The sequence below is a fragment of the Cupriavidus sp. SK-3 genome, assembly GCF_000611145.1.
GTDB lineage: Bacteria > Pseudomonadota > Gammaproteobacteria > Burkholderiales > Burkholderiaceae > Cupriavidus.
In genome coordinates this window covers 27,755-84,252 of record NZ_JFJV02000185.1, presented here as the reverse complement: position 1 = coordinate 84,252, position 56,498 = coordinate 27,755, and the positions used below count along the sequence as shown (strand labels likewise).

The 56,498-nt window shown below is 64.8% G+C and carries 52 protein-coding genes (1 of these 52 cut by a window edge); 33 read left to right on the top strand and 19 right to left on the bottom strand.

The window, feature by feature from the left end:
• Nucleotides 1-234, top strand: the 3' portion of a protein-coding gene (gene rpsT / locus CF70_RS17945; protein ID WP_006157537.1) for a 30S ribosomal protein S20. 33 nt of this gene lie to the left of the window's left edge; 234 of the gene's 267 nt are visible here — the last part of the coding sequence; its start codon lies beyond the left edge, outside the window; it ends in the stop codon at nt 232-234.
• Between the two features lie 258 nt (nt 235-492).
• On the opposite strand, the gene CF70_RS17940 is transcribed toward rpsT, so the two are convergent.
• Nucleotides 493-792, bottom strand: coding sequence for a DUF3579 domain-containing protein (locus tag CF70_RS17940; protein WP_035867403.1), 300 nt, complete (start codon nt 790-792; stop codon nt 493-495).
• Nucleotides 793-1,189: 397 nt separating this feature from the next.
• Here CF70_RS17940 and argF point away from each other — a divergent pair, with 397 nt between their 5' ends.
• The 3 genes from argF to CF70_RS17925 all read left to right on the top strand — a co-directional run bounded on the left by argF (nt 1,190) and on the right by CF70_RS17925 (nt 4,009).
• Complete coding sequence (gene argF, locus CF70_RS17935) at nt 1,190-2,113, top strand: ornithine carbamoyltransferase (protein ID WP_035867400.1); 924 nt, start codon at nt 1,190-1,192, stop codon at nt 2,111-2,113.
• Between the two features lie 196 nt (nt 2,114-2,309).
• A complete protein-coding gene (locus CF70_RS17930) occupies nt 2,310-3,539 on the top strand; it encodes an argininosuccinate synthase (RefSeq protein ID WP_035867543.1) in 1,230 nt (409 codons plus the stop codon).
• 158 nt (nt 3,540-3,697) lie between these two features.
• The gene (locus tag CF70_RS17925; protein ID WP_017229658.1) at nt 3,698-4,009 is read left to right on the top strand and encodes a pyrimidine/purine nucleoside phosphorylase; all 312 of its coding nucleotides are present in this window, start codon (nt 3,698-3,700) and stop codon (nt 4,007-4,009) included.
• Between the two features lie 19 nt (nt 4,010-4,028).
• Here the strand turns inward: CF70_RS17925 and murB are convergent, their stop codons facing one another.
• Nucleotides 4,029-5,045 carry a UDP-N-acetylmuramate dehydrogenase gene (murB, locus tag CF70_RS17920; protein ID WP_035867398.1) on the bottom strand — a complete coding sequence of 339 codons (1,017 nt, stop codon included), beginning with the start codon at nt 5,043-5,045 and terminating at the stop codon, nt 4,029-4,031.
• 169 nt (nt 5,046-5,214) lie between these two features.
• Between murB and CF70_RS17915 the strand changes: the two genes are divergently transcribed.
• Nucleotides 5,215-5,700, top strand: coding sequence for a YajQ family cyclic di-GMP-binding protein (locus CF70_RS17915; protein WP_035867396.1), 486 nt, complete (start codon nt 5,215-5,217; stop codon nt 5,698-5,700).
• Between the two features lie 59 nt (nt 5,701-5,759).
• Here the strand turns inward: CF70_RS17915 and CF70_RS17910 are convergent, their stop codons facing one another.
• The 3 genes from CF70_RS17910 to CF70_RS17900 form a co-directional block, all read right to left on the bottom strand.
• Nucleotides 5,760-6,209, bottom strand: a complete 450-nt coding sequence (locus tag CF70_RS17910) for a DUF192 domain-containing protein (protein WP_035867393.1) — start codon at nt 6,207-6,209, stop codon at nt 5,760-5,762.
• A gap of 213 nt (nt 6,210-6,422) precedes the next feature.
• Nucleotides 6,423-6,653 (bottom strand): hypothetical protein, encoded by a 231-nt coding sequence (locus tag CF70_RS17905; RefSeq protein ID WP_035867390.1) that lies wholly within the window; start codon nt 6,651-6,653, stop codon nt 6,423-6,425.
• Between the two features lie 105 nt (nt 6,654-6,758).
• Nucleotides 6,759-7,436 (bottom strand): pseudouridine synthase, encoded by a 678-nt coding sequence (locus CF70_RS17900; protein WP_035867388.1) that lies wholly within the window; start codon nt 7,434-7,436, stop codon nt 6,759-6,761.
• A gap of 339 nt (nt 7,437-7,775) precedes the next feature.
• On the opposite strand from CF70_RS17900, the gene icd reads away from it, so the two are divergent.
• Nucleotides 7,776-9,026, top strand: coding sequence for an NADP-dependent isocitrate dehydrogenase (gene icd, locus CF70_RS17895; RefSeq protein ID WP_035867387.1), 1,251 nt, complete (start codon nt 7,776-7,778; stop codon nt 9,024-9,026).
• A 530-nt stretch (nt 9,027-9,556) separates the two neighbouring features.
• Here the strand turns inward: icd and CF70_RS17890 are convergent.
• Complete coding sequence (locus CF70_RS17890) at nt 9,557-9,763, bottom strand: cold-shock protein (RefSeq protein ID WP_017229665.1); 207 nt, start codon at nt 9,761-9,763, stop codon at nt 9,557-9,559.
• Nucleotides 9,764-10,264: 501 nt separating this feature from the next.
• Here CF70_RS17890 and clpS point away from each other — a divergent pair.
• The 4 genes from clpS to CF70_RS17870 all read left to right on the top strand — a co-directional run bounded on the left by clpS (nt 10,265) and on the right by CF70_RS17870 (nt 14,917).
• Nucleotides 10,265-10,591, top strand: coding sequence for an ATP-dependent Clp protease adapter ClpS (gene clpS, locus CF70_RS17885; RefSeq protein ID WP_006157525.1), 327 nt, complete (start codon nt 10,265-10,267; stop codon nt 10,589-10,591).
• The gene (gene clpA, locus CF70_RS17880) at nt 10,588-12,882 is read left to right on the top strand and encodes an ATP-dependent Clp protease ATP-binding subunit ClpA (RefSeq protein WP_035867383.1); all 2,295 of its coding nucleotides are present in this window, start codon (nt 10,588-10,590) and stop codon (nt 12,880-12,882) included. Before clpS ends, clpA begins: the two co-directional genes overlap by 4 nt.
• 151 nt (nt 12,883-13,033) lie before the next feature.
• Nucleotides 13,034-14,047 carry a tripartite tricarboxylate transporter substrate binding protein gene (locus tag CF70_RS17875; protein ID WP_035867381.1) on the top strand — a complete coding sequence of 338 codons (1,014 nt, stop codon included), beginning with the start codon at nt 13,034-13,036 and terminating at the stop codon, nt 14,045-14,047.
• A gap of 27 nt (nt 14,048-14,074) precedes the next feature.
• Complete coding sequence (locus tag CF70_RS17870; RefSeq protein ID WP_035867380.1) at nt 14,075-14,917, top strand: VOC family protein; 843 nt, start codon at nt 14,075-14,077, stop codon at nt 14,915-14,917.
• Nucleotides 14,918-14,936: 19 nt separating this feature from the next.
• Here CF70_RS17870 and dut read toward each other — a convergent pair whose 3' ends face one another.
• The 6 genes from dut to CF70_RS17840 form a co-directional block, all read right to left on the bottom strand.
• Nucleotides 14,937-15,437: a dUTP diphosphatase gene (gene dut / locus CF70_RS17865; protein ID WP_035867378.1), complete on the bottom strand. Its 501-nt coding sequence runs from the start codon at nt 15,435-15,437 to the stop codon at nt 14,937-14,939.
• A 55-nt stretch (nt 15,438-15,492) separates the two neighbouring features.
• On the bottom strand, nt 15,493-16,515 hold the full coding sequence (locus tag CF70_RS17860; RefSeq protein ID WP_035867376.1) for an LLM class flavin-dependent oxidoreductase: 1,023 nt from the start codon (nt 16,513-16,515) through the stop codon (nt 15,493-15,495).
• Nucleotides 16,516-16,564: 49 nt separating this feature from the next.
• On the bottom strand, nt 16,565-17,761 hold the full coding sequence (gene coaBC, locus CF70_RS17855) for a bifunctional phosphopantothenoylcysteine decarboxylase/phosphopantothenate--cysteine ligase CoaBC (RefSeq protein ID WP_035867374.1): 1,197 nt from the start codon (nt 17,759-17,761) through the stop codon (nt 16,565-16,567).
• A gap of 241 nt (nt 17,762-18,002) precedes the next feature.
• Nucleotides 18,003-18,533, bottom strand: coding sequence for a signal peptidase II (gene lspA, locus CF70_RS17850; protein ID WP_035867371.1), 531 nt, complete (start codon nt 18,531-18,533; stop codon nt 18,003-18,005).
• Nucleotides 18,533-21,412 (bottom strand): isoleucine--tRNA ligase, encoded by a 2,880-nt coding sequence (gene ileS / locus CF70_RS17845; RefSeq protein WP_035867369.1) that lies wholly within the window; start codon nt 21,410-21,412, stop codon nt 18,533-18,535. The genes lspA and ileS overlap by 1 nt, the downstream gene beginning before the upstream one ends.
• Before the next feature lie 144 nt (nt 21,413-21,556).
• Nucleotides 21,557-22,564 (bottom strand): bifunctional riboflavin kinase/FAD synthetase, encoded by a 1,008-nt coding sequence (locus CF70_RS17840; RefSeq protein ID WP_035867367.1) that lies wholly within the window; start codon nt 22,562-22,564, stop codon nt 21,557-21,559.
• A gap of 148 nt (nt 22,565-22,712) precedes the next feature.
• Here CF70_RS17840 and CF70_RS17835 point away from each other — a divergent pair, with 148 nt between their 5' ends.
• Complete coding sequence (locus tag CF70_RS17835; RefSeq protein ID WP_200876765.1) at nt 22,713-24,542, top strand: hybrid sensor histidine kinase/response regulator; 1,830 nt, start codon at nt 22,713-22,715, stop codon at nt 24,540-24,542.
• Between the two features lie 82 nt (nt 24,543-24,624).
• On the opposite strand, the gene CF70_RS17830 is transcribed toward CF70_RS17835, so the two are convergent.
• Nucleotides 24,625-25,284, bottom strand: a complete 660-nt coding sequence (locus CF70_RS17830) for a response regulator (protein ID WP_035867362.1) — start codon at nt 25,282-25,284, stop codon at nt 24,625-24,627.
• 241 nt (nt 25,285-25,525) lie between these two features.
• On the opposite strand from CF70_RS17830, the gene purN reads away from it, so the two are divergent.
• The 6 genes from purN to nadC all read left to right on the top strand — a co-directional run bounded on the left by purN (nt 25,526) and on the right by nadC (nt 32,982).
• Nucleotides 25,526-26,182: a phosphoribosylglycinamide formyltransferase gene (gene purN, locus CF70_RS17825; protein ID WP_035867360.1), complete on the top strand. Its 657-nt coding sequence runs from the start codon at nt 25,526-25,528 to the stop codon at nt 26,180-26,182.
• The gene (locus CF70_RS17820; RefSeq protein ID WP_035867358.1) at nt 26,179-27,579 is read left to right on the top strand and encodes an RsmB/NOP family class I SAM-dependent RNA methyltransferase; all 1,401 of its coding nucleotides are present in this window, start codon (nt 26,179-26,181) and stop codon (nt 27,577-27,579) included. Before purN ends, CF70_RS17820 begins: the two co-directional genes overlap by 4 nt.
• A 217-nt stretch (nt 27,580-27,796) precedes the next feature.
• Nucleotides 27,797-29,200, top strand: a complete 1,404-nt coding sequence (locus CF70_RS17815) for a mechanosensitive ion channel family protein (protein WP_081862227.1) — start codon at nt 27,797-27,799, stop codon at nt 29,198-29,200.
• A 394-nt stretch (nt 29,201-29,594) separates the two neighbouring features.
• Nucleotides 29,595-30,785 carry a DesA family fatty acid desaturase gene (locus CF70_RS17810; protein ID WP_035867356.1) on the top strand — a complete coding sequence of 397 codons (1,191 nt, stop codon included), beginning with the start codon at nt 29,595-29,597 and terminating at the stop codon, nt 30,783-30,785.
• A 149-nt stretch (nt 30,786-30,934) separates the two neighbouring features.
• On the top strand, nt 30,935-32,086 hold the full coding sequence (gene nadA / locus CF70_RS17805) for a quinolinate synthase NadA (protein WP_035867354.1): 1,152 nt from the start codon (nt 30,935-30,937) through the stop codon (nt 32,084-32,086).
• Complete coding sequence (gene nadC / locus CF70_RS17800; protein ID WP_051648625.1) at nt 32,083-32,982, top strand: carboxylating nicotinate-nucleotide diphosphorylase; 900 nt, start codon at nt 32,083-32,085, stop codon at nt 32,980-32,982. Before nadA ends, nadC begins: the two co-directional genes overlap by 4 nt.
• Nucleotides 32,983-33,078: 96 nt before the next feature.
• On the opposite strand, the gene nadB is transcribed toward nadC, so the two are convergent.
• From nadB to radC, 4 genes are all read right to left on the bottom strand, one after another.
• On the bottom strand, nt 33,079-34,677 hold the full coding sequence (gene nadB, locus CF70_RS17795; protein WP_035867351.1) for an L-aspartate oxidase: 1,599 nt from the start codon (nt 34,675-34,677) through the stop codon (nt 33,079-33,081).
• Between the two features lie 196 nt (nt 34,678-34,873).
• A complete protein-coding gene (rpmG, locus tag CF70_RS17790) occupies nt 34,874-35,044 on the bottom strand; it encodes a 50S ribosomal protein L33 (protein ID WP_006157508.1) in 171 nt (56 codons plus the stop codon).
• Between the two features lie 13 nt (nt 35,045-35,057).
• Nucleotides 35,058-35,291 (bottom strand): 50S ribosomal protein L28, encoded by a 234-nt coding sequence (gene rpmB, locus CF70_RS17785; RefSeq protein WP_035867349.1) that lies wholly within the window; start codon nt 35,289-35,291, stop codon nt 35,058-35,060.
• Between the two features lie 188 nt (nt 35,292-35,479).
• Complete coding sequence (radC, locus tag CF70_RS17780; protein WP_035867348.1) at nt 35,480-36,154, bottom strand: RadC family protein; 675 nt, start codon at nt 36,152-36,154, stop codon at nt 35,480-35,482.
• Nucleotides 36,155-36,244: 90 nt separating this feature from the next.
• On the opposite strand from radC, the gene CF70_RS17775 reads away from it, so the two are divergent.
• The 7 genes from CF70_RS17775 (at nt 36,245) to CF70_RS17745 (ending at nt 43,553) form a co-directional block, all read left to right on the top strand.
• Entirely contained in the window at nt 36,245-36,736 is a 492-nt protein-coding gene (locus tag CF70_RS17775) for an FKBP-type peptidyl-prolyl cis-trans isomerase (protein WP_035867346.1), read from the top strand.
• Nucleotides 36,737-36,782: 46 nt separating this feature from the next.
• Nucleotides 36,783-37,745, top strand: coding sequence for a 4-hydroxy-3-methylbut-2-enyl diphosphate reductase (gene ispH, locus CF70_RS17770; RefSeq protein ID WP_035867345.1), 963 nt, complete (start codon nt 36,783-36,785; stop codon nt 37,743-37,745).
• A 765-nt stretch (nt 37,746-38,510) separates the two neighbouring features.
• Nucleotides 38,511-39,713: a branched-chain amino acid ABC transporter substrate-binding protein gene (locus CF70_RS17765; protein WP_035867344.1), complete on the top strand. Its 1,203-nt coding sequence runs from the start codon at nt 38,511-38,513 to the stop codon at nt 39,711-39,713.
• A 208-nt stretch (nt 39,714-39,921) separates the two neighbouring features.
• Nucleotides 39,922-40,857: a branched-chain amino acid ABC transporter permease gene (locus CF70_RS17760; RefSeq protein ID WP_035867343.1), complete on the top strand. Its 936-nt coding sequence runs from the start codon at nt 39,922-39,924 to the stop codon at nt 40,855-40,857.
• A gap of 13 nt (nt 40,858-40,870) precedes the next feature.
• A complete protein-coding gene (locus tag CF70_RS17755; RefSeq protein ID WP_035867342.1) occupies nt 40,871-42,031 on the top strand; it encodes an ABC transporter permease subunit in 1,161 nt (386 codons plus the stop codon).
• Between the two features lie 13 nt (nt 42,032-42,044).
• A complete protein-coding gene (locus CF70_RS17750; protein ID WP_035867341.1) occupies nt 42,045-42,821 on the top strand; it encodes an ABC transporter ATP-binding protein in 777 nt (258 codons plus the stop codon).
• 15 nt (nt 42,822-42,836) lie between these two features.
• Nucleotides 42,837-43,553 (top strand): ABC transporter ATP-binding protein, encoded by a 717-nt coding sequence (locus tag CF70_RS17745; RefSeq protein WP_035867340.1) that lies wholly within the window; start codon nt 42,837-42,839, stop codon nt 43,551-43,553.
• A 111-nt stretch (nt 43,554-43,664) separates the two neighbouring features.
• On the opposite strand, the gene CF70_RS17740 is transcribed toward CF70_RS17745, so the two are convergent.
• Nucleotides 43,665-44,852: an acetylornithine transaminase gene (locus CF70_RS17740; protein WP_035867339.1), complete on the bottom strand. Its 1,188-nt coding sequence runs from the start codon at nt 44,850-44,852 to the stop codon at nt 43,665-43,667.
• Between the two features lie 263 nt (nt 44,853-45,115).
• Entirely contained in the window at nt 45,116-46,186 is a 1,071-nt protein-coding gene (locus CF70_RS17735; RefSeq protein WP_035867338.1) for a CDP-6-deoxy-delta-3,4-glucoseen reductase, read from the bottom strand.
• A gap of 9 nt (nt 46,187-46,195) precedes the next feature.
• Between CF70_RS17735 and CF70_RS17730 the strand changes: the two genes are divergently transcribed.
• The 9 genes from CF70_RS17730 (at nt 46,196) to hutI (ending at nt 56,392) form a co-directional block, all read left to right on the top strand.
• Nucleotides 46,196-47,176, top strand: coding sequence for an NAD-dependent epimerase/dehydratase family protein (locus tag CF70_RS17730; RefSeq protein ID WP_035867337.1), 981 nt, complete (start codon nt 46,196-46,198; stop codon nt 47,174-47,176).
• Nucleotides 47,177-47,646: 470 nt separating this feature from the next.
• Entirely contained in the window at nt 47,647-48,615 is a 969-nt protein-coding gene (locus CF70_RS17725; RefSeq protein ID WP_051648623.1) for an ABC transporter substrate-binding protein, read from the top strand.
• A 13-nt stretch (nt 48,616-48,628) separates the two neighbouring features.
• Entirely contained in the window at nt 48,629-49,501 is an 873-nt protein-coding gene (locus tag CF70_RS17720; protein WP_035867335.1) for an ABC transporter permease, read from the top strand.
• Entirely contained in the window at nt 49,498-50,277 is a 780-nt protein-coding gene (locus CF70_RS17715) for an ABC transporter ATP-binding protein (protein WP_035867332.1), read from the top strand. The genes CF70_RS17720 and CF70_RS17715 overlap by 4 nt, the downstream gene beginning before the upstream one ends.
• Nucleotides 50,278-50,292: 15 nt before the next feature.
• Entirely contained in the window at nt 50,293-51,057 is a 765-nt protein-coding gene (gene hutC, locus CF70_RS17710) for a histidine utilization repressor (RefSeq protein ID WP_035867329.1), read from the top strand.
• A 76-nt stretch (nt 51,058-51,133) separates the two neighbouring features.
• On the top strand, nt 51,134-52,714 hold the full coding sequence (gene hutH, locus CF70_RS17705; RefSeq protein ID WP_035867327.1) for a histidine ammonia-lyase: 1,581 nt from the start codon (nt 51,134-51,136) through the stop codon (nt 52,712-52,714).
• Nucleotides 52,715-52,776: 62 nt separating this feature from the next.
• Nucleotides 52,777-54,498 (top strand): urocanate hydratase, encoded by a 1,722-nt coding sequence (hutU, locus tag CF70_RS17700; RefSeq protein ID WP_051648621.1) that lies wholly within the window; start codon nt 52,777-52,779, stop codon nt 54,496-54,498.
• Nucleotides 54,495-55,121 carry a HutD family protein gene (locus CF70_RS17695; protein ID WP_035867326.1) on the top strand — a complete coding sequence of 209 codons (627 nt, stop codon included), beginning with the start codon at nt 54,495-54,497 and terminating at the stop codon, nt 55,119-55,121. Before hutU ends, CF70_RS17695 begins: the two co-directional genes overlap by 4 nt.
• On the top strand, nt 55,118-56,392 hold the full coding sequence (gene hutI, locus CF70_RS17690) for an imidazolonepropionase (RefSeq protein WP_035867317.1): 1,275 nt from the start codon (nt 55,118-55,120) through the stop codon (nt 56,390-56,392). The genes CF70_RS17695 and hutI overlap by 4 nt, the downstream gene beginning before the upstream one ends.
• The last annotated feature ends 106 nt before the right edge of the window (nt 56,393-56,498 follow it).

Below are 56,498 nucleotides of genomic sequence, written 5' to 3'. Positions count from 1 at the left end.
CGCCAGGCCGTCGCCCAGAACGCCCACAACTCCAGCCTGCGTTCGCGTCTGCGTACCGCTGTCAAGGCTGTCCGCAAGGCTATCGAAGCCGGCGACAAGGCTGCTGCAGCCGAGATCTTCAAGAACTCGCAATCGATCATCGACGCTATCGCCGACAAGAAGATCGTGCACAAGAACAAGGCTGCACGCCACAAGTCGCGCCTGTCGTCCGCCATCAAGTCGATGGCTGCCTGATAGCAGTTGCCGGCGCCGGGCCAAGTGCCAGGCGCCTTCCGGCGGCATGCCGGGCATTTTGCTTTACCGCGTCGCTTCGGTGGCTGTCGGGGGCTTGGCCTGGTAGTCCGTTGGTGGGGTGCGTCGTCTAGCGACGATTTACCCGAAAAAAGCTCGTCATCCGACGAGCTTTTTTTGTTTTCTGCTTTGGCCTGCGCGTTACCGGTGCTGCCGGTGTGGGAGGGCCGCGGTGCAGCCGCGGCATGCAGTGGTGCGGGCTTACTCCAGTGAGCAGGCTTCGACCAGTTGCAGGTTGTTGTCGCGGGCGAAATTAAGGACGAAGTCGAGCGCCTTGGGCTCGATGTCGCGCAGCCGCGCATCGACCACCACGCTTTTCACGCCGCCCGCGATCATGGGCCGCACGTAAGGCGAATAGGTGATGCGGGGATCGCCGGTGTCGCCTTCGGGACGGAATTGCGCCATCACGCCGCACAGCCGTTCAGCCCAGTCGCTTGGACGGAAGGTCTTGCCTTCCTTGGTGATGCCTTGGATGAAATATTCGCGAACTGTGGGATTCATTGGACTGCGGGGATAGTACGGTTGACTCGACGGTAAACCCGCCAGACTGACCAAACGGGAGCCCGTTTGACGCGGCCAGGAAACAATTGGTTCGTTTCATTCCAGGCCATGGCGGCGGGGCGTCGGTGTCGGCGGGGGCACTTTTGATGCCGGCAGCGGGCGGTGGCATGGATATGCCGGGCCCCGCGTGAATCAGCCAGTATTATATCTTATATAAGACTCGCGCATAAGCCTCCGTGCCGTGCGGCACGCGGCCCGCGCTCGCCAAAGCCACAATAATCCCTTATGATTCTTACAGTTAAATTGCGTAAGCGACGCGAAAGGCGGCTCCGCGGCACGGTCAGGTCATGAACCCTTCATGGCGGCCAAGCCACCACCGAGCCGCCTTCTTTGTTTTATGAGCCCAACTTCGATCAAGCATTACCTCCAGTTCAGCGATCTGACTCCCGACGAGTACGAGTACCTGCTGGACCGCGCACGGATTCTGAAGACCAAGTTCAAGAACTACGAGACATGGCATCCGCTGCACGACCGCACGCTGTCCATGATCTTCGAGAAAAACTCGACTCGTACGCGCTTGTCGTTCGAGGCCGGCATCCACCAGCTGGGTGGCCATGCCGTCTTCCTCAATACCCGCGACTCGCAGCTCGGGCGCGGCGAGCCGATCGAAGACGCGGCGCAGGTGATCTCGCGCATGGTCGACATCATCATGATCCGCACCTTCGGCCAGGACATCATCGAGCGTTTCGCCGCGCATTCGCGGGTGCCAGTGATCAACGGGCTGACCAACGAATACCATCCCTGCCAGGTGCTGGCCGACGTCTTCACCTATATCGAGCAGCGTGGCAGCATCCGCGGCAAGACGGTGGCCTGGATCGGCGACGCCAACAATATGGCCTACACCTGGATCCAGGCGGCCGAGCGGCTCGGCTTTACTTTCCACTTCTCGGCGCCTCCCGGCTACCAGCTCGACCCGGCCATGGTGCCGGCGTCGGCCGCGCATCTGGTCAAGGTGTTCGACGATCCGCTGACCGCCTGCCAGGGCGCGGACCTGGTCACCACCGATGTGTGGACCAGCATGGGCTATGAAGCCGAGAACGACGCGCGCAAGCGCGCCTTCCAGAACTGGATGGTGACCACCGCCATGATGGATCGCGCCAACCCCGACGCGCTCTTCATGCACTGCCTGCCGGCGCACCGCGGCGAGGAAGTCGAGGCGGCTGTCATCGACGGCCCGAAGAGCGTGGTGTGGGAAGAGGCCGAGAACCGCCTGCACGTGCAGAAGGCCCTGATGGAATTCCTGCTCTGCGGGCGCTACTGATCCTGGGCGTACCGCGCCAAGTTTGGCGCACATGCGGCACGCCAACCCGGTGCCAGAAGGCTGGCTGAGCGCTGGATGAAGGCAGCAAGTGCCGCCCAAGCCGGGGCGGACGTGTCAAAATAGCGGTTTTTCCGCATTCCTTTTCGCGTGACCGGCGTTAACGCCGGCAACGCTTACTTTGCGCATCGAGTCGAACATGAGCGATATCAAGAAAGTCGTGCTCGCCTACTCCGGCGGGCTGGACACTTCGGTGATCCTGAAGTGGCTGCAAGACACCTATCAATGCGAGGTGGTCACCTTTACCGCCGACATCGGCCAGGGCGAGGAACTCGAACCTGCCCGCCAGAAGGCGCTCAAGTTCGGCATCAAGCCGGAGAACATCTTTATCGACGACCTGCGCGAAGAATTCGTGCGCGATTTCGTCTTCCCGATGTTCCGCGCCAACGCCGTCTATGAAGGCGAGTACCTGCTGGGCACCTCGATCGCGCGTCCGCTGATCGCCAAGCGCCAGATCGAGATCCTGCGCAGCACCGGCGCTGACGCCGTGTCGCATGGCGCCACCGGCAAGGGCAACGACCAGGTTCGCTTCGAACTGGGCTACTACGGTCTGGAGCCGGGCGTGAAGGTCATCGCGCCGTGGCGCGAGTGGGACCTGCTGTCCCGCGAAAAGCTGCTGGCATACGCTGAAAAGGCCGGCATCGAAATCGACATGAAGCACAAGAAGGGCGGCGCCCCGTACTCGATGGACGCCAACCTGCTGCACATCTCCTTCGAAGGCCGCCACCTGGAAGACCCCAAGGCCGAGGCCGAGGAAGACATGTGGCGCTGGACCGTGTCGCCGGAGAACGCACCGGACGCGGCCGAGTACCTGGACGTCGAATTCGAGGGCGGCGACATCGTCGGCCTGAACGGCAAGCGCATGACCCCGGCCGAAGTGCTCACCGAGCTGAACCGCCTGGGCGGCAAGCACGGCATTGGCCGCCTGGACCTGGTGGAAAACCGCTACGTCGGCATGAAGAGCCGTGGCTGCTATGAAACCCCCGGCGGCACCATTATCCTGAAGGCCCACCGCGCCATCGAGTCGATCACGCTCGACCGCGAAGTGGCTCACCTGAAGGACGACCTGATGCCGCGCTACGCCAGCCTGATTTACAACGGCTACTGGTGGAGCCCGGAGCGCCGCGCGCTGCAGGTGCTGATCGACCACACGCAGGCCAAGGTCAACGGCTGGGTGCGCGTCAAGCTGTACAAGGGCAACGTGATCGTGGTCGCGCGCGACTCCAAGGACACGCTGTTCGACAAGACCATCGCGACCTTCGACGATGACGGCGGCGCCTACAACCAGGCCGACGCCGGCGGCTTCATCAAGCTGAACGCGCTGCGCATGCGCATCGCCGAGAACGCACGCCGCCAGCGCGGCGAGTAAGGCGGGCTTCCGGTCCCGGCTCGTTTCGGGCCGTGGCCTGGCGGTCAGCACTCAGCACTCAGCAGAAGAGGGGCCGTCATGGCCCCTTTTTTGCGCCGCCTCGCCATTGAACATTCCAGATTCCAGTCATCAAGAACCAAGCATCAAGGAGAAATAGCGTGAGCCAGTTCGACAACGTATCCGTCGTCAAGAAAGCCAACCTGTACTTCGACGGCAAGTGCGTCAGCCACACCGTGCTGTTCCCGGATGGCACCCGCAAGACGCTGGGCGTCATCTTCCCCGCCGCGCTGACCTTCAACACCGGCGCTCCGGAAATCATGGAGATCAATGCCGGCGTGTGCCGCGTGAAGCTGGCCGGCGAAGACCAGTGGAATACCTATGGCGCCGGCCAGCAGTTCAATGTGCCCGGCGACAGCAGCTTCGATATCGAAGTGACCGAAACGCTGGACTACGTCTGCCACTTCGCCTGAGCCCGATGGCCCGGGCTGGTCAAAGCACCACCGGCTCGGGCTCGATGCGCACGCCGAAGCGGGCCTGCACGGCATCGGCGATGCGGCGCGCCAGCGCCAGCAAGTCCTGCCCAGTGCCGCCGCCGTGGTGCACCAGCACCAGGGCTTGCTTGCCATAGACGCCCACCGGGCCGTCGCTCACCCCCTTGAATCCACACTGGTCGATCAGCCAGCCGGCCGCCAACTTGTAGCTGCCGTCGGGTTGGACATGGCTGACCAGGTTGGGGTACTGCGCCAGCAGCGCGTCGCGCTGGCCGGCACCGACCACGGGATTCTTGAAGAAGCTGCCTGCATTGCCGATCTGGGCGGGGTCGGGCAGCTTGCGCATGCGGATCGCGATTACCGCTTCACGGATGCGATCCGCCGTGGGCGCCGCGGCTGACTCTTGTGCCAGTTCGCGCGCCAGTTCCGCATAGCCCAGCACCGGTTGCCAGGGCAGCGGCAGGCGCAGCGTGACAGCCGTAATGATGTAGCGGTCACGCCCCTCGCGCTTGAACAGGCTGTCCCGGTAAGCAAACTCGCATTGCTCCAGCGTCAGGCGGACGAATTCGCCGCTTTGCCGGTCGAAGGCACGCAGGCTGTCGAAGCGCTCGCGCAGTTCAACGCCATAGGCGCCAATATTCTGGATCGGCGCCGCGCCCGCGGTGCCGGGAATCAGGGCCAGGTTTTCGAGCCCCGGCAGGCCGTCGGCAATGGTGCGGCAGACCAGTGCATGCCAGTTCTCGCCGGCGCCGGCCGTCACCAGGTGGGCATCGTCGCCGGCGGCCACCGCGTAGCCGGGGATTTCCATCAACAGCACCAGCGCGTCGATGTCCCGCGTCAGGACCACATTGCTGCCGCCGCCAAGCACAACCAGGGGCAGGCCATGCGCGCGCGGATCGGCCAGCGCGCACAACAGGTCGCTTTCGCTGCGCACGTGCGCCGCAAAGCGCGCGCGTACGTCGAATCCGAATGAATTGTGGCGGCGCAGGGGATAAAATTCGTGGAAATCAGCCATGCAAGGGAAAGGTGAGGCGGCCGCCGTGGTCGACGGCACCGGACTGCAGGGTAGGCTGGATTATACGTAAGCGCCGCCGCCAGCCGGCGCGCGCCCAGGACAAAGCCTGCGGGACTGCCGCGGGCAAGTGGTAATACACAGCAACACGCAGCAAGACAAGGAGAATGCAATGCCGTCGTTTGACGTAGTGTGCGAAGCGAACATGATCGAGGTGAAGAACGCGGTCGAGCAGGCCAACAAGGAAATCACGAACCGCTTCGACTTCAAGGGTTCGGATTCGCGGGTCGAGCACAAGGAGAACGAACTCACGGCGTTCGCCGATGACGATTTCAAGCTCGGCCAGGTCAAGGACGTGCTGATCAGCAAGATGGCCAAGCGCAATGTCGACGTGCGCTTCCTGGACTACGGCAAGACCGAGCGCATCGGTGGCGACAAGGTCAAGCAGGTCATCACCATCAAGAAGGGCGTCACCGGCGACCTGTCCAAGAAAATCGTCAAGATGATCAAGGACAGCAAGATCAAGGTACAGGCCAGCATCCAGGGCGACGCGGTGCGCGTCACCGGTACCAAGCGCGACGATCTGCAGAGCGTGATCGCGCTGCTGCGCAAGGATGTTCCGGAAGCCCCGCTGGACTTCAATAATTTCCGCGACTGACCTTGTCGCAAATTGGCGCGGCAGCCGTGCTGCCGCGCTTGGNCGGCGGGGCTTGGCCATCAGCGCGGCTGCGGCAGGCCGCCGATCTTTGCGCCGGCCTTCAGTCCCTTCTGCGCGAACCATCCCTTGTTCATCTCCAGCGCGTAGCGCACCGCTGCGCGCGGGCAGTGGTTGTCCTCGGTCTGGGGCGCCATGTCCTCGATATTGACGATGGAGCCGTCATCGGCCAGGAAGGCGATCGACAGCGGCAGGTCGGTATTTTTCATCCAGAAGCAATGTCCGGCCTTCTCATCGAAGACGAACAGCATGCCCTCGTTGGCGGGCATGGTTTTGCGATACATCAGGCCGCGTTCCCGGGCTTCCGGCGTAGCGGCGATTTCCGCCTTGATGGCGTACATGCCCGCGCTGAGTTGCCGGACCGGCAAATTAGCCGGCGACTGGGCAGAGGCGGACGTCAGGGCGGCAAGGGCGCAGCCGCCGGCGAGCAGGTTTTTGATGACAGGGCGCATGGAAGGAACGGCGATTTGAACGGTTCGGGACCCGCCAGCATAGCGCAGCTATCGGGCAAGCGGCGCCATCGGATAGTTCGCATTTGTTGCTGCAGACTACGGTGACGGGCGCGCGCTTTTGGCGCCTGACCATCGCAGGCAAAAAAAAAGCAGGCGCCTTGCGGGCAGCCTGCCTTGCTAGCCGGGCGCAATGCCCGGCCTGCCTGCAAATCTTTACTTCGTTGCAGCGTCGGCCTTGGCAGCCGGGGCAGCCGGGGCAGCCTTGGTCTTGTTGTGAGCGTGCTTCTTGGTGGACTTCTTGGTGCTCTTGGTCGCGGGCTTTGCGGCCGGGGCTTCAGCGGCGGGCGCTGCAGCAGCCGGAGCTGCCGGTGCCGGAGCGGCGGCTTGGGCGAAAGCGCCGGTGGCGAACAGGCCGGCAACCAGAGCAGCGATCAGTTTGTTCATGCTATCTACCTCGGAAGGTGAAATCGATTCGGAAGAGTTGACTCGTTATGCGACGCGTCAGTGTCAAAAACGAAATGGACCGGTGAGCCGTTGACTCACGGACTGTTAATTTTTGTAACTTCTTGAGCGGGGGCGCGGATGGCGCTGCGGTCCTTGCGGCTTCGCTGCCCCACCCGCGCGCGCGCGGCGCACCGGTGCGTTGGCACGGGGCGCCGTGACAGCCTCGATGCCTAGCATCGCCGGATCGATTTCGCACCATTGCCCAGGCGCGAGTCCGAGCGTGCGCAGATCCAGCGCGCCGATCTGTACGCGCAACAGGCGCAAGGTGGGGAAGCCCACAGCCGCCGTCATGCGCCGCACCTGGCGGTTTTTACCCTCGCGGATCTCGATTTCCAGCCATTGGGTTGGAATGGCTGCGCGAAACCGCACCGGAGGATTGCGCGGCCAGAGGAAGCCGGGTTCATCGATGCACTGTGCTCGCGCTGGCAACGTGCGGAAGTCGCCGAGATCGACCCCGCCGCGCAGGCGCGCGAGCGCGGCTTCGTCCGGTTTGTTTTCCACCTGCGCCAGATAGGTCTTCGGCAGCTTGTGGTGCGGGTCGGCAATGCGCGCCTGCAGGGCGCCATCGTCGGTCAGCAGCAGCAAGCCTTCGCTGTCGGCATCGAGCCGTCCCGCCGGATACACGCCGGGGCGTTGCACGCAGTCGGCGAGCGTAGGGCGCGTAGGGTGCGCGGAGAACTGGCTCATGGTGCCGAAGGGTTTGTTCAGGGCAATCAGCGTCATCAGGGGCGGGAAGCGAGTCGGGGTAGGCAACGCCCTGGGGCCGTGCCGATGGCCGGGCTGCAGGGCATCATGGGCGCCAGTATGCCGCAGCCCGCGTGGCGGCGCGGGTTCCGGCAGGATAGCGGATCATGAAATTTTGCTGCATAATACAAAACGGTCTTGTGTCTTATATAAGACTGAATTGCCTCTGACGCTTGGCTGGGCAGGCGGCGCGTGTTGCGGTGCGGCATCGTAACCGCATCGAACCCCGCTAAAATGCCCGCGCGCCACTCACATCTCGCCGTCCGGTCACAAACCTGGGCGGCACGTTACGAACCCCCGTTCCGTACTGGAGACGTCATGTATCAACACATCAAGGTGCCGGCCGGCGAGAAGATCACGGTCAACCAGGATTTTTCGCTGAATGTTCCGGACAATCCAATCATCCCTTTCATCGAAGGCGACGGTACGGGACTGGATATCACCCCCGTGATGATCAAGGTGGTCGACGCTGCCGTGGCCAAGGCCTACGCCGGCAAGCGCAAGATCTCCTGGATGGAGATCTACGCTGGCGAGAAGTCGACCAAGGTATATGGCCCCGATGTGTGGCTGCCTGACGAAACCCTTGAGGTCCTGAAGGAATACGTGGTGTCGATCAAGGGCCCGCTGACCACGCCGGTCGGTGGCGGCATCCGTTCGCTCAACGTCGCACTGCGCCAGCAACTCGACCTGTACGTCTGCCTGCGCCCGGTGGCTTACTTCAAGGGCGTGCCCTCGCCCGTGCGCGAGCCGCAAAAAATCGACATGGTGATCTTCCGCGAGAACTCGGAAGACATCTACGCCGGCATCGAGTGGGAAGCGGAAAGCGACCAGGCCAAGAAGCTGATCGCCTTCCTGCAGAACGAGATGGGCGTGAAGAAGATCCGTTTCCCGGACACTTCGGGCATCGGCGTCAAGCCGGTTTCCAAGCAAGGCACGAAGCGCCTGGTGCGCAAGGCCATCCAGTATGCGATCGACAACGACAAGCCGTCGGTGACCATCGTGCACAAGGGCAACATCATGAAGTTCACCGAAGGTGGCTTCCGTGACTGGGCCTACGAGCTGGCCCAGCAGGAATTCGGTGCCGAACTGATCGACGGCGGCCCGTGGTGCAAGTTCAAGAACCCGAAGACCGGCAAGGAAATCGTGATCAAGGACGCCATCGCCGACGCGTTCCTGCAGCAGATCCTGCTGCGCCCGGCGGAGTATTCGGTCATCGCGACGCTGAACCTGAACGGCGACTACATCTCCGACGCGCTGGCAGCGCAGGTTGGCGGCATCGGCATTGCCCCGGGCGCCAACCTGTCCGATTCCGTCGCCATGTTCGAAGCCACCCATGGCACCGCGCCGAAGTACGCCGGCAAGGACTACGTGAACCCGGGTTCCGAAATCCTCTCCGCGGAAATGATGCTGCGCCACATGGGCTGGACCGAAGCCGCCGACCTGATCATCTCGTCGATGGAGAAGTCCATTCTGTCGAAGAAGGTCACGTATGACTTCGCCCGGCTGCTTGAAGGCGCGACGCAAGTGTCGTGCTCGGGCTTTGGGCAGGTGATGATCGACAACATGTAAGAGCAGATCGGGCCGTTTCAGCCTGAACCGAAACCCCGGTGACCCAAAGGTCGCCGGGTTTTTTTTCATCCGGAATCAGGACGCACCACGTGGCAAGTGGGCCCAGACCGACATGAAATAGGACCGAATGGGCCACATAACGAAAACTCCCAGCGCACGTTCAGAAATGCCTGATTGATTTTGGTGTTGTATGTTGTATTGCGCACAAATAGGGAGGTCGTGCAAAAAGCCCCCAAAGAGCCACAAATACGACCGGAAATCAATGATGAGTCTAAGTGGCAGTAAGTGGCAGGCTGGTAGGCACGACCAGCGGGTGCCAAACAAAAAGCCCGGCATTGACCTGACCGGGCTTTTTGTCGGATGCGCTACGTGCTGCTGTTCAGCCTGCTGGTCTGGACATGGCGCGCCGGCTGTCGAGGCCAGGCGATGTCCGGGGGGGCGGCGGCCGATCCCGTTCCGGGGATGATTCCCCCGCATCCTGTCGTGGCCGCCTCAAGCTCTGTCGGCTGGTGCGGCCGCGCACCTTGTCCTCAGGCGCCGTCCTGGATATTGGTGGCTTGTTTGCCCTTGGGACCCTGGATGATTTCGAAGGACACGCGCTGACCCTCTTTCAGGGTCTTGAAGCCACTCATCTGGATGGCCGAAAAGTGCGCAAACAGCTCTTCTTCGCCGTCGTCCGGCTTGATGAACCCAAAGCCCTTGGCGTCATTGAACCATTTGACGATACCGCTTGCCATAAACTCCCCCAACAAAAAAAGCACGATACGAGCGGGGGAAAGCGCCGCGGCCAGCCGGTGCCCGGCGTGCCTGGCCATGCGTCCAGTCCGGTGGAACCGGGCCGGGTACGATGACACGACTTTGCGGACACCGCGTGGCGGCCAGTTTTATGTGCTGACTCGCCGCCGCCGGATTCGTGGGCCTCCCTGCTCACGGATCACCCAGGTCCGGCTTACTGCTTTGGCTCGCGTAACCAGACGTGAATGTGCGAACGATTCTTCTGTCAAACCTGCGCACTGTCAAGTTGGCAGATTCCCCACTCCCGGTAGGGTGTGGCGGGAAAGGAACGGCTGTAGATGGTATTTTGGAGGGGAGGGCTGCACAGCAACTGCGTCCAGCCCAAGAGGTGAACCCGGATGCCTTCGGCATCTCCGGAAATTGGATGGCCGCTGCATCGGCCTCTTGAATCCGGCGTCTTTTCCCCAAATTGCAGAGTTGTGCGTAAGGGTTAGAATAAAGCCATGGCTACACGGCTGGCAAATGTCCCACAACGCGAAGCAGGCACCGTACTGGAGCGGAAAGAGCAGGCGCTCAAACCGCCCGCCATGTACAAGGTGTTGCTGCTGAATGACGACTTCACCCCGATGGAGTTCGTCGTGATGATCCTGCAGCAGTATTTCAGCAGGGACCGGGAGACGGCGACGCAGATCATGCTGACCGTCCACCGGGAAGGTAAGGGGGTCTGCGGTATCTATACCAGGGATATTGCGGCGACGAAGGTCGAGCTGGTGTCAACCCACGCACGGCAGGCGGGTCATCCGTTGCAATGCGTGATGGAGGAAGCATGATTGCGCAAGAATTGGAAGTCAGCCTGCACATGGCGTTTGTTGAAGCCCGGCAGGCACGCCACGAGTTCATTACCGTGGAGCACCTGCTACTGGCGTTGCTTGACAACCCCACGGCAGCGGAAGTCTTGCGCGCCTGCGCAGCCAATATTGAGGATTTGCGCACCAGTCTGAAGAACTTCATCGCGGACAACACGCCCGTGGTGCCTGGCACCGATGAGGTGGATACCCAGCCTACGCTGGGCTTCCAGCGCGTCATCCAGCGCGCCATCATGCATGTCCAGTCCACTTCCAACGGCAAGAAGGAAGTGACCGGGGCGAATGTCCTGGTGGCGATCTTTGGCGAGAAGGACTCGCACGCGGTGTACTACCTCCAGCAGCAGGGCGTGACCCGGCTGGATGTGGTCAATTTCATCAGCCACGGCATCCGCAAGGACCAGGCCGAGCCCGCCAAGCATGGCGACGGCACGGCCGAGGGTGAAGGCGGCGATGGCAAGGAAAGCCCGCTGGAGCAGTTCACCCAGAACCTGAACATGCTGGCCAAGGCCGGCAAGATCGATCCGCTGATCGGCCGCGAGAGCGAAGTCGAGCGGGTGGTCCAGGTGCTGTGCCGCCGGCGCAAGAACAATCCGTTGCTGGTGGGCGAGGCTGGAGTCGGCAAGACCGCGATCGCGGAAGGGCTGGCCTGGCGCATCACCAAGAACGAAGTGCCCGACATCCTGGAAAAGGCGGTCGTGTACTCGCTCGACATGGGTGCCCTGCTGGCCGGCACCAAGTACCGGGGCGATTTCGAGCAACGCCTGAAGGGCGTGCTCAAGTCGCTCAAGGACAATCCGAACGCGATCCTGTTTATCGACGAGATCCACACGCTGATCGGCGCGGGCGCCGCTTCGGGCGGGACGCTGGACGCCAGCAACCTGCTCAAGCCGGCACTGTCGTCGGGCCAGCTCAAGTGCATCGGCGCCACCACCTTCACCGAATATCGCGGCATCTTCGAAAAAGACGCGGCCCTGTCGCGCCGTTTCCAGAAGATCGACGTGGTGGAGCCGTCGGTGGACCAGACCGTGCAGATTCTGCGCGGCCTGAAGTCGCGCTTCGAGGAGCACCATGGCGTCAAGTACGCGGCGGCGGCCCTGACCGCGGCGGCCGAACTGTCGGCGCGCTTCATCACCGACCGCCACCTGCCGGACAAGGCCATCGATGTCATCGACGAGGCTGGCGCCGCCCAGCGCATCCTGCCCAAGTCCAAGCAGAAGAAGACCATCGGCAAGGGCGAGATCGAGGATATCGTCTCGCGCATCGCCCGCATCCCGCCGCAGAGCGTCAACCAGGACGACCGCAGCAAGCTGCAGACCCTGGACCGCGACCTGAAGTCCGTGGTGTTCGGCCAGGACCCGGCCATCGAGGCGCTGGCTTCGGCCATCAAGATGTCGCGCGCCGGCCTGGGCAAGACCGACAAGCCAATCGGCTCCTTCCTGTTCTCCGGTCCGACCGGGGTGGGCAAGACTGAAGTCGCCAAGCAGCTTGCCTTCATCATGGGCATCGAGTTGCTGCGCTTCGACATGTCCGAATACATGGAACGTCATGCGGTGAGCCGGCTGATCGGCGCGCCGCCGGGATATGTCGGCTTCGACCAGGGCGGCCTGCTGACCGAGGCCGTTACCAAGAAGCCGCACTGTGTGCTGCTGCTGGACGAAATCGAGAAAGCGCATCCGGATATCTTCAATATCCTGCTGCAGGTGATGGACCATGGCGCGCTGACCGATAACAACGGCCGCCGCGCTGACTTCCGCAACGTGATCATCATCATGACCACCAATGCGGGAGCGGAAACCATGAACCGCGCCACCATCGGCTTCACGTCTTCGCGCGAGCAGGGTGACGAGATGGCTGATATCAAGCGGATGTTCACGCCGGAGTTCCGTAACCGGCTCGACGCGATGATCAGCTTCCGCTCGCTCGATGAGGAAATCATCCTGCGCGTGGTCGACAAGTTCCTGATGCAGCTCGAGGAGCAGCTCCACGAGAAGAAGGTGGAAGCCAGCTTCAGCGAGCATCTGCGCAAGTTCCTGGCCAAGAAGGGCTTCGACCCGCTGATGGGCGCGCGGCCGATGCAACGCCTGATCCAGGACCTGATCCGCAAGGCGCTGGCCGACGAACTGCTGTTCGGCAAGCTGGTATCCGGTGGCAGGGTGGTGGTGGATCTCGACGAGCAGGACCAGATCAAGCTGGACTTTGCCGAGGCTGCCGCGGAACCGCCGGAATCGCCGGAAAACGAGAAGGCGGAAGTCTAGGACGAAGTGCGGAGGGTGGGCAGAGCGGACCTTGCCTGCAATTCGTGCTATCCTCGGGCAAAATACAGGGCGGCAGCGATGCCGCCCTTTTTGTTTTGGCCGGGTGCGGCTGCCGCCGCAGCTATGTTCCCGCCATTCGCCTGAGTACCCGATGTCCCGATCCGAATGCTCGCGGCTGCGCCGCCTGCTGCTCAAATCGTTGCCGTTTGGCGCGATGCCCCTGATTCCCGTGCCTGGCATGGCTGCCCTGGGTGGCGATGCCACTGTCGCCGGTTCCAGTCGCCCCATTGCCATGGTGCTGCCGTTCCCGCCAGGGGGCAGCGTCGATATCGTGGCGCGCCAATTGCAGCCCGGCCTCAAGAGCGGGCTCGGCCAGACGGTGGTGATCGACAATAAGCCCGGCGCGGGAGGCCTGATCGCGTCGAGTACGGTGGCGCGTGCCCGGCCGGACGGCAGCACCTTGTTGATGGCGTTCGACACGCACGCCATCAACCCGTTTGCCTACAAAAACCTGCCGTACGACACCTTCCGCGACTTCACGCCGATCACGCAACTGGTCCGCTTCCCGCTGGTGATCGCGGCCAACCCCTCGTTGCCGGCTTCCAATGTGAAGGAACTGGTCGCCATGGCGCGGCAGAAGCCGGAGAGCATTCATTACGCTTCGTCCGGCATCGGCAGCCTGAACCAGCTTGCCGCCGAGGCGCTGGCGACCGAGGCCGGCGTGCGCTTTCTCCATGTTCCATACAAGGGTGGCGGCCCGGCGGTGCAGGCCGTGCTGTCGAATGAAGTCGACGTATTTTTCTCCAGCTATGCGGCGGTACAGGCGCATGTGGCAGCCAAGACGGTCAAGCTGCTTGGCGTGACCGGTACCACCCGCCTGCGCCAGTTCCCGCAGTTGCCCACCGTGGCCGAGCAGGGATATCGGGGCTTCGAGGCCTATTCCTGGATCGGGGTCTTTGGCCCGGCCGGGTTGCCGGAGCCGACCGTGGCACGCTTGCACGATGCCCTGGTCCGATCCTTGCGGCAGCAGCGGGTGATGGATGCACTGGCCATGCAGGGATTCGAGATCGTAGGCGGCACGCCCGCCGAGCTGGCCAGCCTGGTACGGCACGAGCACGATAAATGGCAGGCGGTGGCGCGCAAGGCCAATATCCAGTTCGATTGAAGTGTGAAGCGAGAGGTAGAGGTAGCGATGACGATGGAACTGCTAGACCACGCCGTGATGGTGTGTCCCGACCTTGACGCTTCGGCGCAAGCCTGGCGCGGGTTTGGCTTCACGCTGACCCCCCGCGGTTATCACACGCTCGGCTCGCAGAACCATTGCGTGATGCTGGCGCGCGACTATCTCGAGTTGCTGCATGTCACCGCACCCAGCCCGACGCGGCAGTATTACTGGGATGCGCAGGAAGCCGGAGGCGGCTGCGCTGCGCTGTCCTGCAAGAGCAGCGATACCTTCACCTCCGCGGCGCAGTTGCGCGCCGATGGCTGGCACACATCGGACCCGATCGAGTTTTCGCGGCCGGTGCGGCTGGACGATGGCACCGAGCATCCCGCCACCTTCCGTGTCGCGGCGATCGACGATGCGCCCGGCGCGCGCTTTTTTATCTGCGAGCACCGTACGCCGGAGCTGCTGTGGCGGCCAGAGTGGACCACGCATGCCAACGGCGCGACCGGCATCGCCGCGATGTTCCTGGTGGTGGCGCCGTGCCTGGTCGAGGCGGCTGGCCGCGCTTATGCCGAACTCACCGGCGGCGAAATGACGCAGTTGAGCGATCACATCTGCAGCCTGGCGCTGGATGGCGCCACGCTGGTGGTGACCACGCCACAGGCGCTGGCCGCAGCCACCGGCACCGAACATGTGCGCCGCGCCGTGCCTGGTTATGCAGCCATCCGGCTGCGTACCAGCGATCTGGCCGCGGCCCGTCAGGGCTGGCGCGCCGCGCGTGTGGGCGCGCTCGATCTGGGTCCCGACGAAAGCCTTATCCCCGCCTCCGTTGCCGGCGGCGTGGCGCTGCTGTTCGAACAGCAGCGCTGAGCGCGCCCCCGGACCTGGCTCAGGCGCCGTTCTTGGCGTGGTGCACGCCGGTGGAGCCAAAACCGCCCGCGCCGCGCACGGTGTCTTCCGAAAAGTCTTCCACGGTCTTGAAGACGGGCCGCAGCACCGGCACAAACATCATCTGTGCGATACGCTCGCCCGGCTGGATCACGATCGGCTCGGTGCCGGGCGCGTTGCGGTTCCACACGCTCACCATGATCGGGCCCTGGTAGTCGGCGTCGATCACGCCGATCGAGTTGCCCAGCACCAGCCCTTTCTTGTGGCCTAGACCGGAGCGCGGGGCGATGGTGGCCGCCATATAGGGATTGGCCATGTGCACGGCGATGCCGGCCGGCACCAGTTGGGCCGGCGTGCCGGGTTCGATGACGAGTGCCGCGTCCAGGCAGGCGTGCAGGTCGATCGCTGCCGCCATATCGCTCTGGTAAGCCGGCAGGCCCCATTCGTGCAGGCGTGCGTCGAGCACCTTGATTTCGACGGTGGGGTTGGCTTCGATGGTCATGGCTGGTCAGTCCCGGAAAACTAAAAACGTTGGCAACCCGAGATGATAGCCGAGCTTAGCCGCCTGACAGGTCGAATGCCTGTGCCAGCAGCTCGTAGGTGCGCAGCCGCGCGGCATAGCTGGCGGTCACGCTCAGCACGACCAGTTCATCGGCGAGGAAGCGCTCACGCAGGTCCAGCATGCGCTGCGCGACCTGCTCCGGAGTGCCGCAAATGGTGCGCGGGCGCTCGCGTTCCACGATCAGGCGATCGCGTTCGGTGGGCTCGTGCCGGGCGGCCTGCGCCAGCGAGGGGATCGGGGCGTTGACGCCGTAGGCCATCTGCAGCCGGCGCAGGTCCACGGCGCGCTCCAGTTCCGCCGCTTCGGCCTCGCTGTCCGCGCAGATCACGAAGACGGCCGCCGCGCTGTAGGGCCGCTCGTCGTAGCCCGCCTCGAAATCGCGGCGGTACTGTTGGGCGACGGCATGGCCGACATGCGGATTGATAAAGTGGGCAAAGGCAAAGCGCAGTCCCAGGCGTGCCGCCAGGGCGCCGCCGTAGTCACTGGAGCCCAGCACCCACAGCTCGGGCCGGGTATCGATCTCGGGCTGCAGCACCACGCCTTCGGCGATATGGCCCGGCGGTACCTCGCCACGGAAGAGCCAGGAGAGGTCCTGTACCTGCTCGGCGAACTGGTCGCCGCGGTTGTACTGGCCCATCGCGACCGCCTGCGCGGTACGCATGTCGCCGCCCGGCGCGCGTCCCACGCCAAGATCGATGCGTCCCGGGAACAAGCCCTCCAGCATGCGGAACTGCTCCGCCACCTTGAAGGGGCTGTAATAGGGTAGCATCACGCCGCCCGAGCCTAGGCGGATACGCTGCGTGACGCTGCCCAGGCGCGCCAGCATGACTTCCGGCGCCGGGTTGCACACACCGCGCAGGCCGTGATGCTCGGCACACCAATAGCGGGTGTAGCCCAGCGCATCGGCGGCCTGAGCCAGCTCCACGGTGGCGGCCAGGGCGTCGCGCGCGGTATGGCCGGCAATGACCGGGCTCTGGTCGAGCACGGAGAGGCGCAGTTTGGGTTTGCTTGCGGACATGTTCAGGGGTTCGGGCAGGGTGGCGTTCGGAGGCGGAGCAAGCGCGGGCTCAACGGGGTGCGGGCAGGCGCCGGGCGATAGCCGCTACTAGGTCGCGCGCCAGCGTCAGCTTGTCGGCGCGCGGCAGGCGGGTCATGCCGTGGGCATCGAACAGCACGATCTCGTTGTCGTCCATGCCGAAGGTGTGATGGCCGATATTGCCCACCAGCAAGGGTACGTTCTTGCGCTGGCGCTTCTGTTCGCCATATTGCTCGAGCTTTTCGCTCTCGGCGGCAAAGCCCACGCAGTAGGGCGCATCGGGCCGCGCCGCCACGGTGGCGAGGATGTCGGGGTTCTGCACAAAGCGTAGCGTCGGTGTGTCGCTGTCGTTGGCCTTCTTCAATTTCTGGCCGGCGACTTCGGCCGGGCGCCAGTCCGCTACCGCGGCTACCGCAACAAACACGTCGGCGCCGGGCAAGCCCGCCAGCACCGCGTCATGCATCTGCTGCGCGCTCTCCACATTGGTGCGGGCAACCCCGCGCGGCGTGGGCTGGGCCGTCGGGCCGGCCACCAGGATCACGTCGGCGCCAGCCTCGCGGGCCGCGCGCGCGATGGCAAAACCCATCTTGCCCGAGGAACGGTTGGTGATGCCACGCACCGGGTCGATGGCCTCGAAGGTGGGGCCTGCCGTGATCACCACACGGCGCCCGGCCAGCGGCTTGGGCTGGAAGAACGCAATGATGTCGTCGAGCAGTTCCGACGGCTCCAGCATGCGGCCATCGCCGACTTCGCCGCAAGCCTGGTCGCCGCTGCCAGGGCCCAGTACCGTTACGCCATCCGCGCGCAATTGCGCGGCGTTGCGCTGGGTGGCGGGGGCCGACCACATCTGCAGGTTCATGGCGGGAGCCACCAGCAGCGGACAGTCGCGGGCAATGCACAGGGTGGTCAGCAGGTCATCGCACAGGCCGTGCGCCAGCTTCGCCAGGAAATCGGTGGAGGCGGGCGCAACCACGATGGCATCGGCTTCGCGGGAGAGATCGATGTGGGCCATGTTGTTGCCCACGCGCGCATCCCATTGGGAGGTGAAGACAGGCCGCCCGGAGAGTGCCTGCATGGTCACAGGCGTGATGAACTGGGTGGCGCCCTCGGTCATGACCACTTGCACGGTCGCGCCGGCCTTGGTCAGCAGGCGGACCAGTTCGGCCGATTTATAGCAGGCGATGCCGCCGGTCAGGCCAAGGACGAGATGCTTGCCTCGCAGATCCATGGATGTGCTCTTCGCTTGAGGGTTGTGGTCCGGGTGCCGCGGCAGGTGGCAGCGTTTGCTACCCCCCGCGCCGGAGAAACATCAATAATACCGGCTTGCCCGCGCGCGCGTTGGCGGCGCTGCCGCCGTGCCTCGCGCGTCGCCATCACGCGAATTCGGCAGCACCATGGAAAACGCCCGCATGACGCGGGCGCAGTTGGAACGTTTTGCACCCGGGAGCGCGGTGCAGGTGACTGCTGCTTCAGTGCTTCCGGACCCGCCGCAACTCGTCCACGATCAGCAGCACCGCACCCACCGTGATGGCGCAGTCGGCCACGTTGAACGCGGGCCAGTGGTAGTTGCGCATGTGGAAGTCGAGGAAGTCGACGACATGGCCGTACACCACCCGGTCCAGCACATTGCCAATGGCGCCGCCGAGGATCAGCGAGATGGCGAAGCAGAACAAACGCTGCCCGGTATGGCGGTACAGCATCCAGATGATGAACAGGCCCACCACCACGCCCAGGCCGGTAAAGAACCAGCGTTGCCAGCCGCCGGCGTCGGCCAGGAAGCTGAAGGCGGCGCCCTTGTTATAGACCAGCACCAGGTTGAAGAAGCTGGTCACGGGGCGCGATTCGCCGTAGGCGAAGGTCCTGACGATAACGATCTTGAAGAACTGGTCCAGCACGATCACCAGCAGGGCGAACGCCATCCACAGCAGCGGGGTGGTGTTGCTGCCCTTGCTGCTGGCGCGCTTGGTGCCGCGCGCGGAGCGCGTGGTGGTGGTGGCCATCAGGCATGGCTCCTGTGTTCACCGGCGCCGAACAGGTTGCTGTCGCAGCGGCCGCAGAGGGTGGGGTGGGCCGGATCGCGGCCAACATCGGCACGGTAGTGCCAGCAGCGCTCGCACTTGGCGTGCACCGACGGCGTCACCGTGACCAGCAGGTCGCCGCCTTCCGGCGCCGGCGCTACCTTGGCGGCGGAGGTCAGCAGCACGAAGCGCAGGTCGTCCTCCAGGCTCTGCAGCGCGGCCAGCACCGGGCCGCCGGCCTGGATGGTGACTTCGGCCTGGAGCGAGGAGCCGATCTCGCCGTCAACGCGCACCGCTTCCAGTTGCTTGGTGACTTCGGCGCGGGCTTCGCGGATCACGTGCCACTTCTGCAGCAGGTCGTCGGCCTGGTCGATCTCCGGCACGTCGTAGTAGGTGCTGGTGAAGATGGTGTCGGTGTGCCCGGTGCCATGGCGGAAGATCTGCCACGCTTCTTCCGCGGTAAAGGACAGGAACGGCGCCATCCAGTGCAGCATGGCCTGGGTGATGTGGTACACGGCATTCTGCGCGGCGCGGCGCTCCTTGGAGTTGGGCGCTGTCGTGTAGAGCCGGTCCTTCAGCACGTCGAGGTAGAAGCCGCCGAGGTCTTCCGAGCAGAACGTCTGCAGCTTGGCGACCACCGGATGGAACTCGTAGCCGTCGTAGTGCGACAGGACTTCCTTTTGCAGGCGCCCCGTCAGCGCGACCGCATAGCGGTCGATCTCCAGCCACTCCGATGCCGGCAGCGCGTGCTGCGCGTGATCGTAGTCGGCCAGGTTGGCCAGCAGGAAGCGCAGCGTATTGCGGATGCGGCGATAGCCTTCCACCACGCGCTTCAGGATTTCGTCGGAGATCGACAGCTCGCCCGAATAGTCGGTCGAGGCCACCCACAGGCGGATGATCTCGGCGCCCATCTTGTTCGACACGTCCTGCGGCGACACGGTATTGCCGACCGACTTGGACATCTTGCGGCCTTCGCCGTCCACCGTGAAGCCGTGCGTCAGCAGCGCCTTGTAGGGCGGCTTGCCATACAGCATCGAAGCGGTCAGCAGCGACGAATGGAACCAGCCGCGGTGCTGGTCCGAGCCTTCCAGGTACAGATCCGCCAGGCGGCCGTCGGGCAGGTCGGCCGACGGGTCGTACAGGTCTTCACGGTGCGAGCCGCGGATCACGCTCCAGTGCGTGGTGCCGGAGTCGAACCAGACGTCGAGCGTGTCGCGGTTCTTTTCATACAGCGCAGCTTCCTCGCCGAGCAGTTCCTTGGGATCGAGCGCCTGCCAGGCTTCGATGCCGTGCAGTTCCACGCGCCTGGCGATTTCCTCAAGCAGCTCCGGCGTGCGCGGGTGCAGCGCGCCGGTTTCCTTGTGCAGGAAGAAGGCCATCGGCACGCCCCACTGGCGCTGGCGCGACAGGGTCCAGTCGGGCCGGTTGGCGATCATGTTATGCAGGCGCTGCTTGCCCCAGGCCGGGTAGAACTCCGTCGCCTCGATGCCGGCCAGCGCGGTTTCGCGCAAGGTGGCGCCGTTGTCGACAGGGTCAACGTCCATGCCCGCGAACCATTGCGAGGTGGCGCGGTAGATGATCGGCGTCTTGTGACGCCAGCAGTGCATATAGCTGTGGGTGTACTTGTGCGAGTTGAACAGGTTGCCCGATGCCTTCAGCACTTCGACGATCTTGGGATTGGCGTCCCAGATCTTCTGGCCGCCGAACAGCGGCAGCGTGCTGGCATAGACGCCATCGCCCATCACCGGGCTGATGATGTCGTGGTCGCGCATGCCGTGCGCCTTGCACGACTGGAAATCCTCCACGCCGTAGGCCGGCGCCGAGTGCACGATGCCGGTGCCGGTATCGGTGGTGACATAGTCGCCCAGGTAGACCGGCGACAGGCGGTCATAGCCCGCGTCCATCTTGGACAGCGGATGGTGGAAGCGGATCTCCGACAGCGCCGCGCCGGTGGTGGTGGCCAGCACCTTGCCTTCCAGTTCGTAGACCTTGAGCTGTTCCTCAACGCGCTCGGTGGCCAGCAGCAGGAAGCCGCGCACGGTGTCGACCAGCGCGTATTCGACTTCCGGGTGCACATTCAGCGCCTGGTTGGACGGGATGGTCCACGGCGTGGTGGTCCAGATCACGATCCAGCCGGGTTTGGCGGCGAGTTGCTCCAGCGGCACCTTGAAGGCGTGGGCCAGCTTGTCGGTGTCCGCGAAGGGGAAGCCCACGTCGATGGAGAGATCGGTCTTGTCCTTGTACTCGACCTCGGCCTCGGCCAGCGCCGAGCCGCAGTCGAAGCACCAGTTCACCGGCTTCAGGCCGCGGAACACATAGCCCTTCTCCATGATCTTGCCCAGCGCGCGCAGCTCGTCGGCTTCGTTGCTGTAGTTCATGGTCATGTAGGGATGTTCCCAGTCGCCCAGCACGCCCAGGCGCTCGAAGTCCAGCTTCTGGCGGGCGATCTGTTCGGTGGCGTAGGCGCGGGCGCGCGATTGCACCTCCTGCACCGGCAGGCCTTTGCCGAACTGCTTTTCGATCTGGATCTCGATCGGCATGCCATGGCAGTCCCAGCCCGGCACATAGACGGCGTCCAGGCCGCTCAGGCCGCGCGCCTTGACGATCATGTCCTTGAGGATCTTGTTGACTGCGTGCCCGATATGGATGTCGCCGTTGGCGTACGGGGGGCCGTCATGCAGGATGAACTTCTTGGCGCCCTTGCGAGCTGCCCGGATCTTCTTGTAGAGCTGCTTGTCCTGCCATTGCTTGACCCACAGCGGCTCGCGCTTGGGCAGGTCGCCGCGCATCGGGAAGGGCGTTTCCAGCAGGTTGACCGGATACTTGCTTTTTTCGGGCTTGGCGCGTTTGTCGTTGGACATGTCGATTCTCGGGGCAATTCGGTTGGCGCGCGGCACTAGCTCGGCTGGGCGCGGCGCGCGGTATGGCGTGGACGGGCTGCGGCGGAGCCGCGGGCTGGTTCGGGTGGGGTAGCGACCCGGGTCCCGCCTCGCGGGAACGGGGCGCTAGCTAATTCGGTCGGTGGCGGAGGTGGCGAAGTCGCGGCCGCCCGCAGCCGGGGGCGTGCCCTCGGGCGAGCCCGGCACGGTCAGGCCGAAGAAGGCGCGGGCGTCCGCGCTGTCCTTGGCAATGGCCGCGGTCAGTTCATCCAGGCTGTCGAAGCGGGCTTCATCGCGGAGCTTTTTCATGAATTCGACCCGCACCAGCTTGCCGTAGATGCTTTGATTGAAGTCGAACAGGTGGACTTCCAGCAGCACCCGGCCGGCATCCTCGATGGTCGGCCGCACGCCGATGCTGGCCACGCCCGGCAACGCGTGCTCGGCCAGCCCGTGCACCTGTACCACGAAGATGCCGTTGACAGCCGGCCGCTTGTGCGAGATGCGCAGGTTGATGGTGGGAAAGCCCAGGTCGCGCCCGAGCTTGCGGCCATGGACCACATGGCCGCTGATGGCATAGCCGTGGCCGAGCAGACGGCGCGCGTGTTCGAGGTCGCCCTCGGTCAGTGCCTGCCGTACCGCGGAGCTGGAGATGCGCACGCCGCCTTCGGACACCGAGCCCATCTGCTCCACGTCGAAGCCGAACTGGCGCCCGGCCTGCTGCAGGTAGGCAAAATCGCCCGCGCGCCTGGCGCCGAAGCGGAAGTCGTCGCCGACCAGCAGCCAGCGCGTGTGCAGGCCGTGCCAGAGCACGTTCTCGACGAAGGCCTGGGGAGATTGCGCGGCGAAATGCGCGTTGAAATGCTCGACGACCACGCGATCGACGCCGTTGCGGCGCAGGCTTTCGAGCTTGTCGCGCAGCAGCGCGATGCGCGTGGGGGCCTTGTCAGGCGTGAAGAATTCACGCGGATGCGGCTCGAACGTCATCACACACAGCGGCAGGCCGCGTGCGTCCGCCGCCGCGCGCGCGCGCGCAAGCAGCGACTGGTGGCCGCGGTGCACACCGTCGAAATTGCCGATGGTGAGGGCGCAGGGCGCCCGGCTCTCGGCATTGGGCAGGCCACGGAAGACTTTCACGAGGACGGCAGCAAGCGTTTGGGTAAAGCGAGCATTATAAGGCGAATGAGGGACAAGTTTGGCCTGGCCGCACCACGGTGGGCGCCGAGGTTGGCGTTTTTGTGCACGGATAGACTCTTTGGCGTGGCGCCATGCCACAAAAGACGGCATGATACGGCGGATCGCACTCGCTGCCCCCAGCCCTCCCTTGAACGCGCTGCTTAACCGAATCCTGCCGCCGCCAGGGCCTCCGCTCGATACCGAAACGCGGGCCAAGCTGCTGGCGACCATCCATCGCGTCTCCCCTACCGCCATCGTCGCCTCGCTGGTGCTCCCGGCGCTGACCGCGATCGCCTTCTGGTCTGCCGCCGACCACAGCGCCCTGATCGGCTGGTGCGGCGTCATGCTGGTGCTGACCGCCGCCACCAGCTGGTTCTATTTTGGCTACCTGCGCGATGGCACCACCATGAGCCGCTCGGCGCACACGCGCAAATGGTGGGCCAATATGCGCGCGATGGCCTTCCTGACCGGGCTGACCTGGGGCAGCTCGGCGCTGCTGCATCTGTATTCCGGCTCCACGGTGTTCTCCAGCGTGCTGTACCTGCTGGCGCTCGGGGTGCTGGCGGGCGGCGTTACCGCGCAGTCTCCGGTTCCGTCCAACCTGGTCTATGCCGGCGTACCGATCCTGGTGCCCAATATCCTGCTGGCCGAGTACGCATTTCCCGGTCATGGCACCTACGTGCAATTGCTGCTGGTGGTCTACGCCATCATGCTGACGCGCCACGCCCTGAATCTGCAGCGCACGCTGGTGCGGGCCATCCAGCTGGAAAGCGAGAGCCGGCGGCTGGCCAAGCAGTTCCAGGAAGAAAAGGAGAGGGCGCTGCATGCCAGCGAGGAGAAATCGCGCTTCCTGGCCGCCGCCAGCCACGACCTGCGCCAGCCGGTGCACGCGCTGGTGATGCTGGTGGAGGCGCTGCGCGCCCGCAACAAGTCCTCCTCGCTCCATCCGCTGGTGGAGCAGGTGGCCGCCGGCACCCAGACCATCGACCTGCTGTTCCGCTCGCTGCTGGACCTGTCCAAGCTCGAAGGGCGGAAGGTGCTGCCGACGCTGGAGCCGTGCGAACTCAGTCACCTGATCAGCGAAGTGATGAGCCAGTTCGCCGCCGACGCGCGAGAGAGCGGCCTGAGCCTGACCCCGCGCGTGCCCGAAGAGCTGTACGCGATGGCCGAGCCGGTGCTGTTGCGCCGCGCCTTGTTCAATCTCGTGCAGAACGCCCTGCGTTATACGCGGCGCGGCGGCGTGCTGGTAACGGCTCGGGAGCGCCGCAAGCATATCCGCGTGGAAGTCTGGGACACCGGGGCCGGGATCACGCCCGAGCACCTGCCGGACATCTTCTCGCCGTATTACCAGGTGCATAACCCGCAGCGCGATCCGTCCCAGGGGCTGGGACTCGGGCTGGCGATCTTCAAGGAATGCGTGCGCCTGATGCGCGGCACCTACGGCGTGCGTTCGGTGCCCGGAAGGGGTTCGGTATTCTGGTTCTCGCTGGCGCCGGTCGCGGCCGAGACCGTGGCCACCATCCGTGCCGTGCGGGCTACGGCGCTGGCCGAGGATGCCAAGCCCGATCACTTGCGCGGCACTGTGCTGGTGGTCGACGACGACACCCAGATCCGCAAGGCGTGGATTGCACTGATGGAAGCCTGGGGCATCCAGGTTGCCTGCGCGGCGCATGGCGCGGATGCGGACCGGCTGTTTCACCAGGGGCTCAAGCCGGACATCATCTTCTGCGACTTGCGCCTGCCCGGCAGCGAGAACGGCCTGGACTTGCTGGAGCGCTGGCAGAACACACAGCCGCAGGCACGTAGCGCCCTATTGTCGGGCGACCTGAAATCCGCCGCGCTGGCAGCGGCCGAGGAGGCTGGCTACTTTGTGTTGCCCAAGCCCGTCGACCCGGCAGCGTTGCGGCTGCTGCTCCGGCGCTGGCTGCACGCGGCCTGACAGGCACCATGGAAATGGGCCGGCGCAAACGCGCCGGCCCATTGCGGAGTCTTCAATTGGTGGCTGGCGCCGGCGGTGCCTGCTACTGGCGCAGGCGGAAGCGCTCCATGCGCGACATGACCTGCATCCGGGTGCGTACGCCGAGGCGCTGCAGGATCGCCGAGACATGTTCCTTGACGGTGTTCTCCGTCAGGCCGAGGCGCCGAGCGATGACCTTGTTGGGCAGCCCTTCCAGTACCAGCGCCAGCACCGAGCCTTGGCGCGGGGTCAGTCCCAGTTCCGCCGGCGTGACCGGAATGCCGTGCGCCGGTCCGAAGGACTGGGCACGGCCATTGAGCGCTTCGTCGGAGGGAAAGGATGTGTCGCCTGCCAGCACCTTGCGCACGGCGGCTGTGAATGCGTTGGCATCTAGATGCTTGCCGACGAACCCGCAGGCGGCTAGCGCGCGCGCGCGGCCTACGATCTCGGGTGTGGCCTCGGCCGACATGAAAATAAAGCGGGCGGAAGGGACCAGCGTCTTGAGCGCCTGCATGGCGTCGAAGCCGGTACCGTCCGTCAGCCAGATATCCAGCAGCACAATGTCAGGCCTGAGTCCTTGCTGCAAGGCACTGAGCGCCTCCTTGGCGCTACCGGCGGCATGGACGGCGACGTCCGGCATCACCTCCGCCAGGAAGGCGGTAGTGCCGGACAAGGCCATAGGATGATCATCGACCACCAACAAGGTCGGTGCAGCGTTCGACATGCGATTTCCCGTCTAATTTCCCAGTTCGTCCTTGTTGTCACTTAAAGCCGAGCTAACGGTCTGCGCGTGGACGATAGCAGCCACTCTAGCAGAGCGGGCGAGGCGTCACAATCCGTCGAAGGGGTACCTACGTTGCGTATAGGTCATGCGAAACGGCGCTGCGATGAGGGTTTCACGTGTTTTAAGCGCCTAATGCGCTCGCTTTAGCCGTGTACGGCCACCGGCTTGGTAGAATTGCGCGATGAAAAATATCGTTATCCTGATTTCCGGGCGAGGCTCCAATATGGAAGCCATCGTCAGCGCCTGTGCCGCCGAAGGCTGGCCAGCGCGCGTAGCGGCGGTCCTGTCGAACAGGCCGGACGCCGAAGGCCTGAAATTTGCCGCTGAGCACGGCGTGGCCACCGGTGTGGTGGATCACACGAAATATGCCGATCGCGCCACTTTTGACGCGGCGCTGGCCAAGGCCATCGACGCATTCGCACCGGATCTGGTGGTGCTGGCCGGCTTCATGCGCATCCTGACGCCGGACTTTGTCGACAAGTACGCCGGGCGCATGCTGAATATCCACCCCTCGCTGCTGCCATGCTTTCCGGGACTGCATACGCACCGGCAGGCCATCGAGGCGGGTGTCAAGGTCCACGGCGCCAGCGTGCATTTCGTCACGCCGGAACTCGATCACGGCCCCGTCATCGTCCAGGCCGCGCTCGACGTGCTGCCGGACGATACGCCCGAAAGCCTGGCCACGCGCCTGTTGCCAAGCGAACACGTGATCTACCCGCGCGCGGTGCGCTGGTTTGTCGAAGACCGGCTGCGCGTGCACGCCGGCGCAGTCCGGGTCGAACCACCCGAATCCCAGTTATTTACGGCCTTTGCTGCCGCTACGGAGGTGCAGTCATGAGCCGGAATACCGCAGGGGCGCGCCAGCCCGTTCGCAACAAGCACAAGGGTACCCCGATCCGCCAGGCCGCCAGGCCGCGCGACGCGGGCGACAGCCATGCTCCGCAGCAGGGTCGCGGGCCGCATGGCGGCCTGCACGCCGTTCATATCCAGCACATCGACCGCCTGCTGGGCAAGGTGCTGATGTTCACGCGCCCCTCCGACGTGGTGGTGAGCTACTACTTCCGCGAAAACCCCAAGCTTGGCCATCGTGAACGCGGCATCATCGCCGAAGCCGTATTTGCCGTATTGCGCCGGCGCGTCGAGTTTTCGCAGTTCGCTGCCAGCGGCACGGGCGCGTCGCAGCGCCGCCTGGCCCTGCTCGGCCTGGCCGCCACGCTGGGCCGGGATGCGCTGACGCCGTTCCTGCTGCCGGAAGAGGGCGAATGGCTTGATCGCCTGACGACGATCGAGCGTGCCAGCCTGGCGCCGCGCGTGCGCGCCAACCTGCCTGAGTGGCTGTTCGACCAGCTGGCCGCCCGCCACGACGAAGCCTTTGTCGAAGCACTGGGCGACGCGTGGCTGCGGCCCGCGCCCCTGGACCTGCGCGCCAACCTGGTCAAGACCACCCAGGAAGCCGCGCTGGCCGAGCTGACCGCCGCTGGCCTGAAGGCCGAGCCGACGCCGATGGCCCCCGCCGGCATCCGCCTGGCCGGCAAGCCGGCGCTCAACCAGTTGCCGCTGTTCGTTAACGGCCTGGTCGAAGTGCAGGATGAAGGCAGCCAGCTTCTGTGCAACCTGGTTGCGCCCAAGCGCGGCGAAATGGTGGTGGATTTCTGCGCCGGTGCCGGTGGCAAGACACTGGCGCTGGGGGCGCAGATGCGCTCCACCGGGCGCCTGTATGCGTTCGATGTGTCCGAGAAGCGCCTGGCCAACCTCAAGCCGCGCCTGGCGCGCAGCGGACTGTCGAACGTGCATCCGGTACTGATCGACTCCGAGCATGACGCCAAGATCAAGCGTCTGGCCGGCAAGATCGACCGCGTGCTGGTGGATGCGCCCTGCAGCGGCCTGGGTACGCTGCGGCGCAACCCGGACCTGAAATGGCGCCAGTCGCCGCAATCGGTGCTGGAACTGACCGCCAAGCAAGCGGCCATCCTCGAATCCGCGGCGCGTCTGGTCAAGGTGGGCGGCCGGGTGGTTTATGCGACCTGCAGCGTGCTGGAAGCCGAGAACGAAGGCATCGTGCGCGGTTTCCTGGCCGCGCATCCTGCCTTCCGCCTGGTCCCTGCCGCACAGGTGTTGGCCGAGCAAAAGATCACGGTGCCCGGTTTGCCGGAAGATGCCGAGATGCTGGCGCTTTACCCGCATCTGCACCAGACCGATGGCTTCTTCGCCGCGGTGCTGGAACGCGTCAGCTAACGTTTGAACCGTCAGGACCCGGCATCGGGACTGGCGGCTGCAGCGCCGAGGACCGCCCTGTCCCGGCTGCCTTTCCAGCGCGGGACCGGCTACGGTTTGTCGGGCCCGCTGCTTGCGCTGCGTTGCCTTGCTCGTTGTGCTCTTGCGGCCCGTTATCGGGCAATCGCCGGGGCCGTTCGATTGCTCCCCGGCTCGCCTCGCCCAGTTATTCCTGAGCATGAATCCCAATCCCCTGAACGAACTCCACGCCTCGCATCCGGCCTTTGGCAAGATGCTCGATGACCTGATCCGCGATGCGGGCGGCCCCGGTTTTATCTGGCAACTGGTGGTACTCGCCGCCTGCCTCGCGTTGGCATGGCCGCTGGCAAGGCTGGTCGTCAAGCGAGTCGAAGCCGGCTACGCCGGATCCAGCTTCGCGCTGCGCTTTGCCGCTGCCAGCCTGGAGCGCGCCATGTTCCCACTGTTCGGCTGGCTGCTGGTGATGGGCGCGCGCTACGGGCTGGAACTGGTCATGTCGACCAGCGTGCTGCGCCTCGCGCTGGTGCCGCTGTTTGGCATCACCTTCCTCTATTTCGCCTTCTATATCCTGCGCCGCGTGCTGTCCGGCAGTGGCCAGCTGCACGGCATGCTGCTGCTGGTGGAGAAGGTGCTGACGACGCTGGTCTGGGCGGCAATGGCGCTATATGTGCTGGGATTGCTGTCTGATGTGGTGAACTGGATGGAATCCGTCCGCTTTTCGCTCGGCGGGAAGCAGAAGATCAGCCTGGCCGATACCCTGGTGGCAGCCATATGGATCTTGCTCACGGTGTTGGTGGCCATGTGGTTTGGTTCGTGGCTGGAAGAGCGCCTGATGCGCTCGAGCGGGCTGGACAGCAACCTGAAAGTGGTTCTGACCCGGCTTTCCAAGGCTTTGCTGCTGCTGGTCTCGCTCTTGCTGAGCTTGTCGCTGGTGGGCATCGATCTCACGGTACTGTCCGTATTCGGCGGCGCGCTGGGTGTGGGTCTGGGCCTGGGCTTGCAAAAGATCGCCAGCAACTACATTTCTGGCTTCATCATCCTGCTCGACCACTCGGTCAAGCTGGGCGACCAGATCACTGTGGACAAGTACACCGGCATCGTCTCGCAGATTCGCACGCGCTACACAGTGGTCCGCAATGGCGATGGCGAAACCCTGGTGCCTAACGAGCAACTGGTGGCGCAGGCCGTGCAGAACCACTCGTTCTCCAATACCAATGTGCGCGTTGCAACGCGTGTACAGGCCGATTACGCGGCCGATCCCGAGAAAGTGCTGGCATTGCTGGTCGAGGCGGCCCAAGGCATCCCGCGCTTATTGGTTGAGCCCGCGCCGTCGGCGTTTCTGGTGCTGTTCGGAGACAATGGCATCGAATACGAGCTTGCTGGCTACATTGCCGATCCCCAGAACGGGAAACTCGGCGTGCAATCGGCGCTGAACCGGGCCATATGGCGGAAATTCCGGGAACATGGCATCTCGATACCGTATCCGCAGCGGGAAGTGCGGGTGCTGGGCGGGGCGGACGCCCACGGGCGAAGTGAGGCTGGTGACGTGGATCAAGAAGCGCTAATTGTTCGGGCGGATGGCACTGCGGGCAGCAGGGCCTGACTTTTCGCGAGGCGCTTGGGCCACCTTGTGGAACGATCCATGTTGCTTAACGTCAAAATGGGGGTAAAAGCGGATGTCCGCTCGATCCGGGTGCGGTAGAATCCAGGGTAGTTGCGGGTTCATCCGGAATCGGATCTTGTCCGGGTGAGTTTATCGACCTCCCGCCCCCACCAGACAGCCGCCAGATTGCAGCGGCTCGTGTCCAGTCCCGCCGGCAGGCAGCAGTTGCCCAAGGCGCCAGACGCGCATGCCTGGGGGCTCCGGCGATTGCCGGGGTTTCAGGCAGGCACCATATGACGCAATCATTGAATTTGCAGTCCTTTTTCTGCACATTGTTTGTGGCCCGCCATGTCGTGCCGCACTGAATACCCCTGTTTAATCGACGGAGAACAGTTTGTTCGACACTATTCTTGACTGGGCCGCCAACGGCCTCGCCAACTGGTCCTGGTGGGAAATCGTGATCTACACGCTGGTGGTGACTCACATCACCATCGCGGGCGTCACGATATACCTGCACCGCTGCATGGCGCACCGGTCGCTGGACCTGCACCCTATCGTTTCGCATTTCTTCCGTGGCTGGCTGTGGCTGACCACCGGCATGGTCACCAAGGAGTGGACCGCCATCCACCGCAAGCACCACGCCAAGTGCGAGACCGAAGACGATCCCCACAGCCCGCAGACTCGCGGCATCCGCAAGGTGCTGCTGGAAGGCGCGGAGCTGTATCGCGCCGAGTCCAAGAACAGGGAAACCATCACCAAGTTCGGCCACGGCACGCCTGACGACTGGGTCGAGCGCAATGTCTACTCGCGCTTCGGCTGGCAGGGCGTTGGCCTGATGCTGATCATCGACCTCGCCTTGTTCGGCGTGATCGGCATGACCGTGTGGGCGGTGCAGATGTTGTGGATCCCGATTCACGCCGCCGGCATCATCAATGGCCTGGGCCACTGGTGGGGTTATCGCAATTACGATTGCGAGGACGCTTCGACCAATGTTTCGCCGTGGGGCATCATCATCGGCGGCGAAGAGCTGCATAACAACCACCACACCTACCCGACGTCGGCGAAGTTCTCGATCAAGTGGTATGAGTTCGATATCGGCTGGGGCTATATCCGCGCCATGCAGGCCGTTGGCCTTGCCAAGGTCAAGAAGACCCCGCCGAAGGCACGCCTGGTGGAGGCTCGCCCGGTCGACCACAACACGCTGGAAGCCATCATCGCCAACCGCTATGACGTGATGGCCCGCTATGCCAAGGCGGTCAAGAGCGCCTACAAGCAGGAACTGGAAAAGCTGAAGGAAGCCCGCGTGGCCGAGTACAGCAGCTTCAAGCCCGCCCGCAAGTGGTTCCACCGCGAGGAAACCAAGCTGGCCGATCCGCAACGCCAGCAACTGGCCAGCATCGTCGAGCAGAACAAGTCGCTGCACACCTTTGTGGAGATGCGCCGCGAACTGGCCGCGATCTGGGGCCGCTCCAACCTGACGCGCGAACAGCTGCTTCAGCAGTTGCAGGCCTGGTGCCATCGCGCCGAGGCCAGCGGCATCGAGGCGCTGCACGATTTCTCGCTGCGCCTGCGCCGCTATGCCTGATGCGGCTTGATGCCTGACCCGGCGTGGCCTGATACAATTTAGCTCGCCCGAAAGCCCCGCCCCTGGCGGGGCTTTTGTTTTCGCTAAACTCCCCCAATGTAAGGGCTGGCAGCGAAATCCAGGCGCGCGGCCCCAGAGGAGTATCGGAGATGACCCCCCAAACGATAAAGACCGTCGAGTTCGAGAAACCGAACCTGTCGACGGAGTCCCCCGATGGCGGCAGCTGTGTCGCCCATGCCTGGGCCAAGGTGCCCCCGGTGCTGTCGGCACAGGAGCGCACGGCGCTGAAGGAGCGCATCAAGGATTTGCTCAAGCAGCGCAATGCGGTGCTGGTAGCGCACTATTACGTCGATTCGGACCTGCAGGACCTGGCGGAAGAAACCGGCGGCTGCGTGTCGGATTCGCTGGAAATGGCGCGCTTCGGCCGCGACCACCCGGCCAAGACGCTGGTGGTGGCTGGCGTTCGCTTCATGGGCGAGACCGCCAAGATCCTCAGTCCGGAAAAGACCATCCTGATGCCGGACCTTGACGCGACGTGCTCGCTCGACCTGGGCTGCCCGGCCGACGAGTTCGCCGCGTTCTGCGATGCGCATCCCGACCGTACGGTGGTGGTCTATGCCAATACCAGCGCGGCCGTGAAGGCACGCGCGGACTGGATGGTGACCTCCAGCATCGGCCTGAAGATCGTCGAGCACCTGCACGCACGTGGCGAGAAGATCCTGTGGGCACCGGACAAGCACCTGGGCGGCTATATCCAGAAGCAGACCGGCGCGGACATGCTGTTGTGGCAGGGCTCATGCCTGGTGCACGACGAGTTCAAGGGCATCGAGCTGGATCTGCTGCGCCGCGAGTTCCCCAAGGCCAAGATCCTCGTGCATCCGGAGTCACCGGCCAATGTGGTGGAGCAGGCCGATGTGGTTGGCTCGACGTCGCAACTGATCGCGGCGGTCCAGGAACTGGATGCCCGCGAATTCATCGTTGCGACCGACAACGGCATCCTGCACAAGATGCGGCTGGCCGCACCCGACAAGCATTTCATCGAGGCGCCCACCGCCGGGAACAGTGCGACCTGCAAGAGTTGCGCGCACTGCCCGTGGATGGCGATGAATGCACTGACCAACCTGGCTGAGGTGCTTGAGCGCGGCCATAACGAAATTCATGTTGATGCCGCCATCGGCCGCCAGGCTGTGATCTGCATCGACCGCATGCTCGATTTCGCCGCGCGGCAGAAGGCCAATGTGCGGCCCAAGGCCGATTTGGCCAGCGAGCAGGCTTTGTTCAAAGGAATCGGTCCGGCATGAGCGGTAATGCAAACGTGAACGCAAACGTGAACGCAAACGTCAATCCAGTTTTCGACAGCTACGGCGCGGCGCTGGCCGAGGCCCTGAAAGCCAATGTACGCGCGGCCATCGCCGAGGATGTCGGCAGCGGCGACCTGACCGGTTTGCTGGTGCCCGCAGCCAAGTCCGCACGGGCTCGCGTGATCGTGCGCGAGCAAGCCGTGCTATGCGGTCAGCCGTGGTTCGAGGCCTGCATGCGCGCGGTGGATCCCGCACTGCAGGTTCGCTGGCAGCAAGCCGAAGGCGCCCGCATGGCACCGGACTCGGTGGTGTGCGAGATCACGGGACCGGCCCGCTCGCTGCTGACCGCGGAGCGGCCAGCGCTGAACTTCCTGCAGTTGCTGTCCGGCGTGGCTACCGCTACGCGCCGTTATGCCGATCTGGTCGAGGGGACGCGCGCGCGCGTGCTGGATACCCGCAAGACGCTGCCCGGCCTGCGCCTGGCACAGAAGTACGCGGTCAAGGTCGGTGGCGGTGACAACCAGCGTCTGGCGCTGTACGACGGCATCCTGATCAAGGAGAACCACATCGCCGCGGCAGGCAGCATTACCGCGGCCATGCAGGCAGCAGCCGCACTCGATGCGGGCGTGTCGGTGCAGGTGGAGGTGGAAAGCCTGGCGGAGTTGGAGGAGGCGTTGGCGGCCGATGCGAAATCGATCCTGATCGACAATTTTACCGAGGCGATGATGTGCGATGCCGTGCGTATCAATGCCGGGCGCGCGTTGCTGGAAGTCTCGGGTGGCGTCAATGCGGATACCATTCGCGCCTTCGCGGAGACCGGTGTCGACCGGATCTCGGTGGGTGCGCTGACCAAGGATGTGCGCGCCACGGACTATTCATTGCGCATCATCGAGTAATCTGGCGTTTGAGACACATCGGTAAATTGGCTATCCGGAAAGAAAAAGCGCGCTGTGAGGCGCGCTTTTTCTTTGCGTGATGGAAAGCGAGGAACGCTACTTCGCCCGCTCGCGCTTGAACAACGGCTGCATCACGGTCGGCAGCGCTTTTGGCAAGGTCTCCGGATAGTCGCGGCTAAAGTGCAAACCACGGCTTTCGTGGCGCGAATAGGCGCTATCGACGATCAATGAGGCGACTTCCACCAGGTTGCGCAATTCCAGCAGGTCGCGCGTCACGCGGAAGTTGGCATAGTATTCGGCTATTTCCTCGCGCAGCAGGCTGATACGGTGTTGCGCGCGCTCGAGCCGCTTGCTGGTGCGCACGATGCCGACGTAATTCCACATCATGCGGCGCAGCTCGTCCCAGTTGTGCGATACAACCACTTCCTCGTCGGCATCCGCCACCCGGCTTTCATCCCAGCCGGGCAGGGTGATGTCCGGTTGACCAGCCTTGTCCTGGCCGGCAATGTCGAGTGCCGCCGCGCGCCCGATCACCATGCACTCGAGCAGTGAGTTGGAGGCCAGGCGGTTGGCGCCGTGCAATCCGGTGCAACCGGTCTCGCCGACGGCATAGAGATTGGCCAGGTCGGTGCGGCCCGCCGTGTCGGTCACTACGCCGCCACAGGTGTAGTGCGCAGCCGGCACCACAGGGATCGGTTCGCGCGCAATGTCGATGCCCAGCTCCAGGCAACGTGCATGGATTGTCGGGAAGTGCTCGCGCAGGAAGGATTCGGGCTGGTGGCTGATGTCGAGGTGCACGTAATCCAGCCCGCGCTTCTTCATTTCGAAGTCGATCGCGCGCGCCACCACGTCGCGCGGAGCCAACTCGGCGCGCTCGTCGTGCTCGGGCATGAAGCGCGTGCCGTCGGGCAGCTTGAGCAGGCCCCCTTCGCCGCGCACTGCCTCCGAAATCAGGAAGGACTTGGCGTACGGGTGGTACAGGCAGGTCGGGTGGAACTGGATGAATTCCATGTTCGATACCCGGCAACCCGCGCGCCAGGCCATGGCGATGCCGTCGCCGGTGGCCGTGTCGGGGTTGGTGGTGTAGAGGTAGACCTTGCCCGCGCCACCCGTGGCCAGCACGGTGTGCGTCGCGGTGATGGTCTGCACCTCGCCGCTGGCGTCGTTCAGTACGTAAAGGCCATAGCAGCGATTGCCCGGCAGGCCGAGCTTGCGCGAGGTGATCAGGTCCACCGCGAAGTGGTCTTCGATGATCGTGATGTTGGGGTGCTGGCGTGCCTGCTCGGTGAGAGTGGACACGACGGCGTGGCCGGTCGCGTCCGCGGCGTGGATGATGCGCCGCCGGCTGTGTCCGCCTTCCCGCGTCAGGTGGTAGCCCAGTTCGGCCTGGTCGTCGCGCGTGAACGGCACGCCGCGGTCGATCAGCCACTGGATTGCTTCGCGCCCGTGCTCGACGATATAACGCGTTGCGCTGTCATCGCACAGGCCCGCGCCGGCCACCAGGGTGTCCTGATGGTGCTCGTCATGGCTGTCGCCCGAGTCCAGCACCGCGGCGATGCCGCCCTGTGCCCAGTCGCTGGCGCCCGTCGTCATGGCGCGTTTGCAGATGATGACAACCCGATGGGTGTCGGCCAGTTGCAGCGCGACCGTCAGACCGGCCAGTCCGCTGCCGACAATGGCGACATCGAAGTTCATGATGCGAGAGACGCGCGCGTGGCGCGGTCGGGAGGCAGGAAAGCTGGAAAGTGTACACCGGCGGCGCGCTTGCGTGGGCGGCGCTGCGGAGTCGCGCCTGTGATGCGGCTTTCGCGCCGCATAAAAAGCAAAAACCCCGCCTGAGCGGGGTTTCTACTAACATGCCGCGCGATCGGCATGTGGAAGACAGGATCAATTACTTGATCTTGGTTTCCTTGTACGACACGTGCTTGCGGGCGACGGGATCGAACTTCATGATCTCCATCTTTTCCGGCATCGTGCGCTTGTTCTTGGTGGTCGTGTAGAAGTGACCCGTACCTGCAGTCGACTCCAACTTGATTTTATCGCGTCCGCCTTTGCTGGCCATGATGTGCTCCTAATTAGACTTCGCCGCGTGCGCGCAGATCTACGAGCACGGAGTCGATGCCTTTCTTGTCGATCAGGCGCAGGCCGGCGTTCGAGACGCGCAGGCTCACCCAGCGGTTTTCCGATTCAACAAAGAAACGACGATTCTGCAGGTTGGGCAGAAAACGGCGCTTGGTCTTGTTGTTTGCGTGGGAAACGTTGTTGCCGACCATCGGCGCTTTCCCGGTCACTTGACAGACGCGTGCCATGAAGCACTCCTAACTCTTCTACGTGGACAATGTTCGCAACAGATCAACAAAAGGCGCGCTGGCCCGGACTGCAGCGGTTGAGACTTCAGCAAACGAGCATTATAGACCGGAAAGCGATGGTGAATCAATGCCTACCTTAGTTTACCGTGCAGGGGTGTGCATTCATGCGGTTGGCGTCACATGTCGCGTCACAACTGGCCGTGCTCGGAGAAGGAGTGAATGCTGCTGCCCGCCACGACGAAATGGTCGAGTACCTGTACGTCGATCAAGGCGAGGGAGCGGCACAGCGCGCGGGTCATGGCTAGATCGGCCGGGCTGGGCGTGGCGTTGCCCGACGGGTGGTTGTGGGCGACGATCACAGCCGCGGCGTTGTGTGAAAGTGCCTTTCGTGCAACTTCTCGCGGGTAGACGCTGGTCTGGGTCAGGGTCCCGCGAAATAGTTCTTCGCTGGCCAGGAGCCCGTTGCGTGCGTCGAGAAACAGGCAGTGAAAGACTTCATGGGGAAGCCTCGCCAGCGTCAGGCGCAGGTAGTCGCGCACAGCCGTGGGTGAGTTCAGCGCGTCGGGCAACTGCAGTTGCTCAGCCAGCGCGCGCCGGGTGAGTTCCTGCGCCGCCTGCAGTTGCGCGTACTTGGCGCTGCCGATGCCCTTGATGCTGGCCAGTTGCCCGGCGCCGGCGGAAAGCAGGCTGCTCAGGGAGCCGAAATGGTTAAGCAGCTCGCATGCCAGGTCCACTGCACTTTTTCCAGCGACCCCCACGCGCAGGAATACGGCGAGCAGCTCGGCATCCGAGAGCGCTGCGGCGCCGCTAAAGAGAAGCTTCTCGCGTGGCCGCTCGTTGCTGGGCCAGTCGGTAATACGCATGACACGATCCCCCCGGAACAATGGCACCGCGGACAAGGCGGCGCTCGGTCGAGTCGCTTACAATACGGGTTGTCGACAGGTTGAGCACTCATGAATTTGCAAACTATTGCTTCCGGTCCGAAGGACGGCGCCGCGGACGGTCGGAAGACCGTGCAGGCGGATTCCTTCCTGACCCTTCACTACAGCATCTCCCTCGAGAATGGCACTGAGATCATCAGTACCTTCGAGGAGAAGCCCGCCACGTTGCTGCTGGGGCAGGGCCAGTTCGCGCCCACCCTGGAGCAGGCCCTGCTGGGCATGCCGGAGGGCGAGCGCATGACTTACCGGCTGGCGGCGGAGCACGCCTTCGGTCCGCGCAACCCTGAGCTGCTGCAACGGGTTTCGCTGGCGACGCTGCGTGAGAACAGCTCGTTCGAAGAAGACTACGCCCCGGGCGACCTGGTTGAGTTCAACGCGCCGGGAGGCGGAAAGTACGCCGGTGTGCTCAAGGAGATCGGGGCGACGTCGGCGCTGTTCGATTTCAACCACCCGCTGGCCGGGCAGACCATCCTGTTCGATGTCCAGCTGATCGGCATTCTCTAAGCACCACCGGCCGGCAACCGCCGGCATCCTTGAATCGAATCCTTGCATGTCTGAGCTCACCACAGCCACCGATGCCGAGATCCTGATGGCGCAGCCGCGCGGCTTTTGCGCCGGTGTGGATCGTGCCATCGAGATCGTCGAGCGCGCCCTTGAACGCTACGGCGCGCCTATCTATGTGCGTCACGAAATCGTGCACAACGCCTACGTGGTGGAAGACCTGCGCCGCAAGGGCGCTGTCTTCGTGCAGGAACTGGAGGAGGTGCCCCCGGGCTCCACAGTGATCTTCAGTGCGCATGGCGTATCAAAGGAAGTGCGTGCCGACGCCACGGTGCGCGGCCTCAACGTCTTCGATGCCACCTGTCCGCTGGTGACCAAGGTGCATGTGGAAGTCGGCAAGATGCGCGCCGAGGGCTGCGAGATCATCATGATCGGCCACAAGGGCCATCCCGAAGTCGAGGGCACCATGGGGCAGGCCGAAGGCGGCATGCTGCTGGTCGAGTCCGCCGAAGATGTGGCGAAGCTGCAGGTGGCCGACGCCGGGCGGCTCGCCTTCGTGACCCAGACCACGCTCTCGGTCGACGAGACGCTGGAGATCGTCGCTGCGCTCAAGGCGCGCTTCCCGCTGATCCGCGAGCCCAAGAAGCAGGACATCTGCTACGCCACCCAGAACCGCCAGGATGCCGTCAAGTTCATGGCGCCGCAGGTGGAGGTGGTGATCGTGGTGGGCAGTCCCAACAGTTCGAACTCCAACCGCTTGCGCGAGCTCGCCGAACGCCTCGGTGTGCCGGCCTACATGATCGATTCGCCGGATCAGCTGCGTGCGGAGTGGGTTGCGGGCAAGCGCCGCATCGGGCTGACAGCCGGCGCGTCCGCACCGGAGGCGCTGGCGCAGTCCATCGTCGAGCGCCTGCGCCTGCTGGGAGTGCGCAACGTGCGTGCGCTGGATGGCATCGAAGAGAAGATGTCGTTCCCCCTGCCGCGGGGCTTGCAGCAAGTCACTCCCGCCTGATTCGCTGCTGATTCCGTAGCGGCCGGCGGCTGTCTCACGGCGCTGCCGGCACCGGCTGGCGCGGCCCCTCCTTTCCAGATTGGTGCATCATCCCCGTGCCGGCCCCTGGCCGGGGCCGCAGCGTGTCCGCTGCGGCTGGCGCTCGCCTTGCTTCCCTCTTTCCCGTCCACGCCCGTCCGCGCGCAGGCATGCCCGTCGCAATCCAGTCCAGGCTGGTGCAACTGGTTGCCGCCTGCTTCGCACCACTCCATTGCCACGGTTGCACCAATATATCGCATCGATATATAGCCCGGTATTCCTTGGATAATGCACATACCTGCCGCCGCGGCCCTTCTACCTGTCTGCAATAAAAGACAACCAAGGGAAATCCCTGTAATTGGGGATTTCCCTATTATGGTGCCGGCGTACTCGCTCGTTGTATATGAATGAGGTGGTTCATATTAAATGGAACACCTATTTAATACGGCGCCTGAGTGAGTGACGCAAACGCTGCAAATGTGGCCTCTGGCCTACGGTAGGCACGAATCTTGTTAGTATCAACGGCTAGCCTCCATGTAGGCGGGAATTGCCCCAATTTGTGCATTGGGGAAATTCCCTAGCTCATTTGGTGGGTTAATCCTTCAGGTTGTTGCGTCGCATATTGCATCCGTATAAAAAGGGAATACAATTCGCGCGTTTCAAATTGAAACTAAACTATGGCGGTTCAGGGGAAACGTCCGGGGGGCGTTGGTTTACCCTGATCATGTGAATCCTAGGAGATCACTCATGCAAATCACGTTTGCCAAGATTCTGCCGATCGCAGCCGCAGTGGCGCTGGTTACTGCTTGCGGCAAGAAAGAAGAAAAGCCGGCCGAGCCGGCAGCGTCGGCGCCTGCCGCGGCAGCGCCCGCAGCCGGTGGCGGCGAAGTTGTAGTCAAGATCGGTCACGCGGCACCGCTCACCGGCGGTATCGCTCACCTTGGCAAGGACAACGAAAACGGCGCTCGCCTGGCCGTGGAAGAAGTCAATAAGGCAGGCCTGGAAGTCAACGGCAAGAAGGTCAAGCTCGAACTGGTCGGCGAAGACGACGCGGGCGACCCGAAGACCGGCACCGCCGTGGCGCAGAAGCTGGTGGACGCGAAGGTCGTGGCCGTGGTCGGTCACCTGAATTCGGGCGTATCGATCCCGGCCTCCAAGATCTATAGCGATGCCGGCATCGTGCAGATCTCGCCGTCGTCGACCAACCCCGACTACACCAAGCAAGGGTTCAAGACGACCTTCCGCGTGGTCGCCACCGATGCCCAGCAGGGTCCGGCGCTGGCCAACTACGCCACCAAGAGCCTGCACGCCAAGAGCGTGGCCATCGTTGACGATGCCACTGCCTACGGCAAGGGCCTGGCCGACGAGTTCGAGAAGACCGCCAAGGCTTCCGGCGTGAACGTGGTGGCGCGTGAAGCCACCAACGACAAGGCCACCGACTTCAAGGCCATTCTGACCAAGATCAAGGGCAAGAAGCCTGATGTGATCATGTACGGCGGCATGGACGCCACCGGCGGCCCGTTCGCCAAGCAGGCCAAGGAACTCGGCATCACCTCCAAGATCGTTGGCGGCGATGGCGTATGTACCGACAAGGTGGCCGAACTGGCCGGCGATGCCGTGCAAAACATCATCTGCTCGGAAGCTGGCCTGGCACTGTCGAAGATGGAGCAGGGCGCGGATTTCGACAAGCGCTACCAGGCTCGCTTCAATGCGCCGGTGCAGATCTATGCACCGTTCACCTATGACGCCGTGATGGTCATCGTCGACGCCATGAAGCGCGCCAACTCGACCGAACCGGCGGCCATCCTGGCCGAGATGCCCAAGACGAACTACAAGGGCCTGATCGGCACCATCGCCTTCGATGAAAAGGGCGACATGAAGGAGGGCACCATCACGCTGTACGAGTACAAGGACAAGAAGAAGACCGTCCTTGACGTCGTGAAGATGTAGTCCGGGCTTACCGGCCCATCCGAACGGCACCGCGAGTATGTTGCGGTGCCGTTTTTTTAGCCTTGCCTTACATGCAGCATCCTTACCATGGGTGGAGTAGGCAGGCCGCTTACCAGCAAACAACCGCACTACCAAGCCACCCACATATCAACGTCCCCCCGGCATCCACACCATGTCGAGGGAAATTGGACGGAAGCAAGGAGTTTTCATGGATATCCTTATCCAGCAGATCGTGAACGGTCTGGTGCTCGGCAGCATCTATGCGCTGATCGCACTCGGCTACACCATGGTCTACGGCATTCTCGGGATCATCAACTTCGCCCACGGCGACGTCCTGATGATCGGCGCACTGACCGCTTTGACAGCAATCCTGGGATTGCAGAAATTTGCCCCCGGGCTACCCGAATGGCTCACGCTGGTGATCGCGACACTGATCGCCATGCCGGTCTGCGCCGTGCTGGCGTACACCATCGAGCGGGTGGCCTACCGGCCGTTGCGCAACGCGCCACGGCTGGCCCCGCTGATCACCGCCATTGGCGTTTCCATCATCCTGCAGACCGTGGCGATGATGATCTGGTCGCGTAACCCACTTACCTTCCCGCAACTGCTGCCCTCGGATCCGATCGATATCGGTGCCACCGGCGCGACCATCACGGGCAAGGAAATCGTCATCATCGGCATGGCGCTGATGGTGATGGCGGGCCTGCTGACTCTCGTCAACCGCACCAAGCTCGGCCGCGCGATGCGCGCCACCGCCGAGAACCAGAAGGTGGCGGGGCTGATGGGCGTGAACCCGAACTTCGTGATCTCGGCCACCTTCATGATCGGTGCCGCGCTGGCAGCGCTGGCCGGCGTGATGATGGCGACCAACTACGGCAACGCGCACTTCTACATGGGCTTCATCCCCGGCCTGAAGGCGTTCACCGCCGCAGTGCTGGGCGGCATCGGCAACCTGGCGGGCGCCATGGTCGGCGGCATGCTGCTGGGCCTGATCGAAGCGCTGGGCGCCGGCTATATCGGCGATCTCACTGGTGGCGTATTTGGCTCCAACTACCAGGATGTGTTCGCCTTCATCGTGCTGATCATCGTCCTTGTGTTCCGTCCGTCCGGCATCATGGGCGAGCGGGTTTCCGAACGCGCCTGAGGAGAGAGAATCCATGAATACCCCGATTCCATCCCCGGCGGCGCCGGCAGCGCCGCTAACCAAGACCCCGGCCAAGACCATGGCCGCCCTGATGGCCTTCCTGGTGATCGCCCTGTGCGCGCCGTTCCTCGTGCAGACGCTGGGCGGCAACTACTGGGTGCGCGTGCTCGATTTCGCGCTGATCTACATCATGCTGGCGCTCGGCCTGAACATCGTGGTGGGCTTTGCCGGCCTGCTCGACCTTGGCTACATCGCTTTCTATGCCGTAGGGGCGTACCTGATGGCCTTGCTGGGCTCGCCCCACCTGGCCAACCAGTTTGAGTGGATCCACCAGCTTTTCCCGAATGGCCTGCACCTTTCCATGTGGTTCGTGCTGCCGTTGGCCGTGCTGGTGGCGGCAACCTTCGGTGTGCTGCTTGGCGCGCCAACGCTCAAGCTGCGCGGCGACTACCTCGCCATCGTGACCCTGGGCTTCGGCGAGATCATCCGCATCTTCCTGAACAACCTTGACCGCCCGCTCAACATCACCAACGGCCCGAAGGGGATCACGGCGGTGGATCCGGTTCACATCTTCGGCTTCGATTTCTCCAAGTCGCACGAGATATTCGGGCTGAAGTTCACGCCGGTGTTCATGTACTACTACCTGCTGGTGGTGCTGGTGATCGCCATCGTGTTCATCTGCCTGCGCCTGCAGAATTCGCGCATCGGCCGAGCCTTCGTGGCCATCCGCGAAGACGAGATCGCCGCCAAGGCGATGGGCATCAACACCCGCAACATCAAGCTGCTGGCCTTCGCCATGGGCGCGTCGTTTGGCGGCGCGTCGGGCGCGGTGTTCGGCGCTTTCCAGGGTTTTGTGTCGCCTGAGTCGTTCGTGCTGTGGGAGTCCATCTACATCCTCGCCATCGTGGTGCTGGGTGGCATGGGCCACATCCCCGGCGTGATCCTCGGCGGTATCTTGCTGGTGGGTTTCCAGGAACTGCTGCGCGCCGTGGCGGAGCCGGCGCAGAACATGCTCTTCGGCCATACCATCGTCGACGCCGAAGTGCTGCGCCAGTTGCTGTTCGGGCTGGCCCTGGTTGGCGTGATGCTGTATCGCCCGGCAGGCCTGTGGCCGTCGCCGCGCAAGGAAGACCGGCCGGTGATCCGCCGCCCGGGCAGCGTTGGCCGTTTCTGACCCGGAGGACATCATGAGCAACGAGAATTTCCTCCTGTCCGTACAGGGGGTCAACAAGCGATTCGGCGGACTGCAGGCTTTGTCCGACGTGGGCCTGCAGATCAATCCGGGCGAAATCTACGGCCTGATCGGTCCCAACGGGGCCGGCAAGACCACCTTCTTCAACGTGATCACCGGCCTGTACACGCCGGATTCCGGCGAGTTCGTGCTGGGCGGAAAGCGCTACCAGCCCACCGCCGTACACGAAGTCGCCAAGGCGGGCATTGCCCGCACCTTCCAGAACATCCGCCTGTTCGGCGAGATGACCGCGCTGGAGAACGTGATGGTGGGGCGCCATGTGCGCACCAAGGCGGGCCTGCTCGGCGCGGTATTCCGTCCGCCCTCGGTGCGGCGCGAAGAAGAGTCGGTGGAAGACTGGGCGCACGACCTGCTGGAGTATGTCGGCATCGGCAAGTACGCCCACTTCACCTCGCGCAACCTTTCCTACGGCCATCAGCGCCGCCTGGAAATCGCGCGGGCGCTCGCCACCGAGCCCAAGCTGCTGGCGCTGGATGAACCCGCCGCCGGCATGAACGCAACCGAAAAAGTGGAACTGCGTGGCCTGCTCGACAAGATCCGCGCCGACGGCAAGACCATCCTGCTGATCGAGCACGACGTAAAGCTGGTGATGGGCTTGTGCAACCGCCTGACCGTGCTCGACTACGGCAAGGTCATCGCGCAGGGCCTGCCGCACGAAGTTCAGAGCAATCCAGCGGTGATCGAGGCTTACCTCGGTACCCCGGCGCACTGACGGGGGAAACAGACAATGAAACAAACGCTACTGAAGATATCCGGCCTGAAGGTCGCTTACGGCGGCATCCAGGCGGTCAAGGGCATCGACCTCGAGATCCGGGAAGGCGAACTGGTCACGCTGATCGGCGCCAACGGCGCCGGCAAAACCACCACCATGAAGGCCATCACCGGGCTGCAGGGCTGGGCTGGCGGCGATGTGGAATACATGGGCAAGTCCATCAAGGGCGTGCCCAGCTACACGCTGCTCAAGCAAGGGCTGGCGATGGTGCCGGAAGGGCGCGGCGTGTTCGCGCGCATGACCATCACCGAGAACCTGCAGATGGGCGCGTACACGCGCACGGACGAGGCCGGCATCAAGTCCGACATCGACCGCATGTTCGGCGTCTTCCCGCGCCTGAAAGAGCGTGCCAACCAGCTGGCGGGCACCATGTCGGGCGGCGAACAGCAAATGCTGGCCATGGCGCGCGCGCTGATGAGCCAGCCCAAGCTGCTGCTGCTCGATGAGCCGTCGATGGGGCTGTCGCCGATCATGGTGGCGAAGATCTTCGAGGTGGTGCGCGACGTCTCCGCGCTGGGCGTGACCGTGCTGCTGGTGGAGCAGAATGCGCGGCTGGCGCTGCAGGCCGCGCACCGCGGCTATGTGATGGAATCCGGCCTGGTCACCATGAGCGGCGACGCCAAGGAGATGCTGGACGATCCGAAGGTGCGCGCGGCGTATCTGGGCGAGTGATGTTGCCCGTTTAACCCGCGTGTTTGCAAGAAAGGCCCCGCAACTGTTTGCGGGGCCTTTTTCTTTACGTTGACCCGGTGACCCGGCGATGGGCCGGGCTTCAGATGAGACTCAGCCCAGCTTTTTCAGCAGCGTGCGCAGCTTGCCGATCATCAGGTCGATCTCTTCCGTGGTCACGTTCAGCGCGGGCATGAAACGCAGCAGGTTGGGGCGCGGCGAGTTCAGCAGCAGGCCTTCCGGCTGCATGTCGCGCGCTTCTTCCACCAGCTGCGGGCCGATGTCCTTGTCGAGCACCAGCGCGCGCAGCAGGCCTTCGCCGCGTTCGCCGCCCAGGCCGAACTCGGACGACAGTGCCAGCAATTGCTCGCGCAGGTAAGCCCCTTTTTCCTGCACGCTTTGCAGGAAGCCGGGCGCGGTCAGTTGCGTCATCACGGCGCTGCCGACCGCCGTCATCACCGGGTTGCCGTTGTAGGTGCCGCCCTGGTCGCCGGCCTCGAAGCTGGCCACTTCAGCCTTGCACAGCAGCGCCGCCAGAGGCACGCCGCCGCCGATGCCCTTGCCCAGCGTCATGATGTCCGGTTCCACGCCCGACAGCTCATAGGCGAACATCGTGCCACAGCGTCCGCAGCCGGTCTGCACTTCGTCGACGATGAACAGCAGCTTGTGCTTGTCGGCCAGCTTGCGCAGGCCTTGCATGAATTCGCGCGAGGCGGGGATCACGCCGCCTTCGCCCTGCACCGGCTCCAGCATGATCGCCACGGTCTTGTCGTTGATCAGCTTTTCCACCGATGCCAGGTCGTTCAGGTCGGCCTTGGGGAAGCCCGGCACCTGGGGCGCGAAGATGGTGTCCCAGCCGGCCTTGCCCGACGCGCTCATGGTGGCGAGCGTGCGGCCGTGGAAGCTGTGGTCCATGGTGATGATCTCGAACGCGCCGTTCTTGTGCTTGCGGCCCCATTTGCGCGCCAGCTTGATCGCGCCTTCGTTGGCCTCGGCGCCGCTGTTGGCGAAGAAGACCTTGTCGAAGCAGCTGCTGTCGGTGAGCTGCTTGGCCAGCTTGAGCATGGGCTCGTTGTAGAACGCCGGGCTCGGGTTGAACAGCTTTTGCGACTGCGCCACCAGCGCGTCGATCATGCCCTGGTTGGAGTGCCCCAGGCAGTTGACCGCCCAGCCTTGCACGAAGTCCAGGTATCGCTTGCCGTTATGGTCCGTGAGCCACGAGCCCTTGCCTTCGGTAAAGACGAGCTCGGGCCGGTTGGTGATGTACATCAGGGATTGGACGGGGTACTCAGCAAATGCCATGGCGGACTCCAGGGGTCGGCGTGAAACAGGGGAGAGGAGAGCGGAAAAACAAAAAGCCACGGGGGTTGCCCGTGGCTTGTCGACCTGAACAGATGCTATGGACGGTCAGCCGCGAGGCACCCCGGTGGGGAGCAACGTACGGTAGCTGCGTCGATTGATAGCGTAGTTCATGGCGGCCAATATAAGGCGCATGCGCCCGGCTGTCAAAACGAATTTTGGTCGGGCCGGGCATTGTTGCAGCGTGGGGACGGACCGGGTGGCGTTCAGGCCGCCGGTGCCGCCGCCGCGGGAGCCGGGTGCATATCGGCCTCCGAGGTGAACGAGTCGGCGAAGAAGGCGTCTTCGTGCAGGTCGCAGCGCAGGGAAAAGTCCTTGCGCGCGGCATTGATCATCACCGGCGCGCCGCAGGCGTAGACCTCGAAGCCGGACAGGTCCGGGTGGTCTTCCATCACGGCTTCGTGGACGAAGCCCGTGCGGCCGTCCCAGTCGTCGCTGGCCTGCGCGTCGGAGATCACCGGCACGTAGCGGAAGTTGGGCAGATCGCGCGCCCATTGTTCGCACAGCGTGTGCATATAGAGGTCGCGCGGGCGGCGGCCGCCCCAGTACAGCGTCATCGGGCGGGTGATGCCGGTGTAGACCGCATGCTCGACGATGGCCTTGATCGGCGCGAAGCCGGTGCCGGAGGCCAGCAGGATGATGGGCTTGTCGGAATCCTCGCGCAGGAAGAAGCTGCCCAGCGGGCCCTCGAAGCGCAGGATATCGCGCTCCTTCATGGCCGGCTGGCCGTCCTTCGCGCCGAACACGTAGTCGGTGAAGGTGCCGCCCGGCATATGGCGGATATGCAGCTCGATCGGGCCTTCCTGGTGGGGCGGCGTGGCGATCGAGTAGCTGCGGCGCTTGCCGTCGCGCAGCAGGAATTCAACGTACTGGCCGGCCAGGAACTGCATGCGCTCGGTGGCGGGCAGCTGCAGGCGCGCGACGACGACGTCGTCGGCCACGCGCTCCATCGAGGCGACGCGGCACGGGATCTTCTTGATGGGAATATCGCCGGCGCCCTGCACCTCGCGGCATTCGATGGTGACGTCCGAGGTGGCCGTGGCGCAGCAGAACAGCGCGCGGCCCTCGGTTTTCTCCTGCGCGGAAAGCGCAGATGCGGCATGATCGCCCTGGACGATGCCGCCGGCGGTGACACGGCCCTTGCAGGATCCGCACGCGCCGTTCTTGCAGCCGTAGGGCAGGCCGATGCTGTGGCGCAGGGCCGCGCTGAGGATGGTTTCGTCCGCGGCCGCTTCGAACTGGCGGCCGCTGGGCATGACGGTAACTTGATAAGCCATGATCACTCTATGAGCAAAAATCTGTCGCGACGCCGCCTGGGTCGCCCGCGCCTTCTCATCGTCGGCTGTGGGGATGTGGGCACACGTTGCCTGCGTATTCTGTCGACGCGCTGGCGCGTCTTTGCCGTCACTTCGCAGCCGTCCCGCCGCACTGTATTGCGGGACAACGGCGCGGTGCCGCTGGTAGCCGACCTGGACCGGCCCGCCACGCTGGCGCGCCTTGCCCGCCTGGCCGGCAAGGTGCTCCACCTGGCGCCGCCACCCGCACGCGGCGAGGGCGATCCGCGCACGCTGGCGCTGTTGCGCGCATTGCGGCGCGCTGCCTGGCGGCGGTCTCCCGCGCGGGCTGGCGGATGGTCTGCCAAGCCCGACATTCTACCCGAGCGGGGCGGCAGGGGGGCCGCCGCAAGCCCTGCGCGGCCTGTCTTTGTCTACGCCAGCACCTCCGGCGTGTACGGCGACCGCGGCGGCGCCCGGCTGGCGGAATCGCACGCGGTGCGCCCGCAAACCGCGCGCGCCCGGCGCCGCGTGGCGGCCGAGCGCGCCGTGCGGGACTTCGGCCGCCACGCCGGCTGGCGCAGCTCGATCGTGCGCATCCCCGGCATCTATGCCGAGGACAGGCTGCCGCTGGCCCGCCTGACCAAAGGCACGCCGGCGCTGGCGCCGCAGGACGATGTCTATACCAACCACATCCATGCCTTTGACCTGGCTCGCACCATGGTGGCGGCGCTGTTCCGCGGCCGGCCCCAGCGGGTGGTGCACGCCAGCGACGATTCCGAGATGCGCATGGCTGACTATTTCGACCTGGTGGCCGACCGCCGCGGCCTGCCGCGCCCGCCGCGCCTGAGCCGTGCGCAGTTGCGCGAGGCGGTCGAGCCCACCTTGCTCAGCTTCATGAGCGAATCGCGGCGGCTGGAAAATGCCCGCCTCAAACGCGAGTTGCGCCTGCGCCTGCGTTATCCCACCGTGGCGTCGTTCTTCGACGCCTGAACGAAGCCGGGGCTGCGGCCCCGAGCGTCTCTCCGTCGGGGGCGGTGCCGCCGGCACTTCCGCGGACGGTACCTCTGAAATCTCTGTGGCACGTCGTTTGCATAGAGGTTGCCGCTCGATCCTGTATAGACAGCAAGTGATGTCTCGTTGACGGAAAGACACCGCTTTGGTGCACCCGGTGTGCCTTATCCCGGCGCTTGCGCCCTGCGAGAGTGCGCCCGGCGCATGACGCGGAGTAGTGTTTTCCCTAGATGTGTGGCCGATGCGCGGCCTGCCGCGCATCAAGTGCCGGCAACGCCAATTCCGCCTGCCGCCTCGGGTTAACTACTGCATTGACTTGTATATACAGGGTTGCTAAATTGCCTGGCAAATGACCGGCGCCGCAAGTACGGCACCGCCCGAGCCGGGCGATCCGGCCGCCGCCAATGCCGGCGCGGCCTCGTTCGCATCACACCAAAGGAGCCAGGAAGATGGGATTTCGTATCCGTAGCGGTAAGTCGCTAGCCGCCGCCGTTGCAGCAGTCGCCATGCTGGGTGCCGCCGGCGCCGCCCAGGCGCAAGCCACCCAGGTCACGCTGGGCATGAGCGGGTGGACCGGTTTCGCGCCGCTGACGCTGGCCGACAAGGCCGGCATCTTCAAGAAGCACGGTGTCGACGTCGACATCAAGATGATTCCGCAGAAGGACCGTCACCTGGCGCTCGCCTCCGGCGCGATCCAGTGCGCGGCCACCACGGTCGAGACCCACGTGGCCTGGAACGCCAACGGCGTGCCCATCACCCAGATCGTGCAGCTGGACAAGTCCTACGGTGCCGACGGCCTGGCCGTGCGCGGCGACGTCAAGGGCTTCGCCGACCTCAAGGGCAAGACCGTCGGCGTGGATGCGCCGGGCACCGCGCCGTACTTCGGCCTGGCCTGGATGCTCAAGAAGAACGGCATGACCCTGAAGGACGTCAAGACCACCACGCTGTCGCCGCAGGCAGCCGCGCAGGCCTTCATCTCCGGCCAGAACGATGCCGCCATGACGTATGAGCCGTACCTGTCGTCCGTGCGCCAGAACCCGGACAAGGGCAAGATCCTCGCCACCACGCTCGACTACCCGATGGTGATGGACACCCTGGGCTGCGCGCCCAAGTGGCTCAAGGACAATCCCAAGGCCGCGCAGGCGCTGGTGGACAGCTACTTCGAAGCGCTCGACATGATCAGGCAAGACCCGGCCAAGGCCAATGACATCATGGGCGCGGCGGTCAAGCAAAGCGGCGAGCAGTTCGCCAAGTCGTCCGCCTACCTGCGCTGGCAGGATCGCGAAGCCAACCGCAAGTTCTTCGGCGGCGAGCTGGCCAGCTTCAGCAAGGAAGCGGCGCAGGTGCTGCTGGAAATTGGCGTGATCCGCCAGGTGCCGGACGTTACGGCCCTGTACGACGCGCGCTTCATCAAGTAACGAGGTTGGTGCCATGACGCAGGTTCACATTGGTTCGCCCGCAGCGAATCCAGCTACAAAGCCCGCTCCCGCCGCGGCGAATCCGGCGGCCGCGCGCCGCCATCCGTGGCTCGCGCCGCTGACACCGGTCTCGCAGCAGGCGCGCTGGGTGCTGGGGCTGGGGTTCTTCGTGCTGTTCTTCGGCGTGTGGGCGGCGGTGACCCTCGGCGGCATGGTGCCGCGCACCTTCCTGGCCGATCCGATGACCATGGCGCGCGAAGGCGTGCTGCTGTTCACCGAGTACAACTTTATCGGCGACATCGGCATGACCGTGTGGCGCGTGCTGGGCGGCTTCGTGCTGGCCGCCGCGCTGGCTGTGCCGCTGGGCATCTTCATGGGCGCGTACAAGGCGGCGGAGGCATTCTTCGAGCCCTTCGTCTCGTTCTGCCGCTACCTGCCGGCCTCGGCCTTCATCCCGCTGCTGATCCTGTGGGCCGGCATCGGCGAGGCGCAGAAGGTGCTGGTGATCTTTATCGGCTCGTTCTTCCAGATCGTGCTGATGGTGGCGGTGACGGTGGGCGGCGCGCGGCGTGACCTGGTGGAGGCGGCCTACACGCTGGGCGCCAACAGCAGCGGCATCGTGCGGCGCGTGCTGATTCCCGGCGCCGCGCCGGAGATCGCCGAGATCCTGCGCCTGGTGCTGGGCTGGGCCTGGACCTACGTCATCGTGGCCGAGCTGATCGGCTCGTCTTCCGGCATCGGCCACATGATCACCGACAGCCAGGCGCTGCTCAACACCGGGCAGATCATCTTCGGCATCATCGTGATCGGCTGTATCGGCCTGGTCTCCGACCTGGCTTTCAAGCTGGCCAACCAGCGCCTGTTCCCGTGGAGTTCGATCAAATGAGCGCACTGTCCATCCAGCAGGTCTCCCGTACCTTCGTCAATCCACGCGGCGGCCAGACCCTGGCCTTGCAGCCCACCGATTTCGAGGTGGCGGACAACGACTTCGTCACCATCCTCGGTCCCTCGGGCTGCGGCAAGTCCACGCTGCTGCGCATCGTCGCCGGGCTGGATACGCCCACCACCGGGCGCGTGCTGCTCGATGGCCAGGAAGTCACCGGCCCCGGCGCGGAGCGCGGCATGGTGTTCCAGTCGTACACGCTGTTCCCGTGGCTGACCATCGAGCAGAACGTACGCTTTGGCCTGCGCGAGCGCGGCATGAGCGAGCCGGAGCAGCGCGAGCGCAGCGACTTCTTTATCCAGCGCGTGGGCCTGCGCGGCTTCGAGCATCATTTCCCCAAGCAGCTCTCGGGCGGCATGCAGCAGCGCACGGCCATTGCCCGGGCGCTGGCCAACGATCCCAAGATCCTGCTGCTGGACGAGCCCTTCGGCGCGCTCGACAACCAGACTCGCGTGCTGATGCAGGAGCTGCTGCTGGGCATCTGGGAAGCCTCGCGCAAGACGGTGCTGTTCGTCACGCACGATATCGACGAAGCCATCTTCATGGCCAACCGCGTGGCGGTGTTCTCCGCACGGCCCGGCCGCATCAAGCGCACCATCGATGTGGACTTCCCGCATCCGCGCCACTACACCATCAAGACCTCGCCGGAGTTTTCGGAACTCAAGGCGGTACTGACCGAGGAAATCCGCGCCGAGGCCATGGCCTCCGCCGAGCACTGAGTTGCAAGCCAAGCCATGAAAGCTGCCACCGCCAACCGCCGGGGCGTTCCCGATGCCACTCCCGCCGCGCTCTACCAGCAGGTGAAGGAGTACATCGCGCGCAATATCCAGAGCCGCGCGTGGCAGCCGGGCGACCGCGTGCCGTCCGAGCAGGAACTGGTGACCCGCTTCGGCGTGTCGCGCATGACGGTGAACCGCGCGCTGCGCGAGCTGGCCGAGCAGGGCAGGGTGGTCCGGGTGGCCGGCGTGGGCACGTTCGTGGCCGAGCACAAGCCGCAGTCGACGCTGCTCAGCGTGGTCAACCTGCAGGACGAGATCCGCATGCGTGGCCACGACTACGCCTGCGACGTCATGGTGGTGGAACGCGTGGCGGCCTCCATCGAAGTGGCCGCCGCGCTGGACCTGCGCACCGGCGAGTCGGTGTTCCACTCGGTGTGCGTGCATCGCGAGGACGGCGTGCCGGTGCAACTGGAAGACCGCTACGTCAACCCGCGCGTGGCGCCGGACTTTATCAACCAGGATTTCGTCTCGGTGAAGCCCGGCGAATACCTGCTGCGCCATGTGCCTTACGACCAGATCGAGCACGTGGTCGACGCGATCGCCGCCACGCCCGAGCAGGCCGCGCAACTGGAAATGCCCGGCAGCCAGCCGTGCCTTTTGCTGACCCGCCGCACCTGGACCGGCGGCACGCCCGTCACCTTTGTACGTTGCCTGCACCCCGGCAACCGTTACCGCCTCGGCAGCCGATTCCGCGCCGATGGCAACCCGGCCTTCGGCTGAACCCAGCCGTCCGCCGTTGATTTTTCAGATCCACCAGCCGATGCACGAACCCGGCTGTATAGACAGGGACATACAAATGATCGCCACCCAAGCCACCCAAGCCTCCCGCCCGCTGCTGACCTTGCTGCCCGGCTCCGTCACCCTGGCCGACCTGCGCCGCATCCATCGCGGCGAAGTGCGCCTGGCGATGGATGAATCCGCCTGGCCCGGCGTGCGCGCGTCCCAGGCTACCGTGCAGGACATCATCGACGCCGATGCCGTGGTCTACGGCATCAACACCGGTTTCGGCAAGCTGGCCCAGACGCGCATCCCGCACGACAAGCTGGCCGAGTTGCAGCGCAACCTGGTGCTGTCGCACAGCGTGGGCACTGGCGCCGACCTGGCCGCCGACACCGTGCGCCTGATCCTGGCGATCAAGGCCGTGAGCCTGGCGCGCGGCCATTCGGGCATCCGCCCCGAGATCATCGAGGCACTGCTGGCGCTGGCCAACTCCGGCGTCACGCCCTGCATTCCCGCCAAGGGCTCGGTGGGCGCGTCGGGCGATCTCGCGCCGCTGGCGCATATGTCGTGCACGCTGATCGGCGTGGGCGATGTGATGATCGACGGCGTGCGCCGCCCGGCTGCCGAAGGCCTGGCCCATGCCGGGCTGACGCCGTTCACGCTCGGCCCCAAGGAAGGGCTGGCGCTGCTCAACGGCACCCAGGTTTCCACCGCGCTGGCGCTGGCCGGCCTGTTTGCCGCCGAGGACATCTTCGCCGCGGGACTGGTGGCGGGCGCCTTGTCGCTGGAAGCCATCAAGGGCTCGGTCAAGCCGTTCGACGCCCGTATCCATGCCGCGCGCGGCCAGGCCGGGCAGATTGCCGTGGCCGGCGCCGTGCGCGCGCTGCTCGACGGCAGCAAGATCGTGGATTCGCATGTGACCTGCGGCCGCGTGCAGGACCCGTATTCCATCCGCTGCCAGCCGCAGGTGATGGGCGCCTGCCTGGACAACCTGCAACATGCCGCGCGCGTGCTGCAGATCGAGGCCAATGCCGCGTCGGACAATCCGCTGGTGTTCCCGGAGCAAGGCGACGTGATCTCGGGCGGCAACTTCCACGCCGAGCCGGTGGCCTTCGCCGCTGACATCATCGCCCTGGCCATCGCCGAGATCGGCGCGATCTCCGAGCGCCGCCTCGCGCTGCTGCTCGATTCCGGCCTGTCCGGCCTGCCGCCGTTCCTGGTGCGCGACGGTGGTCTCAATTCCGGCTTCATGATCGCGCAGGTCACCGCCGCCGCGCTGGCCTCCGAGAACAAGTCGCTGGCGCACCCCGCCAGCGTGGATAGCTTGCCTACGTCGGCCAACCAGGAGGACCACGTGTCGATGGCCACCTATGGCGCGCGCCGCCTGGGCGATATGGCGGAGAACACCGCCGTGGTGGTCGGCATCGAAGCCATGGCCGCCGCGCAGGGCATCGAGTTCCATCGCCCGCTGGAGTCCTCGCCGCTGATCGAGATCGAGATCGCGCGCATTCGCGAGCGCGTGGCGTTCGTGGAAGGCGACCGCTACTTCGCGCCGGATATCGAGGCGATGAAGCAGTGGGTGAAGCAGGGCGATGCGGGTGCTGGCTGGCCCGAGTCGGTACGCCAGGTGCTGCCGTCGCAGGCCGGCGTGGCTTGATGCGCGCGCAAAATCCCGAACGCAGGCCGAACCGCTGAACTGAACAGGCAGGAGAACCCCACATGAACGCCAACGAACACCAATTCGCCAAAGCGGTACCCCTGCGCGGCCAGCGCGAGATCCGCGCGCCGCGCGGCACCGAGCTGCACTGCAAGAACTGGCTGATCGAAGCCGCCTACCGCATGATCCAGAACAACCTCGATCCCGACGTGGCCGAGCGCCCGCAGGACCTCGTGGTGTACGGCGGCATCGGCAAGGCGGCGCGCAACTGGGAATGCTTCGACGCCATCCTCGACTGCCTGCGCAACCTGGGTGAAGAGGAATCGCTGCTGGTCCAGTCGGGCAAACCGGTGGGCGTGTTCCGCACCCATGCGGACGCGCCGCGCGTGCTGATCGCCAACTCCAACCTGGTGCCGCACTGGGCCACCTGGGACAAGTTCAACGAGCTGGATCGCGCCGGCCTGATGATGTACGGCCAGATGACCGCCGGCTCGTGGATCTATATCGGCACGCAAGGCATTGTGCAGGGCACCTTCGAGACCTTCGTCGAAGCCGGCCGCCAGCACTACGACAACAATCTCTCCGGCAAATGGATCCTCACCGCCGGCCTGGGCGGCATGGGCGGCGCGCAGACGCTGGCCGGCGTGCTGGCCGGCGCTTGCGTGCTGGCGATCGAATGCCAGGAGTCACGCATCGATTTCCGCCTGCGCACGCGCTACGTCGACAAGAAGGCGACCACCATCGACGAAGCCCTGGCCATGATCGAAGAGGCCACGCGCAACAAGCAGGCCATCTCGGTCGGGCTGCTCGGCAACGCCGCCGAGATCATGCCGGAACTGGTGAAGCGCGCGCAGGCCGGCGGCATGCGCCCGGACATCGTCACCGACCAGACCTCGGCGCACGACCTGGTCAACGGCTACCTGCCGGCGGGCTGGACCGTGGCGCAGTGGGAAGCCGCGCGCACGGCCGATCCGAAGTCGGTCGAGGCAGCGGCCAGGACCTCCATCGTCAGGCACGTGCAGGCCATGCTGGCCTTCCAGCAGATGGGCGTGCCCACGCTGGACTACGGAAACAACATCCGTCAGGTCGCCTTTGACGAAGGCGTGGCCAATGCCTTCGATTTCCCGGGGTTTGTGCCCGCGTATATCCGCCCGCTGTTTTGCCGCGGCAAGGGCCCGTTCCGCTGGGTCGCGCTGTCGGGCGACCCCGAGGACATCTACAAGACCGATGCCAAGATGAAGGAGCTGTTCCCCGAAGACCATCACCTGCACCGCTGGCTCGACATGGCGCGCGACCGCATCGCCTTCCAGGGCCTGCCCGCGCGCATCTGCTGGGTGGGGCTGGACGAGCGCCACCGCGCCGGCCTGGCCTTCAACGAGATGGTGAAGAACGGCGAGCTGAAGGCGCCCGTGGTGATCGGCCGCGACCATCTGGATTGCGGCTCGGTCGCCAGCCCCAACCGCGAGACCGAAGCCATGCGCGACGGCTCCGATGCGGTGTCCGACTGGCCGCTGCTCAACGCGCTGCTCAACACGGCGGGCGGCGCCACCTGGGTCAGCCTGCATCACGGCGGCGGCGTGGGCATGGGCTTCTCGCAGCATTCCGGCGTGGTGATCGTCTGCGACGGCACCGACGCCGCGGCGAAACGTATCGAGCGCGTGCTCTGGAACGACCCCGCCACCGGTGTGATGCGCCATGCCGATGCCGGCTACGAAAGCGCCATCGAATGCGCGCACGAGAGGGGCCTAACCCTGCCGATGGTGCCAAAGGCTGCAGGGGCATGAGCGAAGCAATGGAAGGCCCGCGCGGCCTGGAGTTCTTCTCGCTCGGCGCCCTGCCTGCGCAACCCTGGAAAAACGGCGGCGGCGTCACGCGCGAGATCGCGGCGTGGCCACCGGGCGCCGGCATGGACGCCTTCCAGTGGCGCGTGAGCGTGGCCGATATCGCCGCCGATGGCCCGTTTTCCGCCTTTCCCGGCATCGACCGCCAGATCGCGCTGCTCGACGGCGCGGGCGTTCGCTTGCTGGCGGACGATGGCAGTTTCAACCATCGCCTGGATACCGTGGGCGAGCCGTTCGCCTTTGCGGGCGAGCGCGGCGTGCAGGCGACACTGCTGGATGGCGCCACGCGCGATTTCAATGTGATGACGCGGCGCGGCGCCTGCCGCGCGAGCATCGTAGCGGCGCGCCGCGAATTCACGATTCCCCCCGGCGCGCATGTCGTGCTGCTGTTTGTCATTGAGGGTGCATGGCGCCACGGCATCGCCGGCCAAGGCGGGCAGGCCGTGCTGGCCAGCGACGGCGGCATGTTGTTCGCCGAAGGCGTGGCGGCGCCGTATCGCCTGCAGGCGATGTCCGAGCCCGCGCTCTGCCTTTGCGTCACCCTGGAAATGGAGAACCCGCAATGAACCTGACTCCGGCGCAGGCCGCCGCTTCCCCTTCGTCCGCCGACGGCGTCTGGCATCGCTGCCACCTGCTGCCCGACGGCGATCCCGCCAAGGCGATCCGCGACGCGGCACTGGTCGTGCAACAGGGCCGCATTGCCTGGCTGGGCCCGTTGGCCGAGCTGCCGCGGGACTACGCCGCGCTGCCGCGCTTCGATGCGGGCAATGCGTGGATTACGCCGGGCCTGGTCGATTGCCATACCCACCTGGTGTACGGCGGCCACCGCGCCGATGAGTTCGCCATGCGCCTGGCTGGCGCCGGCTATGAAGAAATCGCCCGCGCCGGCGGCGGCATCGTGTCCACCGTGCGCGCCACGCGCGCCGCCGACGAGGACACCCTGTTCGCGCTGGCCGCCGCGCGCCTCGCGCCGCTGCTGGCCGAGGGCGTGACAACGCTGGAGATCAAGTCCGGCTATGGCCTTGACCTCGCCAGCGAGCGCAAGCAGTTGCGCGTTGCGCGCCGCCTCGGCGAAGCCTTCGGCGTAACGGTGCACACCACGTTCCTCGGCGCGCACGCGTTGCCGCCGGAATACGCGGGCCGCGCCGACGACTACATCGCGCTGGTGTGCGACACCATGATGCCCGCGCTGGCCGAGGAAGGCCTGGTCGATGCCGTCGATGCCTTCTGCGAATCCGTCGGCTTCAGCCTGGCGCAGACCGGGCGCGTCTTCCAGGCGGCCGAGCGCCTTGGCCTGCGCGTCAAGCTGCACGCCGAGCAGCTCAGCAACCTGGGGGGCAGTGCGCTGGCAGCGCGCCACCGTGCGCTGTCCGCCGATCACCTGGAGCATCTCGACGAAGCCGGCGTGATGGCGATGGCCGAGTCCGGCACGGTGGCGGTCCTGCTGCCCGGCGCCTATTATTTCCTGCGTGACACCACGTTGCCGCCGATCGGACTGCTGCGCCGGCATGGCGTGCCGATGGCCATTTCCACCGATCACAATCCTGGTACCTCGCCCGTCACTTCGCTGCTGCTGATGATGAATATGGCGTGCACCCTGTTCAGGCTGACCGTGCCCGAAGTCCTGGCGGGCGTCACCACGCACGCCGCGCGCGCGCTGGGCGCGGCGGACCGCCACGGCTTGCTGGCTGCCGGACGCGCGGCCGATTTCGTCCTGTGGCAAGTCGACTCGCCGGCGGAACTGGCTTACTGGTTCGGCCGCAACCCGGCCGCCGCCGTGGTGCGGCAGGGCAAGGTCTATCCCGCTGCCGCGCCGGCGCAAGGAGCCCGGCCATGAGCGCCGGCAGCCTGTTTGCCGCGCAGGCCTTGCTGCCCACGGGCTGGGCCAGCGACGTCCTGCTGGCCTGGGACGAGGCCGGCGCCCTCACCACGGTGCAGGCCGG

Bases quoted from the DNA above. Each gene is read 5' to 3' on its own strand.
- CF70_RS17940 (WP_035867403.1), bottom strand. From the start codon at position 792: ATGAATCCCACAGTTCGCGAATATTTCATCCAAGGCATCACCAAGGAA.
- argF (WP_035867400.1), top strand. From the start codon at position 1,190: ATGAGCCCAACTTCGATCAAGCATTACCTCCAGTTCAGCGATCTGACT.
- CF70_RS17930 (WP_035867543.1), top strand. From the start codon at position 2,310: ATGAGCGATATCAAGAAAGTCGTGCTCGCCTACTCCGGCGGGCTGGAC.
- murB (WP_035867398.1), bottom strand. From the start codon at position 5,045: ATGGCTGATTTCCACGAATTTTATCCCCTGCGCCGCCACAATTCATTC.
- CF70_RS17915 (WP_035867396.1), top strand. From the start codon at position 5,215: ATGCCGTCGTTTGACGTAGTGTGCGAAGCGAACATGATCGAGGTGAAG.
- CF70_RS17910 (WP_035867393.1), bottom strand. From the start codon at position 6,209: ATGCGCCCTGTCATCAAAAACCTGCTCGCCGGCGGCTGCGCCCTTGCC.
- CF70_RS17905 (WP_035867390.1), bottom strand. From the start codon at position 6,653: ATGAACAAACTGATCGCTGCTCTGGTTGCCGGCCTGTTCGCCACCGGC.
- CF70_RS17900 (WP_035867388.1), bottom strand. From the start codon at position 7,436: ATGACGCTGATTGCCCTGAACAAACCCTTCGGCACCATGAGCCAGTTC.
- icd (WP_035867387.1), top strand. From the start codon at position 7,776: ATGTATCAACACATCAAGGTGCCGGCCGGCGAGAAGATCACGGTCAAC.
- CF70_RS17890 (WP_017229665.1), bottom strand. From the start codon at position 9,763: ATGGCAAGCGGTATCGTCAAATGGTTCAATGACGCCAAGGGCTTTGGG.
- clpS (WP_006157525.1), top strand. From the start codon at position 10,265: ATGGCTACACGGCTGGCAAATGTCCCACAACGCGAAGCAGGCACCGTA.
- clpA (WP_035867383.1), top strand. From the start codon at position 10,588: ATGATTGCGCAAGAATTGGAAGTCAGCCTGCACATGGCGTTTGTTGAA.
- CF70_RS17875 (WP_035867381.1), top strand. From the start codon at position 13,034: ATGTCCCGATCCGAATGCTCGCGGCTGCGCCGCCTGCTGCTCAAATCG.
- CF70_RS17870 (WP_035867380.1), top strand. From the start codon at position 14,075: ATGACGATGGAACTGCTAGACCACGCCGTGATGGTGTGTCCCGACCTT.
- dut (WP_035867378.1), bottom strand. From the start codon at position 15,437: ATGACCATCGAAGCCAACCCCACCGTCGAAATCAAGGTGCTCGACGCA.
- CF70_RS17860 (WP_035867376.1), bottom strand. From the start codon at position 16,515: ATGTCCGCAAGCAAACCCAAACTGCGCCTCTCCGTGCTCGACCAGAGC.
- coaBC (WP_035867374.1), bottom strand. From the start codon at position 17,761: ATGGATCTGCGAGGCAAGCATCTCGTCCTTGGCCTGACCGGCGGCATC.
- lspA (WP_035867371.1), bottom strand. From the start codon at position 18,533: ATGGCCACCACCACCACGCGCTCCGCGCGCGGCACCAAGCGCGCCAGC.
- ileS (WP_035867369.1), bottom strand. From the start codon at position 21,412: ATGTCCAACGACAAACGCGCCAAGCCCGAAAAAAGCAAGTATCCGGTC.
- CF70_RS17835 (WP_200876765.1), top strand. From the start codon at position 22,713: ATGATACGGCGGATCGCACTCGCTGCCCCCAGCCCTCCCTTGAACGCG.
- CF70_RS17830 (WP_035867362.1), bottom strand. From the start codon at position 25,284: ATGTCGAACGCTGCACCGACCTTGTTGGTGGTCGATGATCATCCTATG.
- purN (WP_035867360.1), top strand. From the start codon at position 25,526: ATGAAAAATATCGTTATCCTGATTTCCGGGCGAGGCTCCAATATGGAA.
- CF70_RS17820 (WP_035867358.1), top strand. From the start codon at position 26,179: ATGAGCCGGAATACCGCAGGGGCGCGCCAGCCCGTTCGCAACAAGCAC.
- CF70_RS17815 (WP_081862227.1), top strand. From the start codon at position 27,797: ATGAATCCCAATCCCCTGAACGAACTCCACGCCTCGCATCCGGCCTTT.
- nadA (WP_035867354.1), top strand. From the start codon at position 30,935: ATGACCCCCCAAACGATAAAGACCGTCGAGTTCGAGAAACCGAACCTG.
- nadC (WP_051648625.1), top strand. From the start codon at position 32,083: ATGAGCGGTAATGCAAACGTGAACGCAAACGTGAACGCAAACGTCAAT.
- nadB (WP_035867351.1), bottom strand. From the start codon at position 34,677: ATGAACTTCGATGTCGCCATTGTCGGCAGCGGACTGGCCGGTCTGACG.
- rpmG (WP_006157508.1), bottom strand. From the start codon at position 35,044: ATGGCCAGCAAAGGCGGACGCGATAAAATCAAGTTGGAGTCGACTGCA.
- rpmB (WP_035867349.1), bottom strand. From the start codon at position 35,291: ATGGCACGCGTCTGTCAAGTGACCGGGAAAGCGCCGATGGTCGGCAAC.
- radC (WP_035867348.1), bottom strand. From the start codon at position 36,154: ATGCGTATTACCGACTGGCCCAGCAACGAGCGGCCACGCGAGAAGCTT.
- CF70_RS17775 (WP_035867346.1), top strand. From the start codon at position 36,245: ATGAATTTGCAAACTATTGCTTCCGGTCCGAAGGACGGCGCCGCGGAC.
- ispH (WP_035867345.1), top strand. From the start codon at position 36,783: ATGTCTGAGCTCACCACAGCCACCGATGCCGAGATCCTGATGGCGCAG.
- CF70_RS17765 (WP_035867344.1), top strand. From the start codon at position 38,511: ATGCAAATCACGTTTGCCAAGATTCTGCCGATCGCAGCCGCAGTGGCG.
- CF70_RS17760 (WP_035867343.1), top strand. From the start codon at position 39,922: ATGGATATCCTTATCCAGCAGATCGTGAACGGTCTGGTGCTCGGCAGC.
- CF70_RS17755 (WP_035867342.1), top strand. From the start codon at position 40,871: ATGAATACCCCGATTCCATCCCCGGCGGCGCCGGCAGCGCCGCTAACC.
- CF70_RS17750 (WP_035867341.1), top strand. From the start codon at position 42,045: ATGAGCAACGAGAATTTCCTCCTGTCCGTACAGGGGGTCAACAAGCGA.
- CF70_RS17745 (WP_035867340.1), top strand. From the start codon at position 42,837: ATGAAACAAACGCTACTGAAGATATCCGGCCTGAAGGTCGCTTACGGC.
- CF70_RS17740 (WP_035867339.1), bottom strand. From the start codon at position 44,852: ATGGCATTTGCTGAGTACCCCGTCCAATCCCTGATGTACATCACCAAC.
- CF70_RS17735 (WP_035867338.1), bottom strand. From the start codon at position 46,186: ATGGCTTATCAAGTTACCGTCATGCCCAGCGGCCGCCAGTTCGAAGCG.
- CF70_RS17730 (WP_035867337.1), top strand. From the start codon at position 46,196: ATGAGCAAAAATCTGTCGCGACGCCGCCTGGGTCGCCCGCGCCTTCTC.
- CF70_RS17725 (WP_051648623.1), top strand. From the start codon at position 47,647: ATGGGATTTCGTATCCGTAGCGGTAAGTCGCTAGCCGCCGCCGTTGCA.
- CF70_RS17720 (WP_035867335.1), top strand. From the start codon at position 48,629: ATGACGCAGGTTCACATTGGTTCGCCCGCAGCGAATCCAGCTACAAAG.
- CF70_RS17715 (WP_035867332.1), top strand. From the start codon at position 49,498: ATGAGCGCACTGTCCATCCAGCAGGTCTCCCGTACCTTCGTCAATCCA.
- hutC (WP_035867329.1), top strand. From the start codon at position 50,293: ATGAAAGCTGCCACCGCCAACCGCCGGGGCGTTCCCGATGCCACTCCC.
- hutH (WP_035867327.1), top strand. From the start codon at position 51,134: ATGATCGCCACCCAAGCCACCCAAGCCTCCCGCCCGCTGCTGACCTTG.
- hutU (WP_051648621.1), top strand. From the start codon at position 52,777: ATGAACGCCAACGAACACCAATTCGCCAAAGCGGTACCCCTGCGCGGC.
- CF70_RS17695 (WP_035867326.1), top strand. From the start codon at position 54,495: ATGAGCGAAGCAATGGAAGGCCCGCGCGGCCTGGAGTTCTTCTCGCTC.
- hutI (WP_035867317.1), top strand. From the start codon at position 55,118: ATGAACCTGACTCCGGCGCAGGCCGCCGCTTCCCCTTCGTCCGCCGAC.